The following is a 49,464-nucleotide window of genomic DNA, read 5'->3' as shown; positions in this document are numbered from 1 at the left end:
TGGTGATGGGCAACCTGGCCTGCACGAGCCACGGCGCGGCGATGGTGATCCCCGCCGAGGGCTTCGACCCCGCCGCGGCGCTGGGGGCGGTGCAGGCCGAGCGGTGCACCTCGCTGTACGGGGTGCCCACGATGTTCATCGCCGAGCTGGAGCTGCCCGACTTCGAGCGGTACGATCTCTCCTCGCTGCGCACGGGGATCATGGCCGGTTCGCCGTGTCCGGTGGAGGTGATGAAGCAGGTCGTCGAGCGGATGGGCATGTCCGAGGTGGCCATCTGCTACGGGATGACCGAGACCAGCCCGGTGTCCACCCAGACCCGCCCGTACGACTCGCTGGAACGGCGGGTGTCCACCGTGGGCCGGGTGGGCCCGCACCTGGAGATCAAGATCGTCGATCCGGAGACGGGACGCACCGTGCCCTGCGGGCAGCCGGGGGAGCTGTGCACGCGGGGCTACTCGGTGATGTTGGGTTACTGGAACGAGCCGTCCAAGACGGCCGAGGTGATCGACTCGGCGCGGTGGATGCACACCGGGGACCTGGCGGTGATGGACGAGCACGGCTACGTGAGCGTGACCGGGCGGATCAAGGACATGGTCATCCGGGGCGGGGAGAACATCTACCCGCGCGAGATCGAGGAGTTCCTCTACACCCATCCGGACATCCTGGACGCCCAGGTGATCGGGGTTCCCGACCCGCGCTACGGGGAGGAGCTCATGGCCTGGGTGCGGCTGCGGGAGGGGGCCGCCGAACTCACCGCCGAGGCGCTGCGCGAGTTCTGCGCCGGCGAGCTGGCCCACTACAAGATCCCGCGCTACGTGCACGTGGTCGACGAGTTCCCGATGACGGTCACCGGCAAGGTGCGCAAGGTGGAGATGCGGCAGCAGGCCGTGCGGCTGCTCGGGCTGGAGGAGCAGACCCCCTCGTCGGAGTGAGACCGGCTCGGCAGCGGCCCACCCGGGAGCGCCGAACGGTCCGCCGTCGCCGAGGAACCGATCAGAGGGAACCGGCGGGCTGTTCCCCGGTGCCGGTCGCCTCCAGGGCGGCGGCGTCCTCGGCGCCGAACTGGTCCTCCAGCCGCTCGGGGGTGGCGTCCACGTCGATGTGGGCCACGTCCGCGCCGCGTGCCGCCGAGATCGCTCCGAGCCGTCGTCCGGCGCGGTCCGAGGCGTAGGCGGACAGCTCGTCGATGTCGAGCCCGAACGGCTCCCGGTCACCGGCCCACTCCGGGCGCCACTGGATCTGCTGCACCGCCAGCGGCAGCAGCTCGTCCATGCGTCGCTGGACGAGCTCCCAGTTGCGTTCGTCGGCGGCCACGTGCCTGCGGCAGGTGAACGTTCCCCAGGCCATGTGACGCCGTTCGTCGTCGCCGATGCGGCGGACCACCTCCCGCATCCCGGGCAGGATGTCGCGACCGTGGCAGATCTTGTTCCAGGCGTGGTAGCCGGTCAGCGCCAGGGTGCCCTCCACCACGTGGTTGTAGGTCACCGAGGCGCGCACCTGGTTCGCCGGGCTCGGGTCGTGGTGCAGCGAGTCCAGCGCCTCGGGCAGGGCCTCGTAGAAGATCGCCCGGTAGCCGGGGTTGTCGGCCACGTAGTGGTGCAGGTCCTCGGTCAGTCCCACCGCGTCCAGCCAGAGCCGGAACACCTGGGTGTGTTTGGCCTCCTCGAAGAGGAACTGGCTCAGGTAGACCTCGTCGGCGAAGCGTCCCTCGGCGCTCATGGCGGCGATGAACGGCCGCAGGTCCGCGGTGACGGCCTCCTCACCGGCGATGAACTGCGCGCACAGCAGGGCGACGCTGCGTTGTTCCTCCTCGGTGAGGCGGTGGAAGTCCTCCGCGTCCCGGCTGAGGTCGATGTCGGCCGGGTTCCAGAACCTGGCGTTGCCCTTGTCGAACAGCCGCAGCGGCAGCGAGTCCCAGTTGACGCCCCCGGCCCGCAGGGAGTGGAACTCGGTGCGGTGCGCGTCCCGTCCGTCCGGGGTCTCGTTCATGAGTCACCCTTCACCGTGTGTGAGGAAAACAACACGGAGATTTTCGGTACTGTTCGGTTTCGCGTCAAGGGGCGTCACGGCGGGCGCGCACCACCAGCGACACCAGCCCGACACCCAGTCCGAGCGGGCACAGCATCGTCAGGGCGTTGAGCCACCAGGGCAGGTTCCGGTATCCCAGAACCGAGAGGCCGAACACGAGCAGGATCACCAGCAGGCCGACGCAGAACGTGCCCACGGCCACCGGCATCGCGACACCACGGGTGGAGGTGCTCATGTAACCAGCCTATGCGGTGCGCCGACGAACACCGTGCCCACCACGGCACGAAGCCGCCCCGCCGGGACCCCCCGCCCGGGCGGTGGACACCTCCGCCTGAGGCATTGTTGTTCTTCGCAGAACGGGTACGCTTGACGGGACGCGTCCTGGAACGCAGTTGCCGCAACAGGCTCGCAGTGCCCGCGAGGCAGGTAGGCGTATCCGGGGCGCGTTCGTCGTGCCGGGACAGCTTCCGATCGGCGTCGACGCGACTGGCAACAATCGAACGTAGGCAACGGCGTTTCCCGGCAGCCGCCTCCCGCTCTTCTCGGGTGCGCGGTCGGGAACACGTATCTGACAGGGAACGGTGAGGACTGTGCCGACCGGCAGGGTCAAGTGGTACGACGCGAACAAGGGCTTCGGCTTCCTGACCCAGGACGGTGGGGAGGACGTGTACGTGCGGGCCTCCGCGCTGCCGTCCGGGACCCAGGCGCTCAAGACGGGTCAGCGGGTCGATTTCGACCTGGCCCAGGGGCGTCGTGGTCCGCAGGCGCTGCGCGTCCAGTTGCTGGATCCGCCGCCCTCCGTGGTGGAGGCCCGTCGACGCCCTGCCGACGAGCTGCACGGCATGGTCGACGACATGATCAAGTTGCTCGAATCCAGCGTGTTGCCCGAGCTGAACAAGGGGCGCTACCCGGACCGCAAGGTCGCCAAGCGGGTCGGCGGCGTGGTGCGCGCCGTGGCCCGGGAACTCGATCCGGGCGGGTCCTGAAACCGCGGTCCTTCCCCCCGGGCGGGGAGCGGTCAGCTCCGGCTCGCGGCGGGATCCGGCTGTTCGACGTCGATCACCCAGCTTCCGCCGATGACGAACTGCAACCCCTGCGAGTCGTCCATGCTCAGCGTGGCGTAGCGCTGCACCTCGACCTGTTCCAGCTGTGCCCGCGGCTCGGGCAGGTCGAGTGTGTAGCTGAAACGGGTTCCGTGCTCGATGAGGCCGGTGCGGCCCTTGGCCTCCTCACCGGAGGGGGTGCGGTACCTGAACACCACCTGCCACGGCGCGCGCCGCACCTGCTCCGGAACCGAGATCTGCACCGGCTCCCCCGGAGGGACGGTGAGACTGCCCGCCGCGTCCGGACGTGGTTCTGAGCACTCCCGTTCCACGGGGTCGCAGTAGGTGACCGGGTCGACCCGCACGGATTCGCCGTGCGCGTAGAAGGTCACCCGCGGGTCGTGGTCCGCTGCGGAACAGCCCGTCACCACCAGGGCGGTCAGGGCGAGCAGCGCTGTGAGTCCTCGGCGCACGGTGCTGAGCCTACGACCGCGCCCCTCGGCGGCCGTCGCCCGGTCCCCGCCTGGGTGTTCGTCCGCCTTCCGTCCCGGAGACGCACGGCACGGGGCCCGTGCCGTGCTGTTTCCGCGCCGAGGGGCGGCGCGCACCCACGCGCGGGGTGTGATCCGTCCGGTTCAGGCCGGGACGAACCTCACGCGGAACAGGCTGGGCCAGTACTTGCCCGTGAGCAGGAACTCGCCCTCCCGTTCGGTGGCGGCCACGCCGTTGAGCACCCCCGCCGAGGAGACCTCGGCGTCGGTGAGCAGGCCACCGGCGTCCACCACCGCCGTCACCCGGCCCGTGGCGGGGTCGATCCGGACGAGGTGGTCGGTCTTCCAGACGTTGGCCCACACCACGCCGTCGACGCACTCCAGCTCGTTGATCTCCTCCACCGGGTTTCCCTCCAGGCGCACCGTCACCTCCCCGCGTCGGGCGAAGCTCTCCGGGTCGCGGAAGGTCAGCCGCGCCGAGCCGTCGCTCATCACCAGGCGCCGTCCGTCCGAGCACAGCCCCCAGCCCTGTCCGTCGTAGTCCGCGCGCCGGAGCTCCCGCAGGCTGTCCCGGTCCCTGAGGAAGGCCGTCCCGGCCTTCCAGCTCAGCTGCCAGATCCTGTCCCCCACAACGGTGATTCCCTCGCCGAAGAAGCGGCGCGGCAGCTCCACCCGCCGGAGTTCCTCACCGGTTGTCAAGCTCACGGCACGCAGAACCGATTCACCGTGTTTACCGGTGCTTTCGTAGAGTGTGCCCGAGTGCGTTTCCAGGCCCTGGGTGAACAAGGACGGATCATGCGGCAGAACGTGGATCACATCGGCACGCAGGTGTGGCACGCTGCCCTCGTGCCACAAGTCCTGTTCGCTCTGATCGCCGCGTTGGTCGCCGTACTGCTGTGGCTGCGGCGACGTGCCACAACCCGCGACCGTCAGCATCATCAGCGGCACGAGGCACATCACGAGCAGCCGCCCGGTGCCGTCCCGCGGACCCCCGCGGAGCAGTCTCCCGCCGAGCCGGTCACCGCCGACACGACGGAGCGGGACTCGTCCTCGTCCACTCCGAAAACGCACGCCGAGAGCGTGGCACGCCCGCCCACACCGCGAAACACGTGCGGCACAATCGGAAGTGTGACGCCTATGCCTGCTCCGATCAGCGACGTCGACACGGCGCCGGACCCAAGCAACGCTTCCGGAGACGAGCGGCGGCCCGATCCGGATCCGAAACTCGCCGAGGCGGTGGACATCGCGCGTTCCGCCGCCGAGGAGGAGGCAGCGGGCAACGGACCCTACGACTCGCCCGCGCTCGTGATGGAGGCCGAAGGGCCCGCTGTCGGAGAGCACGTCTGTGTCGAGTACGAGTCCGACCACTCCGTCACGCACTACTTCCGCACCAACTACCGGGGCTACGTCGGGTGGCGCTGGGCGGTCACCGTGGCCACCTCCGGGCGGGAACACCCCGTCACGGTCAGCGAGGTGGTGCTGCTGCCCGGTCCGCGGGCACTCGTCGCTCCGGACTGGGTGCCGTGGAGCGAGCGGGTCCGCCCCGGGGACCTGGGGGCCGGGGACCTGCTGCCCAGCGGGCAGGACGACCCTCGGCTGGCCCCGGGCACGCTTCCCGGGGACGACCCGGTCGCCGAACTCGCCTACGAGGTCGACGCGGGTCGGGAGCGGGTGCTCAGCAGGCAGGGCCGGCTGGAGGCCGCCGAGCGGTGGTACCAGGGGGAGTTCGGTCCCGACACCGAGACCGCGCGGCTCGCGCCGGGTCCCTGTGGAAGCTGCGGCTTCTTCCTCCCGCTGTCCGGGTCGATGCGGGCGGCCTTCGGGGTGTGTGCCAACGCGGTGTCCCCCGCCGACGGGCGGGTGGTGCACGTCGAGTTCGGCTGCGGGGCGCACTCCGAGGCCGAGGTGGACACCTCCTCGACCATTCCCGTCGCCGACGTGGTCTACGACGACACCACGCTGGACTACGAGTCCCGGGGCTGACGGCGGTTCGTTCCCCCGCCGTGCCCGCCCGGGGCGAGCGTCACGCCCGCAGGGGGCGGATGCCGTGTGCGGCGCCCGGACGGGAGGTCAGGGTGTGGTGTGCAGGGCCGTCGCTGTGGTGGCGTAGGCGGCGACGTCGGCGAAGTCCAGGACCGTCACCGGCTCGTTGCCCAGCACGCGTGCGTCGTGCCCGGGTTCGACGTGCAGCATCTCCCCGGCCTTGATCACTCCGTGGGCGCCGTTGTCCATGGACACCTGGAGGTTTCCGGTGAGCACGTAGCCCACGTGTCGTTGTTGGCAGCTCGCGGTGCCGACCAGCGGTGCCACGTCCTCGAACCAGTGCCAGCCGGGTTCCAGGACGAACCTGCCGGCCGCCGTGCCGTGCAGGTCGAACAGTTCCAGCCTGCCGTGCGGGAACTCGCGGATCTCGGTGGGATCGGCGAAGGACAGGGACATCAGTGCCTGCATGACTACCCCCTCGGCGGGGCGATTGACCGGGGTCCGTGCCCGGTCGACGACGGTTGTCGGCACACGGGCTCCGCGCGGGTGCCATCGCGCTCCACGGGCCCGCCGCCGGTTTCCGGGCGCTCGCCGTGCGAGAAGCCCACCTGGGAACAGGATACAGTGGCCGGGCACGGAACACAGGGGAAACGCGGATGTTTCCCACCGGTCGATGCTGGGCACGTCGGGTCCCTTCCGGACGTCCGCGCCGGTGGCAGCCGGGGCCTTCCCGGCGGCGGCCACCCGGCCACACCGCTGTGCGAACAGGATCCAGAGGACACAGTTGTTGAGCGATGCATCCCAGGGTCGGGCGGAGGAGCACCTCCCCGCCGAGTCCCGTGACCCCGTGAGCGGCGACCCCTTCGGAACCGCCGACCTGCGCGCCGCCGTGTTGGAGGCGTGGCGGTCCTCCCCGACGCGTTTCCGGGAGGACGCCAACGCCGAGGAGGACCTGCGGCTCGGTGGCTACCGCAACCGTCTGCTGGTCGAGCTCGCCCAGAACGCCGCCGACGCCGCCGCGGCCGAGGGTGTGGCCGGGCGAGTGGAGATCCGCCTCGAAGACGGGGAGCTGCGGGTGGCCAACACCGGAGCCCCGCTGGACGCCGCCGGGGTGGCCGGGCTGGCCGCGCTGCGCGCCTCACCCAAGCGCGACGGAAACTCCGTCGGCAGGTTCGGGGTGGGTTTCGCCGCCGTGCTGTCGGTGACCGACGCCCCACGGCTGGTGTCCACCAGCGGGGCGGTGGAGTTCTCCGCCGAGCGCACCAGGGAGGAACTGGCCGGGTCGGCCTTCTCCGGCTCCGAGGCGGTGGCCGAGGAGCTGACGGCCCGGGACGGGCAGGTTCCGGTGCTGCGGCTGGTCTGGCCGGTGGAGGAGACACCTCCGGAAGGCTTCGCCACCGAGGTCCGGCTGCCGCTGCGTGCCGGGGTCGACGGACCGCGGCTGCTGGACGAGCTGGCCGAGCAGGTCCCCGACCTGCTGCTGGCACTGCCCGCCCTGGGCGAGGTCACCGTGGACCGGCGGACGTACTCCCGTCGGGACCTCGGGTCCGGGCGGGTGGCGGTGCGTTCCCCTGAGGGGGAGCGGGTGTGGCTGCTGCGCCGTGACCGGGGGGAGCTGTCCGGGGCGCTGTCCTCCGAGTTGGGTGTGGAGCAGCGCGACCGAGCCGGGCGGTGGGTGTGCTGGGCGCTTCCGCTGGACGAGCACGGCGGAGTGGCCCCGCTGGACCGGGACGTGCTGCACGCGCCCACCCCCACCGAGGAGCGGTTGTCCCTGCCCGCCCGGCTGCTGGCCGACGTGCCGCTGGAACCGGATCGGCGCAGGGTCGTCTCCGGTCCGGCCACCGAGGCGGTGCTGGAACGGGCCGCGCGGGTCTACGCGGAGCTGGTCTCGGACGTGCCCCCGGCGGAGCGGGTCGCGCTGGTCCCCGTGCCCGACCTGCCCTCGTCCGATGTCGACGCCCGGCTGCGGGAGAGGATCCTCGAACGCCTCTCCGGGGTGGAGTGGTTGCCCACGGCCGACGGTTCTCTGGCCTCCCCTCGGCGGGCGAGGGTACTGGACTTCCACGCGCCCGAGGTCGTGGAGCTACTGGCCGGGGTGGTGTCCGGTCTGCTGGTGGCGGAGTTGTCCGCCCCCGCGCACCGGCGGGCGTTGCGCGCGCTGGAGGTCACCCGGATGGGGGCCGCTGAGCTGGTGGAGCTGTTGGCCGGGTTGGACCGGCCGGCCGAGTGGTGGTGGCGGCTGTACGAGGCCGTGTCCCCCGTGGAGCGCGCGGACGGTACGGCCCGTGGCGAGTTCGCCGCCCTGCCGGTGCCGCTGGCCGACGGACGCACGGTCACCGGGGTGCGGGACGTGCTGCTGCCCGAGGGTGAGGGGGACGACGACCCGGCTGTCGCCGTGGCGCGGCTGGACGTGACCGGGCTGCGGGTGGCCGACCCCCGGGCGGTGCATCCGCTGCTGGAACGCCTGGGCGCCCGCCGGGCCGGTGCCGCCGAGCTGCTGGACACCCCGGCGCTGGCCGAGGCGGTGCACAACAGCGTGGCCGACGCCCGCGCCGGTGCCGATCCGATGCCGCTGGCCGAGGCGGTGTTCGCGCTGGTGGAGAACGCGGGAGGACGCGACTGGCTGGGGGCGCTGGCGCTGCCCGATGTGGACGGGGAGGTGCGTAGGGCCGACGAGCTGCTGCTGCCCGACGCGGCGTTGCTCGACGTGCTGGATCCCGAGGCCGTGGGTGCCGAGGCCCCGCTGGGCGGACTCGATCCGGGCGTGCTCCGGCGGTGTTCCCCCGAGGTGCTGCGTTCGGTGGGGGTGCTGGACTCCTTCGCGGTGGTGACCGAGGAGCAGCCGGACTCGCCGCACGAGGGGTTGGCCGACACCGAACAGTGGTGGTCCGAGTCGGAGCGGGCCCACGGTTCCGAGTGGCCCCCGGCCCGTTTCGTCGGGGTGCGGGACCTGGATCTGGTGGCCGAGGATCGCTGGCCGGCGGCGCTGCGGCTGCTCTGCGCGGACCCGGAGACGCTGGAGGCGCTGCGTGAGCCCGGGGGCTACACCGCCTGGTGGGTGGCCAGGTTCGCCCGTCTGGGCGGGCGCGCTCCCCGGCAGTGGCGGTGCGCCGGGGCGGACTCGCTGGCGGGGCTGTACGACCCGGTGCCCGAGACGGGCCTGGAGGAGTGGCAGCTGCGGCTGGCCGGGGTGCGCACGGAGCTGACGGTTTCCGACGAGTCCGACGCCGCCGACCTGGTGCACCGGCTGGCCGACGCGAACCGTGCCGTGGGGCCGGGGGTCGTGCTGGGCGCGCATCGTGTGTTGGCGGAGGCGGTGGCCTGTGAGCGGTTCGACCCGGCCGAGGTGGACCCGCCGGGGGCGGTGCGCTCCGTCCAGGGTGCCGTGGTGGGTGCCGACCGGGCGGTGGTGCTGGACGAGCCCTGGTTGCTCGGGGTGTTCGAGCCCGCCCTGGTGGTAGCCGGGGGCGCCCCGGACGAGTTCGACGCCGAGTCGCTGGCCGAGCTGCTGGACCTGCCGCTGGCCTCCGAGCAGGGGACCTTCGAGGTGTTGGGGGAGGGTGTCACGCAGGAGTGGGGCGAGGTGGCCCGGGTTCCCGCCGTCTGCGGGTTGTTGGGGTTGGCGGTGCCCTACGGCCGTGTGGTGCTGCGGGACGGTCTGCGGGTGCGCACCCCGGACGGGCGGGAGTATCCCGTGCACTGGTGGGTCGACGGCGTGGGCACCGTCTACAGTGAGCGCTCTCCGGACGGTCTGGCCCGCGCCCTGGCCTGGGCGGCCGATCGCTGGTCACTGCGGTTCGCCTTCGCCGCGCTGCTGGCCGACCCGGCCGCGACGACCCTGCTGCGGTGAGCGGGGGCGGGTGGCGGGATTCACTCGTCGAGTCCGGCCAGTCCCCGCCAGGCTCCCGGGGAGCCGCGTCGGGAGGCCGCCCGCTGCCAGCGGAAGAGCCCGTAGCCGAGCACGCCGAGCGCCGTTCCGACCACACTGGTCCAGAACCGTGTGTCCAGGGCGGATCCGGTCGCCCATCCCCATACTCCGAACACCAGTGCGGCGACCAGCCAGCACAGGGTTCCGGTGAGCACCACCGGTGTGGGTTCGGCGAGTCTGCGGGGAAGGGCGGGAACCGGACGCATCGGTGTCGGGCCGCGTGATGCCTCCGTGTTCTCCTCGGGCACGGGGTGCGAACTCCCTTCCGGGTATGGTTCCGGCGAGGGGCCCGCCGGAGGTGCGCCCGCCGGAGGAGTCCGATACGGGCGGTTTCAGCTTACCGCGCCGTCGTGGATCACCGTGCGTGACACGCGAAATGTCCGGTATTTTGCTAAACTAACGATGTGTCCGATACCGCTGAACGCGAACGCACCCTGGCGAGCAGGCTGCGTATCGCCGTCGTGCGTCTGAACCGCCGCCTGCGTACGCAGACCGAGTCGAACGTCACGCTGTCCCAGATATCGGCCCTGGCCTGCCTGTGGCGCGGTGGACCGCTGTCCCCGCGCGAGCTGGCCTCCAGGGAGGGCGTGCAACCGCCCTCCATGACCAGGGTGATCGCCGCCCTGGAGGAGCTGGGGCTGGTGCGCAGGCGCCCGCACCCCACCGACGGCAGACAGGCCATCGTCGAGCTGACCGAAGCGGGTCAGGAGCGAATGGACCAGGAGGTGTCCGCGCGCGAGCAATGGCTGGACCAACGACTGGCCGAGTTGACCGAGCAGGAGCGCGAGACCCTGGCGAACGCGGCGCGGATCATCGACCGCATGGCCCAGCTGTGACTCCGTCCCCGTCCGTCCGAGTCCACCGATGAGCGTTCCGACCCACCGCACGTCCGAACGAAGCCGCGGGCAGGCGAGTCCGGAGTCGGACTCCGGTCGTGGCCGGATGTTCCGCTCCCTGCGGGAGCGCAACTACCGCTACTACGCCGCCGGGCAGGTCGTCTCGCTCACCGGCACCTGGATGCAGCGCGCCGCCCAGGACTGGCTCGTGCTGGAGCTCTCCGGCGGTTCGCCCGCCGCGCTCGGCGTGGCGGTGGCCCTGCAGTTCCTGCCCACGATACCGTTCACTCTCTACGCCGGTGTGGCGGCCGACCGTTTCGACAAGCGCCGCCTGTTGGTTGTGGTGCAGGCCGGGATGGGGCTGTGTGGACTGGCGTTGGGCGCCCTCGACGTCGCGGGGCTCGTCGAGCTGTGGCAGGTGTATCTGCTGGCCCTGGTGCTCGGTTGTTTCGCCTCCTTCGACGCTCCCGTGCGCCAGTCCTTCGTGGTGGAGATGGTGGGCCCCGCCCAGTTGCCCAACGCGGTGGCGTTGAACTCCATGACGTTCAACCTGGCCCGTATCGTCGGTCCCGCCGTGGCGGGGGTGCTGATCACGGTGATCGGAACCGGACCGGTTTTCCTGGTCAACGGGCTGAGCTCGGCGGCCGTGGTGCTCGGGTTGGTGCTGATGGACCCCCGGCGGCTGTACCGCTCGGCCGCTCCGACGGAGGGGCGCGGACGGCTCCGGGAGGGGCTGGGTTACGTCGCGGCGCGGCCCGAGCTGGTCGTGGTGCTGGCCCTGGTGTTCTGCGTGAGCACCTTCGGGATGAACTTCGAGAACGCCTTCGCCGTGGTGGCGCGCAACGTGTTCCACCGTGACGCGGCGGGGTACGGGCTGTTGATCACCTCCCTGGCCGTGGGCACGCTGACCGGGGCCGCGCTGGCGGCCCGGCGGGCCGGTGGGCGGCCCCGACTCCGGCTGGTGTTCGGGGGAGCGGCGGCCTTCGGGGTGCTGGAGGCCCTGGCCTCCCAGATGCCCACGTACCGGAGTTTCGCCGTGGCGCTCGTTCCGGTGGGGATCGCGGTGATGACGTGCACGACGGCGGCCAACGCCACGGTTCAGCTGTCCGTGGATCCCGCCGTGCGGGGCAGGGTCATGGGCCTCTACATGATGTTGTTCCTCGGTGGCAGACCGATCGGGGGATTGCTTTCCGGGTGGTTGGCCGAGATCTTCGACGGTAGGGCACCGTTGTTGCTCGGCGGTCTGGGGGTGTTGTCGGCCAGCGCGCTCGGGGCGGTGGTGCTGCTCCGGAGAAATCACGGGTTGCCCAAACAGGCAGGTTAGGCTAACCTAAATGATGTCCGCTTCGTGGTGGGAGCGGCAGTCAGTTCGGGAACCCCGCGGGCCCGTCGAGCGACGCTCGGCGGGCCCGTTCCACGAGAACGCCCCTCTCGGGTCCGAAGTGGAGCAAAGCGGGGACACGAGGCCGGGGAGGGCAGGCACAACGCGGCCGAGAGCAGCTAGACCGGCCAGGCCGCCCGGCTCCACCGTGGACGCCCGGCCCGCTGTCGGCGCTGTTGCGGTCCCACGGCCCCCGCCGCGAGGTTCCTGATCGTCCCCGTGGCCGTCCTCACACGAAACGGGGCTCCCGCCGTGGTGGCGGGAGCCCCGTCGGACCGGCAGCTCGGCTTGTCGGAGCATTCACTGCCGGAGTCGGGAGAGCGGGCCCCGGTGCCGGGAGGGGCGCGGCCCGGAACTCCGGTCGTGTCAGGACTGGGGCAGCCGCAGTCCGTTGTAGCCGGCGCGGGCGTCGGCGAAACGACGCGAGACCTCGTCCCAGTTGACCACGTTCCACAGCTGCTGGACGTAGTCGGCCTTGGCGTTCTTGTACTGCAGGTAGTAGGCGTGCTCCCAGATGTCGAAGACCAGCAGCGGCGTGGTGGCGATCGACAGGTTCGAGTGGTGGTCGCGCAGCTGCTGGGTGATCAACCGCTGCCCCACCGGGTCCCAGGCGAGCACGCCCCAGCCGTTGCCCTGGATGGTGGTCGACACGGCCTCCATCTGGGCGCGGAACTTGTCGAAGGAACCGAAGTGCTCGTCGATGGCCGCGGCGAGCTCACCGGTCGGCTTGTCGCCCCCGTCCGGGCTGAGCACCTTCCACCAGACCAGGTGCATGGAGTGCCCGGCCAGATTGAACGCCAGGGTGGTCTCCAGCCCCACGATCGAGGAGAAGTCGCCCTTCTCCCGGGCCTCGGCGATCTTCTCGATCGTGTCGTTGGCCCCCTTCACGTAGGCGGCGTGGTGCTTGCTGTGGTGCAGTTCGTTGATCTCCCCAGCGATCGCCGGCTCCAGCGCCGAGTAGTCGTAGTCCAACTCGGGCAGCACGTACTGAGCCATGAACCCTCTCCCTGTTGCGTATGGGTTGCGACAACGAGTCTGACGCAATTGCATCACAATGGCAAACGAGCCGAGTGTGCCGGGAGGGGTGCGTGACGGGAGTCGACGGGGTTTTCAGCCCACCGGCCAGGTGTGCACCGGGTCCCCCGAAGCGCCCAGGGTCGTGTAGCGCCGCAGCATCTCCACCAGCGCCGTGCGCCGGTCGGTGTGCCGTTGCAGGGCGAGCACGGTGTCCCGTTGCCAGTCGGCGCCGGTCTGCCGTGCCTTGCAGCGTTGTTCGAGCACACCGAGGTGGCGCTGGCGCACCGCCTCGGAGACGCCGCAGGACTCCAGTCCCTCGTGGGCGAGGGGGAGCAGTTTGCGCAGCACCAGCTCGTCGGGGGGTATCCATCCCGTGCCTGGCCAGTAGAGGCTGGCGTTCATGCCGTGCCGGGCTCCGTTGTAGAAGTTCTCCTCGGCGGCGGCGAAGGACATCTGGCTCCACACCGGACGGTCCTGCTCGGCGAGGGCGCGCTGGGCTCCGTAGAAGAACGCGGCGTTGGCCAGCATGTCGATCACGGTGGGTCCGGAGGGCAGCACCCGGTTCTCCACCCGCAGGTGCGGGACACCGTCCACCAGGTCGTAGACCGGTCGGTTCCAGCGCCAGATCGTCCCGTTGTGCAGACGCAGTTCCGAGAGGTTCGGTGCCCGCCCCGCGTCCAGCGCGGCCACCGGGTCCTCCTCCTCCGGCTCCGGCATCAGCGCCGGGAAGTAGCGCACGTTCTCCTCGAACAGGTCGAAGATGGAGGTGATCCAGCGGTCCCCGAACCACACCCGGGGGCGCACGCCCTGGTTCTTCAGTTCCTCGGGCCTGCTGTCGGTGGCCTGCTGGAACAGCGGGACCCTGGTCTCCTGCCAGAGGGCCTTGCCCAACAGGAAGGGCGAGTTCGCCCCCACGGCCACCTGAACCCCGGCCAGGCACTGGGCGGCGTTCCAGTGCGCGGCGAAGTCCTCCGGGGAGACCTGCAGGTGCAGCTGCACGGAGGTGCAGGCCGAGGAGGGCAGGATGGACTCCGCGTGCGAGCGCAGCCGCTCCTGCTGCTCGTGCTCCCCGAAGGGCGTTCCCGCCATGTGCAGCAGGATCTCCTCGCCGCGTGCGGCGCAGATCTGGCGGTTGAGCAGTTCGTAGCGGGCGGGCCGGGACAGCCACCTCGGGTCGAAGTGGGCGCTGCGCAGTGTGGGCAGGGTGCCGATCATCACGAGCCTGGCCCCACTGTCCCGCGCCTTGGCGTCGGCGTTGACCAGGGAGGTGCGCAGCTCGTCCTCCAGTTCGAGGGCGCCTCCGCCCGCCAGCATGCGGGGGCGGACGTTGAACTCGATGTTGTGTTGGCCCAGTTCGGTGGTGAACGAGGGGTTGTCGATCTTCTCCAACACCTCGGCGTTGGACATCGCCGGGTCCATCGCGTCGTCCACCAGGCTCATCTCCATCTCCAGCCCCATCTGCTGATGGGGGAAGGAGAAGTTGCCCTCGGCCAACATGCGCGCCAGCGCGTCCAGGCCGCGCTGCATCTTGTCCCGGTACCGCTGCCGATCACCGGGGCGGAACGCCCGGTTGGCCACATGCTTTCCCATGCCGCGTCACCCCGATCCCACCGGCGCGAAATCGGCAGCTTCCGTGCTGGTCAGCGCCGGATTCCAACGGTGGCACACCCCGTCGTGGGATGGCCAGCGTCCAAAACGGTGGCCCCCTACGGCGAACGGGTAACGGCTCGTGATCACCTTCCGTGAGGATCCGTCCACGGGGTGGAGAGCTTGTCCTCCGTCAGGTTGACACCCGCGCAGCGCGGCCGGGGTGGGTCAGCCCGTGGCGCTCGGCGAGACCCCACGTCGGCCCAGCGTCAGGTACACGGTCAGCGAGGCCGCCACGACCGTGAACATCACCAGCACCATCGGCAACGCGGAGTCCACACCGCCCAGTCCCACCAGGGGCGCGGCCAGCGCCCCAACCACGAACTGGGAGACACCGAGCAGCGCCGAGGCGCTTCCCGCGACCTCGCGGTGTTCGGCCAGCGCGAGCATCGTGGTGTTGGGCAGCACGAACCCGAGCCCGGAGATCATCACGAACAGTCCGGCCAGCAGCACCGGCAGCGGCAGTCCCAGCAGCACGGCCGAGACCAGCACCAGCCCGGCCAGGGTGCAGCCGACCAGGGCGGTCAGCAGCAGCTGGGACTCCGTGGCCACCCGGCCGACCAGCCGGGCGTTGGCCTGGCCACCCGCCACCAGTCCCACCGCGTTCATCCCGAAGACCAGGCTGTAGGTCTGCGGGGAGAGACCGTGGATGTCCTGCAACACGTAGGAGGAGCCGCTGATGTAGGAGAACATGGCCGCCATCGCCAGTCCCGCCGCCAGCGCGTTGCCGAGGAAGGAGGGAGTGGACAGCAGCCCGCCGAAGGTGCGCAGCGTCGCCCCCACCCGCAGGGGCGTGCGCCACCGCCTCGGCTTGGTCTCCGGCAGGGCGAGCAGGGTGACCAGCAGCAGCGTCACGGCGAAACCGGACAGCACCACGAACACCCCGCGCCAGGTGGTGTGGGCCAGTATCTGGCCGCCGATCACCGGGGCCAACACCGGGGCCAGCCCGGTGACCAGCATGAGCGCGGAGAAGAACCGGGCGGCCTCCACCCCGGAGTAGAGGTCGCGCACCGCCGCCCTGGCTATCACCATCCCGGCGGCGGCCCCGAAACCCTGTAAGGCGCGCAGGACGGTCAGGGTGTGGATGTCGCCCGAGACCGCGCACAGCACCGAGGCCGTCAGATACACCACCAGCCCCACCAGCAGGGGGGTGCGCCTGCCCACCGCGTCGCTGATCGGTCCGGCCGCGAGCTGACCGAAGGCCAGTCCGAGCAGCACGGCCGTCAGGGTCAGCTGTCCCTGCGCCGAGCTGGCGTGCAGCTCCTCGGTCAGCTGGGGCAGCGCGGGCAGGTACATGTCGATGGTCAACGGCCCGAACGCGGTCAGACCACCGAGGATGAGCGCGAACCGCGCCTTGCGGCGCAGCGTCGAGTTCTCCGCCGAGTCCGTGGCGGAGGGTTCGGCGCTTCCGGGCTCGGAGGCCTGTTCGGCCGGGGCGGTGGTGTGGGCGGAGTCGTTCCGCTGGGCGTCGTTCATGCGCGCGGACCTTCCCGTGTTCCTGCCGACGTCGGATCCACCGGAGTAGAACACCTCGCCGGGGCTCGTTATGCCTGCCACGGTCGGATTCCGTGCGGGATTCATTTTTCCGTGGCTGACGGAACCGGGGCCGCGGGAGGACATCGGGACCGGGTGGTCGGCGTCCCTCCGGAGGTCGGGATGGGAAGATGCGGTGCGTGGCCAGATTGATCGAAGTGACCGACCCGGAGGATCCCGCGGTCGACGATTTCCGCGATTTGACCACGGCCGATCGCCGTCCCGACCGTCCCGGAGGGCGGGGGCTGGTCATCGGGGAGGGCAGGCTGGTGGTCGAACGGCTGCTGGACTCGCCGTACCCGCTGCGCGGGCTGCTCGGGGAGCGCCGCCGCCTCGACGCGCTGGCCGACTCCCTGGAGCACCTGGACGTGCCCGCCTACGTCGTGACCCCGGACGTGTTGGCCAAGATCGTGGGCTTTCACCTGAACCGGGGGGTGCTCGCCGTGGCCGACCGTCCGCCCGAACCCGACCCGGTCCGGCTGATCGAGAGCTCCCGCCGGCTCGCCGTGCTGGAGGGCGTGGTCGACCACGAGAACCTGGGCGCGATGTTCCGCAACGCGGCGGGCCTGGGCCTGGACGGGGTGTTGCTCGGCAAGGGGTGCTCGGACCCGCTGTACCGGCGCAGCGTCCGGGTTTCCATGGGGCACGTGCTGCGGGTGCCCTTCGCCCGGTTGAACGAGTGGCCGCGGGACCTGGAACTGCTCGGGGCCGCCGGTTTCCGGGTGGCGGCGTTGGCGCCCCGCCCCGACGCCGTGCCGGTCGGCCGGGCCGGGCTGTCCCGGGGGAGGGTCGCGGTGCTGCTGGGCTCGGAGGGACCCGGGCTCAGCGAGGGAGCGTTGCGGGCCGCCGACCTCACGGTGGGGATCCCCATGGCCCGGGGGGTGGACTCGTTGAACGTGGCCGCCTCGGCGGCGATCGTCTTCCACGCGATGAGCGAGGAGTCGCTGGGCTGAGGAAGGCCCCGACCGGGCCTGGAGCCCGTTCCGAGAAGCAGTCGAGAGACCACGAGGTGGCTGGTGAACAGTGCTGCCCGCGAGGAACCCGAGCTGGAACTGCGCGCGGGACGGGGCGGTGCGGTGCTCGTGGACACGGTCGAGTGGCTCGGTCTGTCCCCCGAGCACCTGGGAGTCTCGGCGGAACTGGCCGCCGCGCTCGGGGAGTGGGCCGAGGTGATCGAACGGATGCGTCGCGGGGAGCTCGCCGCCGAGGAGGTCGGGCCGGTGGTGGCGCGCCGGGGCGAGCGGCTGGCCGCGCGGCTGGCCACGGAGACCGGTGAGCCGATCGGCTACCGGGACCCGGTGGGCGGGCAGCTGCGCCGGGTTGCTCCGCCGGGACACGGCCGGGGGGCCGGACGGGGCCACGAGGAGGTGTCGCCGTCGCGGGCCGCCGTGCCGTGGCGGACCGGTCTGACGGTGAGTGCCCTGACGAGCGCGCTGGTCGCGGTCTCGCTCGTGGTGGTCTCCCTCGGTATCGGCGAGGTGAGTCCCGTGCTGGCCGTTGTGATCAACCTCGCGGTGGCCTGCGGGTTCGCCCCGTCGATCTGGCTGGGGCGCCGCGTGCCGGTGTGGCGGTGGACGGTGCTGGGCCTGGCCTGCGGGATCGGGATCTCCTGGGTGGTGCTGCCGTTGAGCCTGCTGGGGTGATCCCCCGGAAGAAGTGACTTGCCCCGGCGACCCTCTCCGGTGTGACACGACGGTCGTGGTCTGTGGGTTCCTCGTTGGGCACAATCAAGGTCATGTCAGCGCCCGCACGCGTGTTGTTCCTGACCGGTGCTCTCGCACTGGTGGTCAGCCTGGTCGCCGCAGTGGCTCCGGGGACGGACTACCTGGCCTGGATCGCCGGAACGGTCGGTGCGCTCGCCGTCGCGGGGGGATTCGTGGCCCGGGCCCTCGCCTCCGATCTCGACGAGGACTCCGGCGGTCGACGTCCCCTCCCCCGAAGACCTCGCGGCACCGTGTTCGGCGGTGGTTCCGGGACGAGTCTGCTGGAACGGGCCCGACAGCGCCGACGGAACGCCACGACCGGCACGCCCCCGAGCGAGACCGGAAGCGCGGAGACCGACGAGGTCGACCGGAGCCTGGGGTGAGGCCCGGAGCGGACACCGGGTCCCGCGTGGGCCGGTCGGGCGGGACCCGGTCCCGGATCACCGGTTGGAACGCACTCCCAGCAGCACGTCCTCCCAGGAGGGGACGATCGGGTGGTTCTTGCGTCCCTGCGGTGGGTCGGTCTCCTCGTCGGAGAGCTCGGCCTCCGTGTCCGTCTCGTCCTGGGCGGGCTGTTCCGCCGTGGAGGTTCCGTGGCGGTCCGTCTCGCGCGGTTGGCCGTTCTCGGCCGAACCGGGCACGGAGCTCACCAGCGAGCCCGTGCTCACCGGCGGTACATGAGGAGTCTTCACGCTGGCTTCCTCCGCGCCGTCCCCACCGCGTGCCCCGCTCGCCGGGCTCTGTCCGAGCACGGGTGCCGGGGTCTCCCGCAGGCTGGCGTGCCGTTCGCCGTCCTCCGCGTCCTCGTGGTCGAGTTCGAGCGCCTCGCGGGCGAGCTCGGTGACGGGGCGTACGGTGCGCAACGGTCGGCTGGGTGAGGGGTCGAGCAGGTCGAGGGCGTCCTCGTCCAGTGGGGAGATGGTTCCGCCCTGGGTCCCCGGGTGGTAGCTCCAGTGGGCGGTGTTCTCCGTGCACCCGGCCCGCCAGCTCAGCGAGACGATCCAGGTCCCGTCCTCGCCGCGCCAGGAGTCCCAGGACGTCTCGTTGTGGTCCTGGCCGCGCATACCGAAGGTGTGGGCCACCACCTCACCGAGGGTCTGCACGTCCGGGCCGTCCTCCCGGACCGGATGCGCTCGCTGGGCCCGCTCGGCCACTTGGGCGCGCTCCAACAGCACGGGGTAGGCGTAGCGTTCGACACGCTGTTCCGGAATCCCCGCCGCCGCGGCTATCTCCTCCACGGAGGCACCGGCCCGAACCCGTGCCTGGATCTCCCGCGGGCGCATCTGGGACTCCATCTCGATCTGCACCTGACCGAGACGGGTCAGGTCCCCCCGTGCGGCGGCGCGCAGTCGCTCGTCGGCGGGCACCGCGAAGCGTTCGCCGTTGTCGGGGTCCTCGCAGACGACCGTCTCGCCGTCCTCTTCGAGTCCCACCACTCGCAGCGTTCGCATAGGTGCCTCCCCGCGCCTCCCGCTGACTTCAGATCACCAAGTTATAACGATAACCCGGCGGGTCGCGGTTACGGGCAAGGACGCGCCGAGTTCACCGATGCGGGCAACGATTCTGCGACGGACGGGCCCCGGTACGGATCCGTGGAAATACCCGGATCGGGCTGGGTGCCGGGACCGGGGAACGGTCCCGGCACCGGTGCTCACTCAGCCGAGCTTGTCGACCACCCAGTCGATCGACTGGGTCAGCTTGGTGACGTCGTCCGGCTCGATCGCGGGGAACGTGCCGATGCGCAGCTGGTTGCGCCCGAGCTTGCGGTAGGGCTCGGTGTCCACGATCCCGTTGGCCCGCAGGGCCTGGGCCACCGCCGCCGCGTCGACCGACTCGGCGAAGTCGATCGTTCCCACGACCTGGGAGCGCTTGGCGGGGTCGCCCACGAAGGGCGTGGCGTAGTCGGAGGCCTCGGCCCAGGAGTACAGCCTGCGCGAGGACTCACCGGTGCGCCGCACGCACCAGTCCAGACCGCCCTGTTCGAGCATCCACTCGACCTGGTCGGCCAACAGGAACAGGGTGGCCAGGGCGGGGGTGTTGTAGGTCTGGTTCTTGCGGGAGTTGTCCAGCGCGGTGGTCAGCGAGAGGAACTCGGGGATCCAGCGGTCCGTGCCCCCGATCTCCCCCACGCGTTCCAGCGCGGCCGGACTCATGACGGCGATCCACAACCCCCCGTCCGAGGCGAAGCACTTCTGCGGGGCGAAGTAGTACACGTCCACGTCGGCGGGGTTCACCGGAAGCCCGCCCGCGCCGGACGTGGCGTCCACCGCGACGAGCGCGTTCTCCGAGCCCGCCGGGCGGGTCGGGGGCAGCATGACCCCGGTGGAGGTCTCGTTGTGCGCCCAGGCGATCAGATCCACGGAGGGATCGGACACGGGGTCGGGAGCGTCCCCCGGTTCGGAGGACACGATCACCGAGTCCTGGAGGAACGGTGCGGCCTTGGTCGCTTTCGCGAACTTCTCGGAGAACTCTCCGTAGGTCAGGTGCAGGGCCCGCTGCCGAACCAGTCCGAGTGTCGCGGCGTCCCAGAAAGCGGTCGTTCCTCCCACTCCCAGGACGACCTCGTAGCCCTCCGGGAGCGAGAAGAGCTGGCGAAGACCTTCGCGCACCCGCCCCACGAGTGACTTCACCGGCTTCTGCCGGTGCGAGGTGCCCATGATGTCGGCTCCCTGGTCGGCGAGCCGGTTCAACTGCTCGGGGCGGACCTTGGACGGCCCGCATCCGAATCGCCCGTCCGTGGGGACGAGCTCGGCGGGCAACCGCAGTGTCGTCGGATCGATGTTGGTGTCGGCCTGCGTCATGCCGGCGCCTCCGGTCCTTGTTGAGTTCAGCCCATGACCACGGGCTGCTTGCGGAACGTTCACGAAGTTGGCCAGAGACCGGCGCCGTTGCCGGCTCAAGCACATCGGCGGTGGTGACGGATCTCGCCGCCGCCGTCGGTGTGAACCAACCGACGGAAACTTACTGCGTCGGGACCGCACTTGGCCACAGTGACGAGCCGGGTGTCACTCTCGCGTGATGATCTCCGCGCGGACGCGGCACGGTCCGTGTTGCTTCCACGTCCGAGGGATGTCCCGCCGGGGCGGGGAAGGGGGTTCCGAGCGGGGTTCAGTCGCCCGGTTCGGCGAGCCGACCGGGATCCTGTTCGCGCAGCTGCTCCATCAGCTCGCCGCGGGCGCGGGCCACCCGGGAACGCACCGTTCCCGTGCGACAGCCCAGCACCCGGGCCGTCTCCGCGTAGCCGAGACCGAGCACCTGGGTCAGCACGAAGGCCTCGCGGCGGCGCTGGTCCAGCGCGTCCAGGGCGCTGCGCAGGGCGTAGCCGTCCAGCAGGCCGGGGGTGCGCGGTTGGCTCGCCTCGGCGGCCCGCTGCCAGTCGGCCCGCTCGGCCCGCCGGGGCCTGCGCGCGCGGTGGCGCAGGTGGTCGGCGGCCACCCGGCGCGCTATCGAGAGCAGCCAGGTACGCGCCGGTGCACTGCCGCGATAGGACCCGAGGGAACCGAACGCCCGCAGATAGCACTCCTGGGTGAGGTCCTCGGCCGAGTTCCCGTCGGTGAGGTGGCGCAGCAACTGCCAGACCTGCCGCTGTGTCCCGCGGACGAACGCGGCGGCGGCGTCCGTGTCGCCCTGCTTGGCCGCGAACGCGCAGCGTGTGAGCTCCTGGTCGTCCACACCCGTTCCCATGAGTCCGCCGGCGGAGAGGGACTCCACCGTCGAGCCGATCCGGTTCCTCGACGAGCGCTCGCCGGGGTCGCGCTCGCCGGGTGCGGACTCTACGCGCTCGCCCGCGGCGACCGTCTCCGTGGTTTCCCCGACAGTGGCGGGAACCATGCGGGCGCTGCCGACGACCAGCACCGTGTGGACTGCGTGACGAGTGTCGAGATCCTCTCCGCCGAACTGGACGGCGCCGCGACCGAGCAGGAGAGCGGCAGGGCCCACCGGCACCTGCGGGGGTGCGCCTCCTGCCGCGACTGGTACCGCGAGGCCACGGCCCTCACCCGGGCGGTGCGGGTCATGCCCGCCGAGAGCGGACCGGACGTGACCGAGGCGGTACTGCCCGCGCTGCGGCCCCGTACGCTGGACAGGCTGCGGGGGGCGCGGGGTGAACCGCTGCGGGTCGTGCTGCGCTGTCTGCTCGTCGCGGTGGCGCTGGTCCAACTCGGCCTGGGTGTGTTGCAACTCACCGGGCTGGGGGTGCGCGTGCTACCCGGCGGGACGGCCGAGACCGTCCCGCACGTCGACCACGAGACCGGGTCCTGGAACACGGCTCTGGCCGTGGCGCTGCTCTGGGTGGCGCTGCGGGCCCGCCACGCGGTGGCCCTGCTGCCGATGCTGGGCAGTTTCACCGGCGTGCTCGGAGGGCTGTGCCTGCTGGACCTGTTCTCCGACCGGGTGGGGGTGGGCAGGGTGCTGTCCCACACCCCGGTGCTGCTCGGGCTGGTGCTGGTCGCCGCGCTGGCCGTGCTGCGTGAGCCCGAGGGGTTCCCCGGACGTCCGCGGGCCGCCGCGCCCGCCGGGGAGGCGGACGCGGGCACCCCGAGCGTGGCCGAGTTCACCCGGCGGGACACCGAGGACGGCGGCGACACCCCGGTCGCCCACCGCGCGAGTGCGTGACCGGTCCCATACCCCAGGCTGGAGGTCGGGCGGCGTGACGACGGCCGAACCGTCACGGCGAATCACACGAAAGGTGCCCACATGACGATGTCCGCGGATCCCGTGGAGGCCGAACGCGGTTCCGGGCGGCGGCTGGAGCTGAGCGTGGGCGGGATGACCTGTGCCGCCTGCGCCACCAGGGTGGAACGCAAGCTGAACAAGCTGGAGGGCGTGCGGGCCAGCGTCAACTACGCCACCGCGCGGGCCAGTGTGACCGTCTCCGGCGACACCGACGAGGAGGTGCTCACCGACACGGTCGCCAAGGCCGGCTACCAGGCCGAGGTGCTGCGCCCCGCCGAGCGGCGGCAGCAGGACTCGGGACAGCGGGTGCGTGACCTGTGGCGCAGGCTCGTGGTCGCGGTGGTGCTGTTCATCCCGCTGGCCGACCTGGCGATCCTGTTCACCGTGCTGCCCGAGGCCCGTTTCCCCGGATGGCAGTGGCTGGTGGTCGTGCTGGCGCTGCCGGTGGCCGGTTGGGCGGCCTGGCCGTTCCACCGGGCGGCCCTGGTCAACGCCCGCCACGGCTCCTCCTCCATGGACACGCTGGTCTCGGTGGGCATCCTCGCCGCCTGCGTGTGGTCGCTGTACGCGATGTTCACCCCGAGCGCGGCCCCCGACGACGCCACGGGGCTGTGGCTGCTGCTGAACACCGACGGGGCGGCCTATCTCGAAGTGGCCGCCGGGGTCACCACCTTCGTGCTGGCGGGCAGGTACTTCGAGGCCAGGGCCCAACGCCGGGCCGGGGACGCGCTGCGGGCGCTGGCCGAACTGAGCGCCAAGACCGCCACGGTCGAGGACCCGGACGGCACCCGGCGGGAGATCCCGGTCGAGCGGCTGACCGTGGGCCAGCACTTCGTCACCCGCCCCGGCGAGACCGTGGCCACCGACGGGCGGGTGGTGCGCGGTCGGGCCGCCGTGGACCGCAGCTCCATGACCGGTGAGTCCGTGCCCGTCGAGGTCACCGAGGGCGAGGAGGTCACCGGGGGGACCGTGGTCTCCCACGGCTGGCTGCTGAGCGAGGCCACCAAGGTCGGCGCGGACACGCAGCTGGCGGGCATGGTGCGGCTGGTGGAGCAGGCCCAGGACGGCAAGGCCGCCGTACAGCGACTCGCCGACCGGATCTCGGCCTACTTCGTGCCCGCCGTGCTCGTGCTGGCCGCGCTCACCCTGCTGACGTGGTCGCTGCTGGGGGCCTCCCCGGAGCGGGCGTTCACCGTGGCGCTGTCGGTGCTGGTCATCGCCTGCCCCTGCGCCCTGGGACTGGCCACCCCGACGGCCCTGATGGCGGCCTCGGGGCGCGGGGCCCAGCTCGGGATCTTCCTGAAGGGCTACCAGACCCTGGAGTCCACCAGGCAGGTCGACACGGTGGTGCTGGACAAGACCGGCACCGTCACCACCGGCGGGATGTCGGTGGCGGAACTGTCCCACGTGCCCGGGTTCCCGCGTTCCCGGGTGCTGCGGCTGGCCGGGGCGGTGGAACTGGCCTCCGAGCACGCGGTGGCCGCGGCGGTGGTGGCCGCCGCGCGGGCCGAGTCCTCCGACGGGCAGACCCCGTTGCCCGGGGTGGAGGACTTCACCAACGAACCCGGCCTGGGAGCCACGGGACGGGTGGAAGGCCACGAGGTCCTGGTCGGCCGGGCCAAACTGTTCACCGACCGGGGGATGTCGGTGCCGGAGGAGCTGGACCGGCGGCGCGCGGACTGGGAACGGCGGGGCCGGACCACCGTGCTGGTCGGCTGCGACGGCGCGGTCGTGGCGGTGCTCGCGCTGTCCGACACCCTCAAGCCCTCCGCCGAGGCCGCCGTGCGACGGCTCTCCGAACTCGGTATGCGGACCGTGCTGCTGACCGGCGACAACGAGCCCACGGCCCGGGCCGTCGCCTCCGAGGTCGGCATCGAGGAGGTCGTGGCGGGGGTGCTGCCCGGCGAGAAGGTCGCCGAGATCGAACGGCTGCGCGCCTCCGGGCGCAGCGTGGCGATGGTCGGCGACGGAGTCAACGACGCTCCCGCCCTGGCCACGGCCGACCTGGGACTGGCCGTGGGGGCGGGCACGGACGTGGCGATCTCGGCTGCGGACCTGATCCTGGTGCGCGAGGACCTCACCGCGGTCCCCGACGCGATCCGGCTCGCCCGGCGCACCCTGGGCACCATCAGGGGGAACCTGGTCTGGGCCTTCGGCTACAACCTGGCGGCCATCCCGCTGGCGGTGCTGGGGCTGCTCAACCCGTTGATCGCCGGGGGAGCCATGGCGTTGTCCTCGGGGTTCGTGGTCTCCAACAGCCTGCGACTGCGGCGTTTCTCCCCCTCCTGAGCCGGAGGACACACCGGACAGCGACCCCTCGGGGGAGATCTCGGGGGAAACCCGGGGGACTTCCCCGAGGTGGCCGCGGCGGAAACGGTGTTGGCTGGGAACGGTGCACATCGGAGAGGCGTGCGCTCCGGCCGCGGTTGCCCGGGACTCCGCGTCACGGGCAGAGGTGTGGCGCCGGAGACGCGCTCTCGTGACCTTGCTCACCGAAAGGGGCGCGGGCCCCGTCGGGTCCGTCCGTGCTCTCCGGTGTTCTTCCGAACACCGCACGATGTTCCGCGTGTTCGGAACGTAACCTCACAGGCAGTCTCGCAACCGACGAAGCATGGGGGATTTCACGTGAACATCCCGAACGGGTCGCGGCCGGATCCGGCCACCCGGGAGGACAGCGCCACCTCCACCACCTCCGCCGCCGAACCCGCATCCGGGTACGCGACCAGCGCCTCCGAGCTGGTGAAGGTCTACGGCAGCGGGGAGGCCGGGGTCCGCGCCCTGGACGGCGTCGACATCGGCTTCGCCGGTGGGCGGTTCAGCGCGATCATGGGGCCTTCCGGCTCCGGCAAGTCCACCCTGATGCACTGTCTGGCCGGGTTGGACACTCCCAGCTCGGGGCGGGTGATGCTGGGCGAGACCGACCTGACCGAACTGTCGGACAAGCAGCTCACCCTGACCCGCCGTGACCGGATCGGTTTCCTGTTCCAGTCGTTCAACCTGCTGCCCACCCTCACGGCCGAGCAGAACATCCTGCTGCCGCTGGAGCTGTCCGGGCGCGAACCCGACCGGCAGTGGCTGGACACTCTCACCGAGGCCCTGGGCATCGACCAACGACTGCGTCACCGGCCCAGCGAGCTCTCCGGTGGGCAACAACAGCGGGTCGCGGTGGCCCGCGCGCTGGTCACACGTCCCGAGGTCGTCTTCGCCGACGAGCCCACCGGGGCGCTGGACTCCAAGTCCGGCGCGAACCTGCTGGAGTTCCTGCGCGGCTCGGTGCGCCAGTTCGGCCAGACCGTGGTGATGGTCACCCACGACCCGGTCGCGGCGTCCTACGCGGACAGCGTGGTGCTGCTGGCCGACGGCACCATCGCGGGCCACATCGACCAGCCCACGCCGGAAGCGGTGCTCGACTCGCTGCGCCGGTTGGGTGGGTGAGAGCTCGTGCTGCGCAACACCCTGCTCCAACTCCGACACAACCTCGGACGGCTCTCGGCGGCGGGTCTGGCCATCGTGCTGGGCGTGGGATTCGTCGCCGCCACGCTGGTGTTCACCGGCACCATGCAGGCCTCGGTCCGGCACATGGTGGCCGCGCCCAACCTGGCCGCCGACGTCGTCGTCACCGCGCCGTCCTTGCGGAGCGACGGGGACGTCCCCCAGCGGGAGCGGCTCCGCCGGATCCGGCAGACCGAGGGCGTGGCCGCCGCGGTGCCGCGGACCGAGAGCTACGCCAGCGCCGGGTGGCACGGGGAACGGAACTTCGTGGAACTGTCCCGGCTGCCCGACCAACCGTCGCTGCGCTGGTACGACCTCGTGAAGGGGAGCTACCCCGGAAGCGGGAACGAGGTGGTGGTCAGCCAGCGGGCCGCCGAGTCGGCGGGCCTGGAGCCCGGCGACGAGATCACCCTGAGCCGGCTCGGAAGGGCTCCCTCCGCCCAGGAGGACACCGCCGAACCGCCTCCGGAGCGCACGGCCCGGATCTCGGGTCTGGTGGACATCGGCGGCAGCCTGCTCACCGGAACCAGCCAAGCCACGGTCTTCGCTCCGGGGGAACTGCTGCGCTCGCTGGAGGCCACCGAGTACGACCGCATCGACCTGCTGCTGGACGACGGGGCCGAGACCACGGCCGTGACGGAGCGCCTGAAGGAGAAGCTTCCGGACAGATACACCCAGGTCCGCACCGGGCGGCAGCAGGCCGACTTCGAGGTGGAGCGCTTCAGCGGGAGCCTGTCCACGGCGCTGAACTCCGTGCTGCTGCCGTTCGGTGCGATCGCGTTGTTCGTGGCCGGGTTCGTCATCGTCAACACCTTCTCGGTGCTGCACGCCCAGCGCAGCAGGCAGTACGCCCTGTTGCGGTGCGTCGGCGCCACCCGGGGGCAGATCCGACGTTCGGCGCTGTTCGAGGCCCTGCTGGTCGGGTTGGTCACCTCGGTGATCGGCACCGCCTTCGGCGTGCTGGTCTCGGCGGTGGTGGGCTGGCCGCTGGGGCTGACCGACTCCCCGGTGGACTTCGGCTCGCTCGGTGTCACCCCGTTGGCGTTGGTCGTGCCCGTGGTGGCCGGGATGCTGGTGACCTTCCTGGCCTCGCTGGCCCCGGCCGCCCGCGCGATGCGGGTCTCCCCGTTGGCGGCGCTGCGTCCGGTGCCGGACGAACAGGTCTCCCGCCGGGTCGGTCGGGTCCGGCTGGTCTTCGCCGCCGTGCTCACCGTGCTGGGCGGGGGGCTGCTGCTGTTCGGCGCGACCGGAGCCAGCCTCGGCATGGCCGTGCCGGGCGGGATCCTGGCCGTGGTGGGAGTGCTGCTGTTCACCCCCACGCTCATTCCGGCCGTGGCCAGGGCGTTCGGGCGTGTGTTGCGGCTGTTCGGCCCCCCGGGCACCCTCGCCGGGGGCAACGCCGTGCGCAACCCCTACCGGGCCTCCTCCACCAGCACCGCGCTGATGATCGGTGTGGGGCTGATCGTGGCGCTGGTCACCGGGACGGCCAGCGCGCGGATCAGTGCCAACCGGGAGGTCGACCAGAACTATCCGGTGGACGTGAAGATCTCCACTCGGGAGTACGGCGGAACCGTGCCCGCCAGCGTGCGGCAGCGTCTGGAGTCGCTGGAGGGCACCGCGAGCACCGCCGCGCTGGCGGGTACCACCTTCGAGGTGGAACGACCGGAGGGGAACCTGCCCGAGGGAGTCGATCCCGAGGAGATGTCCTCCGTCACCTTCCGGGCGCTGGGCATCGACCCCGCCGAGCTCGCCGAGGTGTCCCGACACGGTGCCCAGCAGCTGCGTTCCGGGACGATGCTGGTCGACGAGACCCTGCTCACGCCGACGGGCTGGTCGGAGGGTGACCGGGTCGAACTTCCGGTCGGGGACGGTTCCGGCACGTTCCGTGTGGTGGTCAGTGACCTGGTCGACTCCGGGGTGCTGCTGACCCGCTCCGACCTGGCCGCGACGGGAGTCGAGACCCACACCGCCGCCCTGTGGGCCCGTGCCGACACGGACGCCTCCATGCGGGAGTACACCAGCGAGCTGCGCTCCATGGAACGGGACAGCGCCTCGACCCCGGTGAACGTCACGGGGGCGGTGTTGACGCGTGCCCAGTACACCCAGGTGCTCGACACGCTGCTGCTGATCGTCTCCGGCCTGCTGGCGGTCGCGGTGATCATCGCGGTGGTCGGTATCGCCAACACCCTCGGGCTGTCGGTGCTGGAACGCGGCAGGGAGTCCGCGCTGCTGCGCGCTCTGGGGCTGACCCGGGGACAGCTGCGGGGGACCCTGGCGCTGGAGGCGGTGCTGCTGGCCCTGGTCGGGACGGTGCTGGGTGCCGTGCTCGGCGTGCTGTTCGCCTTCGGCGGCGTGGCCGCCCTGCTCGGCCAGGCAGGACTGCCCGTCTCCTTCGCCGTGCCCTGGGCTCGGCTGCTGCTGGTGGTGGCCTGCGCCGTCCCGGCGGGCGTGCTGGCCTCGGTGCTGCCTGCGCGGCGGGCCGCCCGGGCGCAGCCGGCGGCGGCCCTCTCGGAGGAATAGACCGGATCCGTGCCGGCTGCGTGCGTGGGCACGTAGCCGGCACGGGAGTCGGCGCCGCGCGGCCTTGGCGGGAAACGTCGAGTAGTGTGACGGCCCTCGGTCAGCTCCGGGTGGACTCCAGCCGTTCGAACAGGCCCTCGTGTTCGGCGTCGTCGTCTCCCTGTTCTCGCTGCCACTGGCTCAGCAGCACGACCAGCACCAGCAGCATGGGCAGCTCGCCGCCGAGCCAGCCGATCAACGCCCCGGCCCGTTGGGCGGCCATCGGATCGATGCTCCAGGCCAGGTCCAGCGTGCGGTAGTAGTTGTCCGCGATCGGCTCGTCCATGCTCAGCACGAGCACCCCGAAGAAGGCCAGCAGCGGCATCATCCCCAGCGTCACCCCGAGCCTGGCCAGCTGCGGCACCCTGCGTGGCGTGCGGTCGGTGCCCAACACCGACCAGAACCAGAGGTAGCCGGTCACCAGGAAGTACACGTTCATGATCGTGTGTGCCCAGTGCTCCTGCATCACCCACTGGAACAGCCCGGTCAGGTAGAGCCCGTACAGCGACCCGGCCAGCAGCACCGAGGCCACCACCGGGTGGGTCGCCGCCCGCGCGACCGGGGAGTGCACCACCGCCAGCACCCACTCGCGAGGTCCGAACAGCCCCCCGCGTTCGGCGCCGGGCAGGGCGTTCAGCGCCAGCAGTACGGGTTGTCCGAGCACGAGCAGCGCCGGACCCACCATGTTCAGCAGCAGATGCGCAGTCATGTGCATCCCGAAGGTGGCCGGTGCGTAGCTGGCCAGCCCCGAGGAAGTGGCGATCAGCACCGTGGCGCAGCCCGCCATCCAGCTCACGGTGCGGCCCACCGGCCAGCTCTCACCGGCGGCCCGCAGGCGGCGCACTCCCAGCAGGTAGCCCACGGCCAGCAGCACGGCCGCCGTGCCCAGCAGCAGGTCGAACCGCCACGCGGTCAGCAGCCGTATCGGATCGGGGAAGGCGGGCAGGTTGTAGCCGATCAGCAGTTCGGAGGCCGTGGTGTCCCGGGCGAGCAGGTTCGGCGGCGGCACGTGGGCCATCCCCATGGACACTCCCAGGGTGCCCAGCAACAGTGCCCCTTCCACCCCCGCCAGTCGGAGCACGGCGCGGGGTGTCCCGATGCCCGCACGGAACATCCGACGGCGCAGCGGTACGGACACCGCCGCGATCAGCACCAGCATCCCGACCTTGGCCAGCACCAGCGTTCCGTAGCGGGTCTCCAACAGCCGTTCGGGGGGCACCAGCACCAGTGCGGAGATCACCCCCGACAGGGCCAGCACCGCCCAACATCCCGCCGCGAGACGCCGGTAGCGCAGGGCCACCCGCTGTTGGTGTGCCCCGCCGCGCAGCGCGTGGGCCAGCACGGCGAACAGGGTTCCCAGCCACAGCGTGGCCGCCACCACGTGGAATCCCAGGCTGTCCGAGGCGAAGTCGTGCCCGGCGTTGGAGGCCCCGTGGCCCACCAGCACCGGCGGCAGCACCCCCAGCATCCCCACCAGGGACAGGGCGATCGTGGTGCGCCAACGCAGCACGAAGTGGCAGGACAGGGCCAGCACGACCGCGACGGTGGCCGACAGCAGCCAGCCGTCGGGGGCGTCCAGGGCCCCCAGCAGTTCGAGCAGCGAGTTCGGGGCCAGGATCTCGGAGACCGGCTGGCCGGAGGAGTCGGCGGCGTCGAAGACGGTCAGCAGCAGCCCGGCCCCGGCCCACACCCAGGCGGAGATCTCCGCGGCGCGCACGGCCGCGTAGCCGTCGGGGGAGACCATGCGGTCCCGGCGGGGGGTGGTGAAGAAGGCGCAGAACACCAGTGAGCCCACGCACACGGCGGCGGAGAGGTCGAGAACCAGCCGCAGCAGGTTGACGCCGAGCGTGGTCACCGCTCCGGGGTCGGGGTAGCCGAGCACGAGGTAGGCGCGTTCACCGGCGGCGAGCACGGTCCAGACCGTGAGTACCACGGCGGCGAGCACACCCAGGGCCGTCCACAGGGCGGTGTGTCGGCGGTCCCGGGGGCGGGGACCGCTCGGGGCGCTGTTCGGGGCGGGAGCCGACATCGAAGACCTCAGCACTCGGTGGGGAGGGGATGGCCGCGCCGGGCACGGCCGTGGCGGGAACGGCTCTCAGCGGTCCTCGCCGTGGCGTTCCTGCTGGGCGAGCCGGGCGAGCATGGCGTTGTAGGCCTGTCTGGCCCGCTCGTCCTCGTCCACGTTCTCACTGGCCCGCAGGTTCCGGACCTCCGGCTCGTCGGTTTCCTCGTAGGTCCCGGCCAGCGCGCTGCGCCGGGCCGATTCCAGCCAGTTGCCGAAGCCCGCCTCCGGGCCTTTGGAGCGCATCCACTGTTTGACCAGGATCAGGGCGAACAACGCCATGATGGCGTCTCCGAAGAACCACATGATTCCCCCACCGAGCCGTTGGTCGGCCAGCACGGTCAGGGTGCCGTCGTCCAGCCACCAGTCCCGCATGTCGAAGTAGGCGGGAAACAGTGGTTTGTCGGCCATCATCAGGATCACGCCGATGCCGGTGTCCGGCCCCATCCCCATCATCGCGCTGAACACGCGCAGCGGGTACGGGAAGTGCTGCCACCGGGTCGGTTCGGTGCCCAGCAGCGGCAGGAACGTCAGGTAGCCGGTGACCAGGTAGAGGGCGCTCTCGGCGTGGTGCAGCCACGGGTTCAGCAGCATGACCTGCATGAACGGGGTGAGGTGGGTGGCCACGAGCACCACGGAGTACAGCACCATCGTCCAGGCGGGGTGGGTGAGCAGCCCGACGGTGCGGCCCCGCAGCAGGCGTTCGCGGCGGCCGGAGGGGTCCAGTTCGCCGTAGAGCTGGAGCGGTTTGCCGTAGACCAGCAGGGCGGGAACCACCATGATCAGCATCAGGTGTTGGACCATGTGCATGGTGAACAGCGCGTGGCTGTAGACCCCGACGAAGCTGTTCATGGCCACGACCCAGCTCAGCAGGCCGGAGGCGAACAGCCAGCTGCGGTGGGCGGGCCAAGGGCTCTCCGGCCTCCGGCGGTTCCTCCGCACGACCCCGACGGCGTAGCAGGCGCCGATCAGCGCGATCAGCAGGTCCCACCAGAGGGTGAACTTCCAACTGAGCAGCGCGTTGGTGAAGGTCAGCGGTTCGAGGTGGTGCACACCGACACTGTCTCGCATCCCGTTCGCCGGGTTGTCGGGGACATGCCGGACAGTGGGCTGCGGCACGGTCCGAGTGTTCCTCCCGGGCCGTGGCAGGCCCGGCCGAGGGAGGTTCGGGCGGGCTCGTGCCGCCCGCCTCGGCTCTGACGGGGAGAGAGGGCACACCCCACCCGGTGGCAGCCGGGCGGGAGTCACGAGCAGGGGTCAGCCGTGGAGGCGGTCGCTTTTGATCGTGTCGAGGAAGGTGGTGAAGCGCTCGGGAGGGACCGCGAGGACGGGGCTGTCCGCACCGAGTTTGCTGTCCCGGACGAGTGCGGTTCCCGGCAGGTTCCGGGCGACCTCGACACACTGGCCACCCCCGTTGCTTCGGGTGGACTTGCGCCACCGGGCCTCGGTCAGACGGGATGGGGCCATGTGGGTGCTCCTCACGGCAGGGGTCCGTGTTCCTCGTCCGGGAATATCCCGTGCGGCAGGCAACGCACCAGGTCCGACCGGGTGAAGATGCAGACGGTCCCGCCCGGCGATTACCGGGCGGGAGTCACGAGCAGGGGTCAGCCGTGGAGGCGGTCGCTTTTGATCGTGTCGAGGAACGAGGTCCAGGCGGTCTTGCTGAACGGCAACACGGGACTGTTCTGGCCGAGTTTGCTGTCGGCAACGCCGGTGGCGGTGGGCACGTGCGCCACCATGACACACGCTCCACCGCCGCCGTTGCTGCGACTGGACTTATGCCAGCGCGCATGCGTGAAGTCTGCGGTGGTCATCATGCTCCCTTGCCGTGTTCATATGTCATCGACAAGCGTACGGATGAGGTCGATGGATGCTGTCGGTGTCAACGCCTGTTCGGTTAGGGCGTTGAAATTCAGACTATACGATTCGACTTCCTCGGGATCTTCCACGTAGACGCAGCCGGTGAGGTACTCGGCGAAGCCGACATCCGTGAACTCGGGGTCGGGAAACGACAGGATGATGAACGGTGAGTCCATCGCCGGGTGTGCTCCCGCGGTGAACGGCAGGACCTGGATGGTCACGTGTGGAAGTTCGGACATGGACAGCAGGTGTTCGAGCTGAGGGCGTATTACTTCAGGGCCACCTACCCGCTGACGAAGAGCGCACTCGTGTACCACGGTGTGAAGAGCTAGGGGATGCTCGCCGTAGAGGTTGGCTTGCCGTTGGGCGCGTAGTGCGGCTCGCTCTTCAGTGACTGAAGTGTCCACGCTGGGCAACCATGCTCGCATGAGCTCAGTGGCGTAGGACTCGGTTTGGAGCAGGCCGGGAATTAGCTCAAAGCAGTACTCCTTGAGCAAGCATGCTTCAGATTCCAGGCCTACGTACTCGTCGAAATCCTGTTTCAAGGCTTCTGTGCCGTAGCTTTGCCACCAGCCTCGTTGACGTGCCTGAACGGCGAGTGCCATGTACTGATCGCGTTCCTGCTCGGACCTTCCGTAGATGGTTGCCAGAGCGATGATCTCAGCGGTTCCCGGGATCTGCTCAGCGTTCTCATACCTGCTGACTTTGGCTTTAGACCAACCAAGCACGTCGGCGACGTCTTCTTGGCGCATCCGCGCGTGTTCTCGCCAGCTACGCAGGCGTCGGACAAGCTTGCGGAGCCGGACTGTTGGGCTGATGCGTTCGTTTGTCGATGCTTCCTGGGTGTGCTCTGCGTTGAGGTTTCCGTCTGATGTACTCATTTGATTACTCCAATTGGGTGTACTATTGGACAGTTCTGTTGATCAGGGTTGCACGAGTGAGAGTTTCACTCCAGCATGGATACACGTTGGGAGGTTGAAGTGATGGCTCTCACTAAAGGTTCAGCTAGTTCAACAGGGAAGATCTGCTACTGGATCAGTTCACCTGGTTCAGACATGCCGCATAGTACGTACGACCCGCAGAGTCGAGTCAGCCCGGGGAGCGCACTCGTGTTCTTCTGTGAGTGTCGAAGGCATATTTCTGTTCCGAGATTGGACAGTCTGATCTCATCGATTAGACACGTCCGCGTGTGTTGCCCAGAAGAAAGTCCGTACGGCGACGTGTTCGCTGCGTTGTGAACCGCTCGTCCGGTGGTGGCCGCCACCGGACGAGCGGGCTGGTTCCCGCGTGCAAGCCGGCAAGCATCACGCGGGGGTGCTCCGTCAACCGTTTCTCCTGAAGGGGAGCGTTGTTCATGCTAGCGCTGTGTGCAAGACGCGTGTTCCCGCGTCGGCGATCCCTGCGCCACCACCCTGCGCTGGGGGTGGTGTGACATGCGGCCGTTGTGTCCGCGGAGTCCGGTGTTTCTGGTGTGGGCCCCCATCGAGGCCGACCACCGGTGGGGGCAGACACCCCGGTTGCACGCGCTCGAACACCATCCGGCCCGCTGTGCGGGCTCGTGGGTGTTGACGTTGTGTCTGGTGCGGCTTGAGTTGGCCACCATCACCGGCCTTGTTGAGTGTGAGGCCGAGCCTGAGGTGTGTGCCCCGTGCTGCTACACGATCGCGGTGGCCGGTCTCCGGGGGCGGGTGGTGACCCATGCCGTGGCCGAGTGAGTCCCGCTGTCGTTTCGTGGTCGGCACCGACTCCTGGGTTATTCATGCCACCGGGGTGCAACGGCGCCAGGCGTGTGCTCGGGCCGGGCGCGGGCTGCTGGCCTGTTTCTGCGGGGTTCGCATCCGGCTGCCGCAGCAGCCCCCGCAGCGGATCGTGCGGGGTTGGCACGACTACCGCCCGGTGAGTCGCTGGTCCGCACCGCCGCCGGGTGTGTGATCAGCCCGGTGCCGCCTGAGCTTCCCTCCCCCGTCAGGTGGCACCACCACCCCGGCCGGGCACCCCGAGCCCGGCCGGGGATCACCCGTCCTGGACTGTTCGCACCACCGGGAGCCCCCTCATGTCCCGACCCTCGCCGGTGACCACGATCGTGCTGCGCGAATGCGCCGGAGCAGGCCTGGCCGTGGCCGGCTTCGCCTACAGCACCTGGGTCACCCTGATCATGCTGGCCGACCTGCTCGGCCACCTCACCCAACCGGGCCAGATCCAGCTGGGCCAGCACATCCTACTGGCCGGGCTGGACTGCCTGACCTGGTGGACCGGCATCGCCGGACTCCGCCTCGGCGGATGGCGCACCAGGAAAACCACCACCCTCGGCCTGGCCCTACCAGTGGTCTATTCCTCAGAGCTCACCCTGCTGGCCCTGGCCGTCCACCTCGCCTGACACGGTGTTCCCGTGGCGAAGCCGTCCGCGACCGGGCGGACCTGGCTCCAAGAGGGACGGCTCCGAGCAGGTCCGAACGTCGAACAACGGCCCAGGGCACCGAGCACACTCCGAAAACGAGCGGGAAGCCCACCGGTCCCGTGTCGGTTTCGCGCGGAGACGGCCGCGTCGTCGGTGCCCTCCGGCGTGGGTCCCGCGCGAAACCACGGATCCGGGGTGGTGGTCAGCCGACCGTCGCCGCGAGCGGGGTGACGCCGTCCCAGCCGTCCACCTCACTGGGCTTGCGTTCCCCGGGACCGACGTAGCGGGCCGAGGGACGGACGAGCCGACCTGTGCGTTTCTGCTCCATGATGTGCGCCGACCACCCGGCCAGCCGGGCACAGGTGAACATGGCGGGCATCATCGCCGTCGGAACCTGGGCGAAGTCCAGGACCACCGCCGCCCAGAACTCGACGTTGGTGGCGATCTGGCGGTCCGGGCGCCGTTCGGCGAGCACCTCCAGGGCGGCCTGCTCCAGTTCGCAGGCCACCTCGAAACGCGGCGAACCGAGGTGCTTGCAGGTGGCACGCAGCACCCGCGCCCGAGGATCCTCGGCGCGGTAGACCCGGTGACCGAAACCCATCAGGCGCTCGCCACGGTCCAGGATCGACTCGACCACGGCCCGCGCGTCCCCGCGCCGCTCCACCTCCTCGATCATGGGCAGCACCCGCGCCGGAGCCCCGCCGTGCAGGGGGCCGGACATGGCGCCCACCGCCCCGGACAGGCTCGCGGCGGCGTCCGCCCCGGTGGAGGCGATCACACGGGCGGTGAACGTCGAGGCGTTCAGCCCGTGTTCGGCGGCCGAGACCCAGTAGGCGTCCAGGGCCTGGACATGAGCCGGATCCGGTTCGCCGCGCCAGCAGGTCAGGAACCGTTCCGCCACGCTCGAACACTTGTCGAGCTCGGAGGCGGGCACGGGGGAGCGGTCCCCCCGGGCGGACTGCGCCGCGTAGGACAGGGCCAGTTCGGAGGACAGGGCCAGCTGGTGCCGGGCCTGCTCCTCGTCCACGTCCAGCAACGGGGCGAACCCGTGTTTCGCGGCGACCGTGGCCAGCGCCGACTGCACGTCGATGCGCACGTCGCCGTTGCGGGCGGGCAGCGTTTCGTCACCGGCGGGACGCAGCCCCCTGCCGAAACCGCCGTCCACCAACAGTGCCCAGACGTCGCCGAAGGAAACCCTGCCCGCGAGCTCCTCGATGTCCACCCCGCGATAACGCAGGGCACCACCGTCACGGTCCGGTTCGGCGATCTCGGTCTCGAACGCCACCACACCTTCCAGTCCCGGGCTGACGGTGGGCTGCGCGGACCCTTGCTGTGTGCTGTTCGGCATCTCGCCTCGTCTCCTTAGGTTCCGGTTGTGCCGTGTCCCCCGGACGGGAACACGGTGGGGACGTGGCGGGGTGTGGAACACGGCCGTGACGGTCGCGGCCGTTGTCGTAGCGGTAACGGTGCACCCGCGCGCGGTGTCGTGGCAATCGTTTCGGCCGACAATCGGGCAGTGATGAAAAAGATCACACCGTGTGATGCGGGGGTGGTCGGCACCGGTACGGCCGGGAGGGGGCGTTGCCGTTCCCCCGTTCGGCCAACAGGGGGCTGAATCGATTACGAAATCGATCGGGTTCGTCCTGCGGTTCGGCTGTGGTTCGTGTTCCGTTTACCGTCGATCGCGTGGCCGCGCGTCCCGTGCGCGCGGCCGAGTCGTCGTGCACCATGATGCGGTTCACCGCGAGCACGGTCAGTCCAGTGGTGGCGCCCTCGGCGCCGACGTGACCCAGGAGGAACGGATGTCGCAGGCGAAGGCCATGCTGCCCGGAATGCGCGTGTCCTACGACGCGGAACCGCTTCAGGAATCCCTGCTCCGGCCCACATGGCACGAACAGCTCCGGGAGTGGTTCGACGAGGCGGTGCGGGCGGAGGTGCCCGAACCGAACGCCATGGTGCTGGCCACGGCCGACGCCGAGGGGATGCCCTCCTCCCGGACGGTGCTCTGCAAGGGCTTCGACGAGCGCGGACTGGTGTTCTTCACCAACTACACCTCGGCCAAGAGCCACGACCTCGCCGCCACCCGGGTGGCCTCGGCCACCTTCCCCTGGCTCGCGCTGCAACGGCAGGTGAACGTGCGCGGCACCGTGGAGAAGGTCTCCCCGGAGGAGACCGCCGAGTACTGGGCGCTGCGCCCGCGCGGGTCCCAGCTCGGCGCCTGGGCCTCCCCCCAGTCCAGCGTGGTTCCGGGACGGGAGAACCTGGAGTCCTCGCTGGCCGGGATCGAGCGGCGGTTCTCCGAGGCCGAACGCATTCCCGTGCCCCCACACTGGGGCGGCTGGCGCATCCGGCCCCAGTCCGTGGAGTTCTGGCAGGGCCGCCCCGACCGCCTGCACGACCGGCTCCGTTTCCGGAGGACCGACGACTCCTGGAAGCTGGAACGCCTGGCCCCGTGAGGCCGTGGTCGGCCCCGACCACGAGGCCACATGATCGTCGGAGGCATACAGTGGTGCCGTGACCGACGAGATCCCGGCTAGCGGACGACAGTTCGAGATCGCCCACGGCGACACGCACGCGGTGGTCACCGAGGTGGGCGCGGGCCTGCGCGGTTTCCACGTGGACGGTGTGCCCTACAGCGAGAGCTACGAGGCGGACCGGCTGGCACCGGCCGCGGCGGGGGCCGTGCTGGTGCCGTGGCCGAACAGGGTCGCCGACGGGCGGTGGTCGCTGGAGGGCGAGCCCCAACAGCTCGCCCTGACGGAACCGGAACGGGGCAACGCCATCCACGGCCTGCTGCGCCACATCCCGTGGACGGTCAGCGAACACACCGGGTCCACGGTGGTGCTGCACGCCATGATCCCGGCGCAGCCGGGGTGGCCGATCCCGCTGTTGACCTCGGTGGAGTACTCGGTGGACGCGGACGGGCTGACCGTGCGCCACACCGTGGAGAACCTCGGTTCGCGACGGGTGCCGTTCGGGCTGGGCGTGCACCCCTACCCACGGGCGGGCAACGCGGCCACCGACGAGTGCACCCTGCGGCTGGCGGCCTCGAACGTGCTGCCGCTGGACGGGGAGCGGATGCTGCCCTCCGGCCCGCCGCGGGAACTGGCCGGGGTCGAGCAGCGGCTTCCCGGGGGGCTGGCGCTGCGGGACGTGTGGCTGGACACCCCCTTCGGCGGGGCCGCTCCCGCCCCGGACGACCCGGCGGGACTGGTCCGACACTCGGTGACCGACCCGAACGGGCACGGGGTGCAGGTGTGGGCCGACCCCGTCTTCACCTGGGTGCAGGTCTACACCGCCGGGGACTTCCCCGGCCGGGGCAGGGCCGTGGCCGTGGAGCCGATGACCTGCCCGCCCGACGCGCTGAACTCGGGGGTGGACCTGATCGAACTGGAACCGGGGGGAACCTGGTCGGCCCGTTGGGGGCTGCGACCGCTCGGGTGAGCGTCCGGCACCACCCGGCGGGGAGCGGCGGAGTCGCTCCCCGGTTCGGTGGGTCTCGACGCGGGATCAGTCCCTGGCCAGTTCGCGGCCGATCACCATGCGCTGGATCTGGTTCGTGCCCTCGAAGATCTGTAGCACCTTGGCCTCGCGCATGTAGCGCTCGGCGGGGAAGTCCCTGGTGTAGCCCGCTCCGCCCAGCACCTGCACCGCGTCGGTGGTGACCTTCATGGCGGCGTCGGTGGCGACGAGCTTGGCCACGGCGGCCTGGCGTGTGAACGGTCTGCCCGCGTCCCTGCGCCGCGCGGCGTCCAGGTAGGCGGCCCGGGCCGACTGCACGGCCGCCTCCATGTCGGCGAGCAGGAACTCCATCCCCTGGAACCGGATGACGGGTCGACCGAACTGGCTGCGCTGCTTGGCGTAGTCCACGGCCAGGTCCAGGGCGGCCTGGGCCAGTCCCACCGCGCACGCGGCGATGCCCAGCCGTCCCGAGTCCAGGGCGCGCAGTGCGATGCTCAACCCCCGGTCGGGCTCCCCGATGAGGCGGTCCCCGGCCACGGGAACCCCGTCGAGGACCAGTTCGGTGGTCGGTGAGGCGGTGAGCCCCATCTTGCGTTCGGGAGCGCCCGCCGACAGGCCGGGGGACAGTCCGTCGACGAGCAGGCAGCCGATGCCCTCCTCGGAGGTCCGGGCCATGAGGGTGTAGAAGTCGGCGACCCCACCGTGGGTGATCCAGGACTTGGTGCCGCTGACCGTGTAGTTCCCCTGTCCGTCGGGTTCGGCCCTGGTGCGCAGGGAGGCGGCGTCCGAACCGGCGTGCGGCTCGGACAGGGCGTAGCCGCCGAGGGTTCCTCCGCCGATCATCTCGCCCAGCCACCGCCGTCGTTGCTCGGCGGTGCCGAACTCGGCGAGGGGGAAGCAAGACATGGTGTGCACCGACAGGCCCACCCCGACCGTCATCCAGGCGCTGCTGATCTCCTCCAGGACCTGGAGGTAGACCTCGTAGGGCTGGTTCGCGCCGCCGTACTCCTCGGGGTAGGGCAGGCCGAGCAGTCCGGCCTGCCCGAGCAGGTCGAACTTCTCCCGGGGGAACTTCTCGTTCTCCTCGGCCTCGGCGGCGGCCGGGGCCAGCTCCCTACGGGCGATCTCCCTGGTGAGGGCGATCAGGTCGGTGGCTTCCTGAGTGGCGAGTATGCGTTCGACCGGCATCGGATCATAGCTCCAGTGCGCCCGCGGACTGTTTGTCCGTACTCTGTACAGTACTGTGGAACCGCTTTCAGTACGGTTAGGATGCGCATGGTACGGGTTCCGTGCACGAAGTGAAACCGTTTCGCCCTGGCGAGGTCCCGAACAACCCGCTGGTCGGGTTCTGTGGCAGCCTCGAACGATGAGTCATTCCCGGCCGACGGAGGATCTCCGCGGTGGACACGACGCGGTGCCGAGCCGGGCCGTGCAGGCGCGCCGGGCGGAGTTGCTGGACAGGTTGTGCGACCTCTTCCTCGCCGAGGGGTTCGCACACTTCACCCTCGACGAGCTGACCGCGCGGATGCACTGTTCCAAGTCGACGCTGTACACCCTGGCCCGGAGCAAGGAGCAGCTGGCGGTCCGCGTGGTGGCGCACTTCTTCAAACGGGCCACCGCCAGCATCGAACGTCGGGTCGCCGAGGTCACCGACGCGCGGTCGGTGATCCGCGTCTACCTCAAGAGCGCGGCGGCGGAGCTCGCCCCGGCGAGCAGGCGGTTCATCGCCGACATGGCGAACAACCCGGCCACCCGCGCCTGCTACGAGTCCAACGCCACCATCGCCGCCGACCGGATCCGTTCGGTCGTGCACGAGGGGGTGCGCGCCGGGGTGTTCCGGGAGGTCGACGCCGCGTTGGTGGGGGAGATGGTCGGGTTGACCATCTCGGCGATCCAGCGGGGTGAGATCAACGAGCGCACCGGTTTGTCCGACGCGGCGGCCTTCGACGCGCTTTCCGAGTTCCTGGTGGGGGGACTGTCCCTGCACGGCGAACGGACGACGCGGGCCGGCGAGCCGGAACGAACGGAGGAAACGTGATCATTGTCGGTGGAGAGGCCCTGGTCGATCTCGTGCCCGGACAGCCCCCCGCCGAGGGAGGACTGCCGCCGTTGCACCCGAGACTCGGGGGCGGCCCCTACAACACCGCCATCGCGCTGGGCAGACTGGGCGCTCCCGTCGGGATGTTCACGCGACTGTCGACGGACCGTTTCGGACGGGAACTGCTCGAACGGCTGCACGCGGCCGGGGTGGACAGCACGATGGTCCAGACCGGACCGGAACCCACCACCCTGGCCGTGGTGGACCTGGACGAGCACGGGGCGGCCCGCTACGGCTTCCACACGACCGGCACCGCCGCGCCGCTGGTCGCCGACCCGGGGGACCCGCCGGAGGGGACCACGGCGTTGTGCCTGGGAACGCTCGGGATGGTGCTGGAGCCGTCAGCCTCGGTCTACGAGCGGATGCTCTTCCGGTACGCCCGTCAGGGCGGGTTCGTGGCCCTGGACCCGAACATCCGGGCCGACCTGATCGGTGACCCGGACGGTTACCGACACCGCTTCCTGGAGTGGCTGTCCGCGGTGAGCCTGCTCAAGCTCTCGGTGGAGGACGCGGCCTGGCTGGCCGGTCTCGATCCGGACGAGACCGATGTGCGGCGGCTGTCCGGGCCGCTGCGGGACTGGCTGCGTCGTGGTCCCGCCGCCGTGGTGCTCACCCGGGGCGCGGAGGGGATCTCCGTGCTCACCCGGCGGGAGGAGTTGCTCGGGGTCCCGCCCGCCGCGGTGTCGGTGGTGGACACCATCGGCGCGGGGGACACCATCCAGGCCGCGCTGCTGGCCTGGTTGTGGCGTGCGGGTCTGCTCTCGTGGGAGTCCGTGGCCGGGTTGTCGCGGCGGCGTTGGCATGAGGCGTTGTCCCACGCGGCGGCCGCTGCCGGAGTCACCGTCTCCCGTTCGGGGGCGGAACCGCCGTACGCCGCCGAGCTCGCCGGGGGCGAGTGAGCGGAAGACGGGCCTGAGGTCCGAGCTCGACGGAAATGACACGAAAGAGGGGTCCCACGCCGGTGGGACCCCTCGGAATCGGTGGGCCGACCCGGTCGTTACCCGGGTCGGCATCCGGTGAACCGCCTCGCTCAGAGGACGTTGATGTTCACCAGCACGTCGATCAGCGACTGGATGATGACCACTTTGCTGTTCCTTTGCTCGATTGGCGATTGTTTTTCATGTTGCGGCCGCAGCACCGAAGTTAGTAGCGGATCGCGACTGTGTCTGTCACACGAAAGTGCGAAGTGATCACGACATTGTGTAGCTCCCATGATCGCTCCGTAGTTGCGAAACACTTTCGTGAAAATTAGTCGCGAAATTTCTCCCCGCTTTGATCACGCCGTGTGTTCACATTGGAGGGTGGGCGAGGGGGTTTCCGTCGTCCGGGGGCTTGCTTTTTGGGAAGTATGCGGGTATGTGCAGCGAAAACCGATATCATTCACCTGAATGGATGAAGAAGTCACCCGATAGAGTGAGTAATGCTTGCTCTCGACGCGGGAGTGATTCGAGTCACCCCTGCCGGATGGCTGGGCGGGTGTGGGAGGGGCCCCGATCGGGTACTCCTCCGCTCTCCGGAGGGCAGCCGTGGACCAACCACCGGTTCGTCCTTCCAACGACCGAGGGCCTTCCGTTGTGACGGCTCCCACCCGCCGGGTGATCCAGGTGGCCCTCCGGAGGGGCTGACCGGTGTGATCGTGGTCCCACCTGCCCGTTTCGACTAACACTGTTGCTGCGTGAGAGGCCTTCGGCGGTCTAGCGTGACTACCGTCAGGACCCCAACGGGGTGGTGCTGCGGCGGTTCGGAGGATCCCGACCGGCGTGCGCTCGATCGGGAACAGGTGACTCCGGCACCCCTGGTGCCGGTCGTACCGCTGGTCGGCGGCAGCCCCACCCCCGATTGAGCGCGAGAGGTTCGGAGAATGCCCGACGACGCGACCGCCAAACGCTCCGTCGCGCTGCGCTACGACGCCGGCGAACACGAGATGACCGTGACGACCCCCACCGAGGGGACGCCCGGCGTCGATCTGGACAAGCTCATGGCCAAAACCGGTTTGGTGACGCTCGATCCGGGCTTCGTCAACACCGCGGCCTGTGCTTCCGACATCACCTACATCGACGGTGGTGCGGGGATTCTGCGGTATCGGGGATACCCGATCGAGGAACTCGCGAACAACTCCAACTTCGTCGAGGTCAGCTACCTGCTGATCTACGGCGAGTTGCCCACGCGGGAACAGTACGAGGACTTCGCCGAGCGCATCCGCAGGCACACCTTGCTGCACGAGGACCTGCGCAAGTTCTTCGACGGCTTTCCCCGCGACGCGCATCCCATGCCGGTGCTGTCCTCGGCGGTTTCGGCGTTGTCCACCTTCTACCAGGACAGCCTCAATCCGTTCGACCGGCAGCAGGTGGAACTGTCCACGCACCGGCTGTTGGCGAAACTGCCGACCATCGCCGCCTACGCCTACAAGAAGTCCGTCGGCCAGCCGTTCCTCTACCCGGACAACTCGCTCGGTCTGGTGGAGAACTTCCTGCGGATGACCTTCGGCTTCCCCGCGGAACCCTACGAGGTCGACCCCACGATGGCGCGGGCACTGGACCTGCTGTTCATCCTGCACGCCGACCACGAGCAGAACTGCTCCACCTCGACGGTGCGCATGGTCGGTTCCTCCGAGGCGAACCTGTTCGCCAGCATCTCCGCCGGGATCAACGCGTTGTTCGGACCGCTGCACGGCGGGGCGAACAGCGCCGTGCTGGAGATGCTGGAGGGAATCCGCGACGCCGGCGGCGACGTCGACTCCTTCGTGGAACGGGTCAAGAACAAGGAACCCGGCGTCAAACTGATGGGTTTCGGACACCGGGTCTACAAGAACTACGACCCCCGTGCCCGGATCATCAAGAAAACCGCGGACGAGGTGCTGGAAAAGCTCGGATCGAACGACCCGCTGTTGGACATCGCGCTCAAACTGGAGGAGCGCGCGCTGGCCGACGAGTACTTCATCGAGCGCAACCTGTACCCGAACGTGGACTTCTACACCGGGTTGATCTACAAGGCGATGGGCTTTCCCACGAAGTTCTTCACCGTGCTGTTCGCGCTCGGTCGGCTGCCGGGCTGGATCGCGCACTGGCGCGAGATGCTCGACGACCCCGTCCGCAAGATCAGCCGCCCCCGCCAGGTCTACACCGGATACGCTCAGCGTTCCTATGTTCCGATGAACCAGCGCTGAATCCTTCTCGGAACCGTGGTGCCCACGAAAGCGGGCCGCCCGTGCCCTCCGCACGGACGGCCCGCTTCACGTCGGTACGCCGGGTGGCCCGACGGCCGGTACCGGCCGGGCCGGGCTCAGGAGGAGCGCAGCGCCTCCCGGAAGCCGACGCGTGCCCCGGTGCGCAGCACGGCGTTGGAGTAGATCCGCCCGCCCGTCCAGAGCACGGCCGCGCTGGCCGCCAGCGACAGCACCACCGACAGCGCCCCCTGCCACAGCGGCACCGTGCCCAGCGCCAGCCGCATCGGCATCAGCATGGGGGAGAAGCCGGGAACCAGCGACAGCACCGTGGCCAGAGGCCCCTCCGGGTTCTCCGGCAGCACGGACACGCCCACCACGAACGGCGCGATCAGCATCATGATCACCGGAGTGATCACGCTCTGTAGGTCCTCCTGCCGGGAGACCAGCGAGGCCGCCGCCGCGAGCATCGTCGCGTAGAGCACGAAACCCAGCAGGAACCACAGCACGGCCCAGCCGAGCAGCCCCGCCACGGTGATCGTGGGCAGCGTGAGCACGGCGGTGACGGTCGCGGCGGCGAAGCCGAGCAGCCCGACGACCGCGAACTGGATCAGGCCGGTCAGCCCGATACCGACGATCTTGCCGGCCATCAGCTCGGTACTGCGGATGGTCGACAGCAGTATCTCCACCACCCGGCTGGACTTCTCCTCCACGACCCCCTGGGCGATCATCTGGCCCGACATGATCAGGAACATGTACAGCAGGAAGGTCGAGATCATCGCGATGACCAGCCGCTGGGCCCGCTCCACGTCGGAGGCTTCGGAACCCGAACTCCCCTCCCCGTTCGGGGAGGAGCCCATCGAGATGATGGCGACTTGTCCCCGCCCGGCGCTCTCGCGCACCTTCTCCGGATCCAGCCCCGACTCCGCGATCTCGGCGTCGAGCTGGTTGTCGTAGGTGATCCTGGTCAGCGTCCGCTCCAGGTAGGGGTAGACGTGGTGCTCGACGAAGAACTTCGGCTCCGTGGGGGTTCCGGCGACCACCCCGTCGAGTTCTCCCTCGTGCACCAGGCTCTTGCCCGTCTCGGTGTCGGGAACCTCCCGGACCTCGACGGCGGGCACGTCCACTCCGGCCTCCCGTTCCAGGCGTGGAGTGAGTTCGGCGGCCGACGGCGTGATCCCCAGCTGCCTCGTGGTCTCCGAGACAGCCAGTCGGTCGTCACCGCCGCCCGAGCCTCCCGCGACGAACATCACCACCGGGAAGGCCAGCACGAGCAGGGCCATCAACAGTGTCCCCAGCACGAACGAGCGCGTTCGCACTCTGGTCAGCAGTTCGCGTCGGGCGACCAGCCACACGGTGTGCAGTGTCGATCTCACTCGTCGGTCTCCTCGGTTACGACGTCGCGGAACAGCTCGTTCAGGCTCGGACGCGCCCTGCTGAACTCGTGCACCGGTCCGGTTTCCAGCGCGGCACGCAACACCTGTTGGTCGTCGGCGGTGTCGTCGAGCCGCAGTGTGGTGTGTCCGCCACGGCTGCTCTCCACGGTCACGCCGGGCAGTCCCTCCGCCCAGTCGGCGGGCGCGTGGGGAGCGTGTACGGTCAGCAGCACCGGTCCGCTGGAACGCAGTTCCTCGACGGTGCCGTCGGCGACCATCCTGCCGCGTCGCACGATGCCCACCCGGTCACACAGTCGCTGCACCAGATCCAGCTGGTGACTGGAGAAGATCACCGGCACGCCCTGGTCGCGTTTCTCGCCCAGCACGGTGCTCATCACCTCGACCGCCACGGGGTCCAGCCCGGAGAAGGGCTCGTCGAGGATCAGCACCTTCGGATCGTGAACCAGGGCCGCGGCGAGCTGGACCCGTTGTTGGTTGCCCAGGCTGAGTTTCTGCAGCTGCTCCTCGCGTCGTTCGGCCAACCCCAGTCGTTCGGTCCACCGGTTCGCCGCCCGGGCTGCTTCGGCGCGGCGCATACCGTGCAGTTCCCCCAGGTACTGGAGCTGTTCCAGCACCTTCATCTTCGGGTAGAGCCCGCGTTCCTCCGGCATGTAGCCGATCCGGTTGCGGACCGTCCGGTCCACCGGCGCGCCGTCGTAGCGGACCTGCCCCGAGTCGGCGGCGAGCACACCCAGCGCGATCCGCATGGTGGTGGTCTTTCCGGCGCCGTTGCTGCCGACGAACCCCAGCATCTCACCGCCGCGCACGGTGAGGGACATCTCGTCGAGAGCGACGACGTCCCCGTAGCGTTTGGAGATCCGGTCGATCTCCAGGGCGCCTTCGGGCACGGGTACTCCTTAGTCAGGTGGCACGGGAGGACGCGCGGTGCGACGGTTCGTGCCACGCGTGCCCCCCGCATTGATGTGAACTTTGTTCGGGAAGGACCCTACCCGTCACGGACTGCTCCGTGGGTCACAGCCGCACGCCGCGCAGCGCCCGCGCGACGAGCTCCTCGACGGCGGGCAGCGCCTCCTGACGGAGCGCCGCGTCCACCGGCGCGGCCCGGCGGTCCAACACGTCGGCCGCCTCCAGGGCCCCCTCGTGGCGAACCGCCCAGACCACCTCACTCCCCGTGAGGGAACACCCCGGTACCACCGGCTCGGCCAACCGGTGGTCCAGCTCGCCCGTGGCCACCACCCGCTCGGCCTCGGTGCCGTGGCGGGCGACGAGCTCGGCGGGAGCCTCCAGCAGGGCCAGACGTCGCCGGGCCGCGGCACCGACCAGCGGGGTGTGCGCGGTCCGACAGGGACCGGCCCGCAGTCCGGTGGTCCGCACCACGGTGTTCACGGCGGACTCGGCGGTGGCACGCACGACGAGCGGATCCGCCCCCAGGACGGTGACCACGCCGTCGGGGGAGACATGCGGGGCGGCGGCGACGTCCGAGCCGAGCTCGCTACGGGTGCGCCGCGTGTCCGGAACGGTTCGCGGCTGTCCGCGCACTCCCAGCACGTGGCCGGGCCCCGGACGCACTCCCAGCACCCGTGCGCAGGCTTCCAGCAACCGTTCGGCGGGGGCGGGCGAGTCGTTCTCCTCGTCCGGCCCCAGCACCGCAGGGCCGCCCCAACCGGGAAGCAGTTCGAGCCAGGGCTCCGTTTCGCCGCGCGGGGCGGCCAGGGCGGTCTCGGAGAGCCCGGGGAACTCGGGGGACAGCAGCAGATGTCGGCTGTGCCGGGTGCGTAGTGGCAGTCCGCTGGTCAGCCGCCCCGCGTGGCTGCCGGTGGCGTTGACCACCGCCCGGGCCCGCAGCCGGAGCTCGCGTTCCCCCAGCCGGTCCAGCACGCTCGCTCCGTCCCGGAACGTCTCCAGCGCCCGTACCCGGGTCAGGATCCGGGCCCCCAGGCCTGCGGCGGTCCGCGCCAACGCCACGACCAGCCGGGCCTCGTCGAGCGGGCGGCCGACGAAGCACAGCAGGCCACCGAGCACGTTCTCCGGGGGCAGGGCGGGCACCAGAGCCCGCGCCGTGGGTTCCGGCACCCGGCGGCTCGGGGGGAACGCCTCGGTGTCCACACCAGCGCCCAGCCGCAGCGCCTCGGCCCCGTGAAGTCGGGCCCGCAGGGCGATCCGGTCCCCGCGCGGGGTGTCCCCGGCGAGCGGGACCAGCAGGGGCAGGGGGCGGACCAGGTGCGGAGCGGTGCGGTTCGTCAGCGTGGCGAGTTCACCGGCGCGTCGGCGGGCGCGGCCCAGTTCCCCCGGGGTGTGTCGCCGGGGCAGATCCCGGGTGACTTCGGGAGCCGCCCGGACGGACTCGGCGGCCAGGTCCTCCCGCTCGACCAGGGTCACCGCCAGTCCCCGGCTGGCGGCGTCGAGGGCCACCGCCGCCCCGGTGAGTCCCCCGCCGACCACCAGCACGTCCGTGTGTCCACCGTCGGCGAGTTCGGCGAGCTCCCGGTCCCTCCTGGCCGCGTTGAGGGAGGTCTTCCGCGTTCCGTGCCCTCGACCGGATGGGGACATGGCGTTTTCCGACCTCCCGGGCCGTGGGTGAGGTCCCCGCCGTCGACGGGGACCACCCGTCCATCGGCACCGTCGCGGGTGCCGCCGCGCGAACTCCCGGTGGGCGGGAAGGGCGGACACCCGCGAGGAACCGTTCCGAGACTCCTAGGCGATGTTGACGAGCATCTTGCCGGTGTTGTCCCCGCGCAGCACGCCGAGAAAGGCCTCGGGCGCCTTGCGGATGCCGTCCACGGAGGTCTCCTCGTAGGCGATCCTGCCCTCGCGGACCAGGGGTGCCACGTGCTCGAAGAACTCCCGCTTGAGGTGGGTGTTGTCGTTGACGATGAAGCCCTGCATGCTCAGTCGCTTGGTCACGAACTGGAACATGTTGCGGGGGCCCGGCTGTGCCTCGGTGGCGTTGTACTGCGAGATCGCTCCGCAGGCCGCGATGCGTCCGAAGTCGTTCATGGACCCGATGGCGGCCTCCAGGTGGTCCCCGCCGACGTTGTCGAAGTAGACGTCGATGCCGTTCGGCGCGGCCGCGCGGAGCTGCTCGCCCACGGGAGCGTCCTTGTAGTTGAAAGCGGCGTCGAAACCGAACCTCTCGGTGAGCAGCCGAACCTTCTCCGGGGAACCGGCGCTGCCGATCACGCGCTCCGCTCCGCCCAGTTTGGCGAGCTGGCCCACCAGCGAGCCGACCGCTCCGGCCGCCCCGGAGACGAAGACCGTGTCCCCCTGTTGGAAGCGGGCCTTGTCCATCAGTCCCACGTAGGCGGTCATGCCCGGCATCCCCAGCACTCCGAGGAAGGCACTCGGGGGGAACTCGTTGGAGACCGTGGTGGCCTGGGCGGCATCCACGACGGCGTACTCCCGCCAGCCGAGGCTGTGCAGCACCGACTGGCCGGGGGAGAAGTCCTCGGAGTTGGAGCGCACCACTTCCCCGACGGCTCCGCCGTCGAGCGGCTGGCCGATCTCGAAGGGGGCCACATAGGACTTGGCCGCGCTCATGCGCCCACGCATGTAGGGGTCGACGCTCATGACCTTGTTGCGCACCAGTAGCTGGCCCGGCCCCGGTTCGGGAACCGGCGCTTCGACGATGTCGAAGTTGTCCGTGGTCGGCCAGCCCTCGGGGCGGGAGGCCAGACGGATCTCCACGGCTGTGTCCGGTACGGAAGAGGTGGTCACGGAAACCTCCATATAAGAAACTGTTGCGTATTGCAATTTTACCCGGGTGGCAAGGGGACTGCCAGGCGAGCGGCGTCGACCATCCTACCGACTGGTCGGTCTGCCATGTGGTTCACCGTGACCCGGACACGGTCACCACACGAGCCCGTCAGGACTCGCGGCGGCCCCACCACCCCCCGAGCAACAGCCCCATACCGGACCACCGCCGCTGACCGACCGCCTCGTGCAACTCCATGTAGGCGCTCTGCACCGAACGGATGGCCTCCTCCGCCGGGACGGGTTCCGCCGAGGTGTCCGGAGGGGGAAGCTGGGTCACCCGCATCCAGCGCTCCTCCCACAACGCCTCCTTCGCGGCGTTCCAGCGGATCCGCACCCCCTCGGCCACCTCGTCCCGCTGCCGCTGTGCCAACTCGACCCGGTCCTGGCCGGTGGCCAGCTCCTCCTCCAACCGCTCGGCCCGCTCCCGTTCACGGGCGTTCAACCGGTCCACCGCCTCGGCGACCAGCGCGGTGATCTCCTTGTACCGCTCCACGGCATGTTCGGGCTGCTGCCCGGCACCGTCAGTCACCACTGTCCTCCCCGACGTTGGAGGCGACCGCGTCCGAGTCACGCGGTCGCGGGACACGCTGCGAGGACTCGGAGACCTCCCGGTCCGCGGAGAGCTCGCCGAGTTCCTCGGAGAGGTCGAGCGGCAGCACGACCTCGGGATGCGAGTGGGTCGAACGGTCGAAGAACAGCCCGCGCCGGGCCCGGGGGGACCAGGTGATCAGCTGTCCCGCCGCCAGCGGAGCCAACTCCTGGCCCTGCACGTCGAAGGCCACCCAGGCCCCCACGTCGTCGGTCGGCCCCATCCCGAGCGTGTTGCGCAGCCGCTGCGCACTGCGCCACCACCCCATGACGTGCAGTCCCACCTCCGGGCCCTGCTTGAGGAGCCGACGCAGCTGATCCAGACCGCTGACCCCGGTCTGCGGGTCCTTGCGCTCCAGGAGCGGCTG

The 49,464-nt window shown here is 70.5% G+C and carries 47 protein-coding genes (1 of these 47 running past the window's edge); 21 read left to right on the top strand and 26 right to left on the bottom strand.

Going from position 1 to position 49,464, the window contains the following annotated elements; all coding sequences use genetic code 11:
• Positions 1-932: AMP-binding protein (locus ACTMO_RS21240; RefSeq protein ID WP_033401556.1), on the top strand; the 932-nt coding region annotated here is incomplete at its 5' end.
• 61 nt (positions 933-993) lie between these two features.
• Here ACTMO_RS21240 and ACTMO_RS0115655 read toward each other — a convergent pair.
• Both ACTMO_RS0115655 and ACTMO_RS0115650 read right to left on the bottom strand, forming a co-directional pair.
• Complete coding sequence (locus ACTMO_RS0115655) at positions 994-1,989, bottom strand: R2-like ligand-binding oxidase (RefSeq protein WP_019855636.1); 996 nt, start codon at positions 1,987-1,989, stop codon at positions 994-996.
• A gap of 64 nt (positions 1,990-2,053) precedes the next feature.
• Complete coding sequence (locus ACTMO_RS0115650) at positions 2,054-2,263, bottom strand: hypothetical protein (protein WP_019855635.1); 210 nt, start codon at positions 2,261-2,263, stop codon at positions 2,054-2,056.
• A gap of 355 nt (positions 2,264-2,618) precedes the next feature.
• Here ACTMO_RS0115650 and ACTMO_RS24135 point away from each other — a divergent pair, with 355 nt between their 5' ends.
• Positions 2,619-3,014 carry a cold-shock protein gene (locus tag ACTMO_RS24135; protein WP_019855634.1) on the top strand — a complete coding sequence of 132 codons (396 nt, stop codon included), beginning with the start codon at positions 2,619-2,621 and terminating at the stop codon, positions 3,012-3,014.
• 32 nt (positions 3,015-3,046) lie between these two features.
• Here the strand turns inward: ACTMO_RS24135 and ACTMO_RS0115640 are convergent, their stop codons facing one another.
• Positions 3,047-3,544 (bottom strand): DUF2771 family protein, encoded by a 498-nt coding sequence (locus ACTMO_RS0115640; protein WP_019855633.1) that lies wholly within the window; start codon positions 3,542-3,544, stop codon positions 3,047-3,049.
• Positions 3,545-3,706: 162 nt separating this feature from the next.
• Positions 3,707-4,519 (bottom strand): glutaminyl-peptide cyclotransferase, encoded by an 813-nt coding sequence (locus ACTMO_RS0115635; protein WP_019855632.1) that lies wholly within the window; start codon positions 4,517-4,519, stop codon positions 3,707-3,709.
• A 180-nt stretch (positions 4,520-4,699) separates the two neighbouring features.
• On the opposite strand from ACTMO_RS0115635, the gene ACTMO_RS0115625 reads away from it, so the two are divergent.
• Positions 4,700-5,545 (top strand): DUF3027 domain-containing protein, encoded by an 846-nt coding sequence (locus ACTMO_RS0115625; protein ID WP_019855630.1) that lies wholly within the window; start codon positions 4,700-4,702, stop codon positions 5,543-5,545.
• A gap of 87 nt (positions 5,546-5,632) precedes the next feature.
• Here ACTMO_RS0115625 and ACTMO_RS0115620 read toward each other — a convergent pair whose 3' ends face one another.
• Positions 5,633-6,076: a cupin domain-containing protein gene (locus tag ACTMO_RS0115620; protein WP_245556208.1), complete on the bottom strand. Its 444-nt coding sequence runs from the start codon at positions 6,074-6,076 to the stop codon at positions 5,633-5,635.
• 316 nt (positions 6,077-6,392) lie between these two features.
• Between ACTMO_RS0115620 and ACTMO_RS0115615 the strand changes: the two genes are divergently transcribed.
• Positions 6,393-9,395: a sacsin N-terminal ATP-binding-like domain-containing protein gene (locus ACTMO_RS0115615; RefSeq protein WP_019855628.1), complete on the top strand. Its 3,003-nt coding sequence runs from the start codon at positions 6,393-6,395 to the stop codon at positions 9,393-9,395.
• Positions 9,396-9,415: 20 nt separating this feature from the next.
• On the opposite strand, the gene ACTMO_RS0115610 is transcribed toward ACTMO_RS0115615, so the two are convergent.
• Entirely contained in the window at positions 9,416-9,721 is a 306-nt protein-coding gene (locus ACTMO_RS0115610) for a DUF2530 domain-containing protein (protein WP_211212975.1), read from the bottom strand.
• A gap of 156 nt (positions 9,722-9,877) precedes the next feature.
• On the opposite strand from ACTMO_RS0115610, the gene ACTMO_RS0115605 reads away from it, so the two are divergent.
• Both ACTMO_RS0115605 and ACTMO_RS0115600 read left to right on the top strand, forming a co-directional pair.
• Complete coding sequence (locus ACTMO_RS0115605; RefSeq protein WP_019855626.1) at positions 9,878-10,309, top strand: MarR family winged helix-turn-helix transcriptional regulator; 432 nt, start codon at positions 9,878-9,880, stop codon at positions 10,307-10,309.
• A gap of 28 nt (positions 10,310-10,337) precedes the next feature.
• Positions 10,338-11,633 carry an MFS transporter gene (locus ACTMO_RS0115600; protein WP_019855625.1) on the top strand — a complete coding sequence of 432 codons (1,296 nt, stop codon included), beginning with the start codon at positions 10,338-10,340 and terminating at the stop codon, positions 11,631-11,633.
• A gap of 423 nt (positions 11,634-12,056) precedes the next feature.
• On the opposite strand, the gene ACTMO_RS0115595 is transcribed toward ACTMO_RS0115600, so the two are convergent.
• The 3 genes from ACTMO_RS0115595 to ACTMO_RS0115585 all read right to left on the bottom strand — a co-directional run bounded on the left by ACTMO_RS0115595 (position 12,057) and on the right by ACTMO_RS0115585 (position 15,830).
• Positions 12,057-12,686, bottom strand: coding sequence for a superoxide dismutase (locus tag ACTMO_RS0115595; RefSeq protein WP_019855624.1), 630 nt, complete (start codon positions 12,684-12,686; stop codon positions 12,057-12,059).
• Positions 12,687-12,800: 114 nt separating this feature from the next.
• Complete coding sequence (locus ACTMO_RS0115590) at positions 12,801-14,297, bottom strand: glutamate-cysteine ligase family protein (protein ID WP_026449289.1); 1,497 nt, start codon at positions 14,295-14,297, stop codon at positions 12,801-12,803.
• A gap of 225 nt (positions 14,298-14,522) precedes the next feature.
• The gene (locus ACTMO_RS0115585) at positions 14,523-15,830 is read right to left on the bottom strand and encodes a Bcr/CflA family efflux MFS transporter (protein ID WP_033401994.1); all 1,308 of its coding nucleotides are present in this window, start codon (positions 15,828-15,830) and stop codon (positions 14,523-14,525) included.
• A gap of 188 nt (positions 15,831-16,018) precedes the next feature.
• On the opposite strand from ACTMO_RS0115585, the gene ACTMO_RS0115580 reads away from it, so the two are divergent.
• The 3 genes from ACTMO_RS0115580 to ACTMO_RS0115570 all read left to right on the top strand — a co-directional run bounded on the left by ACTMO_RS0115580 (position 16,019) and on the right by ACTMO_RS0115570 (position 17,973).
• The gene (locus ACTMO_RS0115580) at positions 16,019-16,840 is read left to right on the top strand and encodes a TrmH family RNA methyltransferase (protein WP_033401555.1); all 822 of its coding nucleotides are present in this window, start codon (positions 16,019-16,021) and stop codon (positions 16,838-16,840) included.
• Positions 16,841-16,903: 63 nt separating this feature from the next.
• Entirely contained in the window at positions 16,904-17,530 is a 627-nt protein-coding gene (locus ACTMO_RS0115575; RefSeq protein ID WP_019855620.1) for a DUF2537 domain-containing protein, read from the top strand.
• A 92-nt stretch (positions 17,531-17,622) separates the two neighbouring features.
• On the top strand, positions 17,623-17,973 hold the full coding sequence (locus tag ACTMO_RS0115570; protein ID WP_157062911.1) for a hypothetical protein: 351 nt from the start codon (positions 17,623-17,625) through the stop codon (positions 17,971-17,973).
• A gap of 57 nt (positions 17,974-18,030) precedes the next feature.
• On the opposite strand, the gene sepH is transcribed toward ACTMO_RS0115570, so the two are convergent.
• The 3 genes from sepH to ACTMO_RS21235 form a co-directional block, all read right to left on the bottom strand.
• Positions 18,031-19,041 carry a septation protein SepH gene (gene sepH / locus ACTMO_RS0115565; protein ID WP_019855618.1) on the bottom strand — a complete coding sequence of 337 codons (1,011 nt, stop codon included), beginning with the start codon at positions 19,039-19,041 and terminating at the stop codon, positions 18,031-18,033.
• A gap of 204 nt (positions 19,042-19,245) precedes the next feature.
• Complete coding sequence (gene serC / locus ACTMO_RS0115560) at positions 19,246-20,391, bottom strand: phosphoserine transaminase (RefSeq protein WP_019855617.1); 1,146 nt, start codon at positions 20,389-20,391, stop codon at positions 19,246-19,248.
• 307 nt (positions 20,392-20,698) lie between these two features.
• Complete coding sequence (locus ACTMO_RS21235) at positions 20,699-21,445, bottom strand: sigma-70 family RNA polymerase sigma factor (RefSeq protein ID WP_019855616.1); 747 nt, start codon at positions 21,443-21,445, stop codon at positions 20,699-20,701.
• A gap of 12 nt (positions 21,446-21,457) precedes the next feature.
• On the opposite strand from ACTMO_RS21235, the gene ACTMO_RS21230 reads away from it, so the two are divergent.
• From ACTMO_RS21230 to ACTMO_RS0115535, 4 genes are all read left to right on the top strand, one after another.
• Entirely contained in the window at positions 21,458-22,204 is a 747-nt protein-coding gene (locus ACTMO_RS21230) for a zf-HC2 domain-containing protein (RefSeq protein WP_157062910.1), read from the top strand.
• An 81-nt stretch (positions 22,205-22,285) separates the two neighbouring features.
• Complete coding sequence (locus ACTMO_RS0115545; RefSeq protein WP_019855614.1) at positions 22,286-24,553, top strand: heavy metal translocating P-type ATPase; 2,268 nt, start codon at positions 22,286-22,288, stop codon at positions 24,551-24,553.
• 336 nt (positions 24,554-24,889) lie between these two features.
• A complete protein-coding gene (locus ACTMO_RS0115540) occupies positions 24,890-25,699 on the top strand; it encodes an ABC transporter ATP-binding protein (RefSeq protein WP_019855613.1) in 810 nt (269 codons plus the stop codon).
• A gap of 6 nt (positions 25,700-25,705) precedes the next feature.
• Positions 25,706-28,276: an ABC transporter permease gene (locus tag ACTMO_RS0115535; protein ID WP_019855612.1), complete on the top strand. Its 2,571-nt coding sequence runs from the start codon at positions 25,706-25,708 to the stop codon at positions 28,274-28,276.
• A gap of 100 nt (positions 28,277-28,376) precedes the next feature.
• On the opposite strand, the gene ACTMO_RS0115530 is transcribed toward ACTMO_RS0115535, so the two are convergent.
• From ACTMO_RS0115530 to ACTMO_RS0115510, 5 genes are all read right to left on the bottom strand, one after another.
• Complete coding sequence (locus ACTMO_RS0115530) at positions 28,377-30,344, bottom strand: bifunctional copper resistance protein CopD/cytochrome c oxidase assembly protein (RefSeq protein ID WP_019855611.1); 1,968 nt, start codon at positions 30,342-30,344, stop codon at positions 28,377-28,379.
• A gap of 66 nt (positions 30,345-30,410) precedes the next feature.
• Positions 30,411-31,496 carry a cytochrome c oxidase assembly protein gene (locus ACTMO_RS0115525; protein ID WP_245556205.1) on the bottom strand — a complete coding sequence of 362 codons (1,086 nt, stop codon included), beginning with the start codon at positions 31,494-31,496 and terminating at the stop codon, positions 30,411-30,413.
• Positions 31,497-31,634: 138 nt separating this feature from the next.
• A complete protein-coding gene (locus tag ACTMO_RS0115520; RefSeq protein WP_019855609.1) occupies positions 31,635-31,844 on the bottom strand; it encodes a DUF397 domain-containing protein in 210 nt (69 codons plus the stop codon).
• 137 nt (positions 31,845-31,981) lie between these two features.
• A complete protein-coding gene (locus ACTMO_RS22505; RefSeq protein WP_084792171.1) occupies positions 31,982-32,191 on the bottom strand; it encodes a DUF397 domain-containing protein in 210 nt (69 codons plus the stop codon).
• 18 nt (positions 32,192-32,209) lie between these two features.
• Positions 32,210-33,118 (bottom strand): helix-turn-helix domain-containing protein, encoded by a 909-nt coding sequence (locus ACTMO_RS0115510; protein WP_084792169.1) that lies wholly within the window; start codon positions 33,116-33,118, stop codon positions 32,210-32,212.
• A 579-nt stretch (positions 33,119-33,697) separates the two neighbouring features.
• Here ACTMO_RS0115510 and ACTMO_RS0115505 point away from each other — a divergent pair.
• From ACTMO_RS0115505 to ACTMO_RS0115500, 3 genes are all read left to right on the top strand, one after another.
• Entirely contained in the window at positions 33,698-33,952 is a 255-nt protein-coding gene (locus ACTMO_RS0115505; protein WP_019855606.1) for a hypothetical protein, read from the top strand.
• Complete coding sequence (locus ACTMO_RS22500; RefSeq protein WP_245556204.1) at positions 33,936-34,169, top strand: hypothetical protein; 234 nt, start codon at positions 33,936-33,938, stop codon at positions 34,167-34,169. The genes ACTMO_RS0115505 and ACTMO_RS22500 overlap by 17 nt, the downstream gene beginning before the upstream one ends.
• 121 nt (positions 34,170-34,290) lie before the next feature.
• Positions 34,291-34,614: a hypothetical protein gene (locus tag ACTMO_RS0115500; RefSeq protein WP_019855605.1), complete on the top strand. Its 324-nt coding sequence runs from the start codon at positions 34,291-34,293 to the stop codon at positions 34,612-34,614.
• A 223-nt stretch (positions 34,615-34,837) separates the two neighbouring features.
• Here ACTMO_RS0115500 and ACTMO_RS0115495 read toward each other — a convergent pair whose 3' ends face one another.
• Positions 34,838-35,983 (bottom strand): citrate synthase 2, encoded by a 1,146-nt coding sequence (locus tag ACTMO_RS0115495; RefSeq protein ID WP_019855604.1) that lies wholly within the window; start codon positions 35,981-35,983, stop codon positions 34,838-34,840.
• A gap of 454 nt (positions 35,984-36,437) precedes the next feature.
• On the opposite strand from ACTMO_RS0115495, the gene pdxH reads away from it, so the two are divergent.
• Together pdxH and ACTMO_RS0115485 are read left to right on the top strand one after the other, a co-directional pair.
• A complete protein-coding gene (pdxH, locus tag ACTMO_RS0115490) occupies positions 36,438-37,091 on the top strand; it encodes a pyridoxamine 5'-phosphate oxidase (protein ID WP_026449286.1) in 654 nt (217 codons plus the stop codon).
• Positions 37,092-37,149: 58 nt separating this feature from the next.
• Entirely contained in the window at positions 37,150-38,079 is a 930-nt protein-coding gene (locus ACTMO_RS0115485; protein WP_019855602.1) for an aldose 1-epimerase family protein, read from the top strand.
• 66 nt (positions 38,080-38,145) lie between these two features.
• Here ACTMO_RS0115485 and ACTMO_RS0115480 read toward each other — a convergent pair whose 3' ends face one another.
• Positions 38,146-39,285 carry an acyl-CoA dehydrogenase family protein gene (locus ACTMO_RS0115480; RefSeq protein ID WP_019855601.1) on the bottom strand — a complete coding sequence of 380 codons (1,140 nt, stop codon included), beginning with the start codon at positions 39,283-39,285 and terminating at the stop codon, positions 38,146-38,148.
• Between the two features lie 178 nt (positions 39,286-39,463).
• Here ACTMO_RS0115480 and ACTMO_RS0115475 point away from each other — a divergent pair, with 178 nt between their 5' ends.
• Positions 39,464-40,135: a TetR/AcrR family transcriptional regulator gene (locus ACTMO_RS0115475; RefSeq protein WP_051099092.1), complete on the top strand. Its 672-nt coding sequence runs from the start codon at positions 39,464-39,466 to the stop codon at positions 40,133-40,135.
• On the top strand, positions 40,132-41,094 hold the full coding sequence (locus tag ACTMO_RS0115470; protein ID WP_019855599.1) for a carbohydrate kinase family protein: 963 nt from the start codon (positions 40,132-40,134) through the stop codon (positions 41,092-41,094). The genes ACTMO_RS0115475 and ACTMO_RS0115470 overlap by 4 nt, the downstream gene beginning before the upstream one ends.
• Positions 41,095-41,225: 131 nt before the next feature.
• Here the strand turns inward: ACTMO_RS0115470 and ACTMO_RS23075 are convergent, their stop codons facing one another.
• The gene (locus ACTMO_RS23075; RefSeq protein ID WP_157062909.1) at positions 41,226-41,432 is read right to left on the bottom strand and encodes a hypothetical protein; all 207 of its coding nucleotides are present in this window, start codon (positions 41,430-41,432) and stop codon (positions 41,226-41,228) included.
• A gap of 624 nt (positions 41,433-42,056) precedes the next feature.
• Here ACTMO_RS23075 and ACTMO_RS0115465 point away from each other — a divergent pair.
• Entirely contained in the window at positions 42,057-43,361 is a 1,305-nt protein-coding gene (locus tag ACTMO_RS0115465) for a citrate synthase (protein WP_019855598.1), read from the top strand.
• A 116-nt stretch (positions 43,362-43,477) separates the two neighbouring features.
• Here ACTMO_RS0115465 and ACTMO_RS0115460 read toward each other — a convergent pair whose 3' ends face one another.
• The 6 genes from ACTMO_RS0115460 to ACTMO_RS0115435 all read right to left on the bottom strand — a co-directional run.
• The gene (locus ACTMO_RS0115460) at positions 43,478-44,734 is read right to left on the bottom strand and encodes an ABC transporter permease (RefSeq protein ID WP_019855597.1); all 1,257 of its coding nucleotides are present in this window, start codon (positions 44,732-44,734) and stop codon (positions 43,478-43,480) included.
• A complete protein-coding gene (locus tag ACTMO_RS0115455) occupies positions 44,731-45,642 on the bottom strand; it encodes an ABC transporter ATP-binding protein (protein WP_019855596.1) in 912 nt (303 codons plus the stop codon). Before ACTMO_RS0115455 ends, ACTMO_RS0115460 begins: the two co-directional genes overlap by 4 nt.
• 124 nt (positions 45,643-45,766) lie before the next feature.
• Positions 45,767-47,305 carry an FAD-dependent oxidoreductase gene (locus ACTMO_RS0115450; protein WP_019855595.1) on the bottom strand — a complete coding sequence of 513 codons (1,539 nt, stop codon included), beginning with the start codon at positions 47,303-47,305 and terminating at the stop codon, positions 45,767-45,769.
• Positions 47,306-47,449: 144 nt separating this feature from the next.
• Positions 47,450-48,481: a zinc-binding dehydrogenase gene (locus ACTMO_RS0115445; RefSeq protein ID WP_019855594.1), complete on the bottom strand. Its 1,032-nt coding sequence runs from the start codon at positions 48,479-48,481 to the stop codon at positions 47,450-47,452.
• 136 nt (positions 48,482-48,617) lie between these two features.
• The gene (locus tag ACTMO_RS0115440; protein ID WP_019855593.1) at positions 48,618-49,037 is read right to left on the bottom strand and encodes a hypothetical protein; all 420 of its coding nucleotides are present in this window, start codon (positions 49,035-49,037) and stop codon (positions 48,618-48,620) included.
• Positions 49,030-49,464 carry the 3' end of an FtsK/SpoIIIE domain-containing protein gene (locus tag ACTMO_RS0115435; protein WP_019855592.1) on the bottom strand. It continues 2,478 nt past the right edge of the window, so the window shows 435 of its 2,913 coding nt (coding positions 2,479-2,913); the start codon falls outside the window, past its right edge; the stop codon is at positions 49,030-49,032. Before ACTMO_RS0115435 ends, ACTMO_RS0115440 begins: the two co-directional genes overlap by 8 nt.

Origin of the sequence: Actinopolyspora mortivallis DSM 44261 (assembly GCF_000384035.1) — a bacterium.
GTDB lineage: Bacteria > Actinomycetota > Actinomycetes > Mycobacteriales > Pseudonocardiaceae > Actinopolyspora > Actinopolyspora mortivallis.
This window is presented reverse-complemented; position numbering and strand designations above follow the sequence as displayed.

Excerpts from the sequence above, each read along its gene's own strand:
- ACTMO_RS0115545 (WP_019855614.1), top strand. The coding sequence starts at position 22,286 with ATGACGATGTCCGCGGATCCCGTGGAGGCCGAACGCGGTTCCGGGCGG.
- ACTMO_RS0115635 (WP_019855632.1), bottom strand. The coding sequence starts at position 4,519 with ATGTGCCTCGTGCCGCTGATGATGCTGACGGTCGCGGGTTGTGGCACG.
- sepH (WP_019855618.1), bottom strand. The coding sequence starts at position 19,041 with ATGCGAACGCTGCGAGTGGTGGGACTCGAAGAGGACGGCGAGACGGTC.
- ACTMO_RS0115495 (WP_019855604.1), bottom strand. The coding sequence starts at position 35,983 with ATGCCGAACAGCACACAGCAAGGGTCCGCGCAGCCCACCGTCAGCCCG.
- ACTMO_RS0115625 (WP_019855630.1), top strand. The coding sequence starts at position 4,700 with ATGCCTGCTCCGATCAGCGACGTCGACACGGCGCCGGACCCAAGCAAC.
- ACTMO_RS0115500 (WP_019855605.1), top strand. The coding sequence starts at position 34,291 with ATGTCCCGACCCTCGCCGGTGACCACGATCGTGCTGCGCGAATGCGCC.
- ACTMO_RS0115600 (WP_019855625.1), top strand. The coding sequence starts at position 10,338 with ATGAGCGTTCCGACCCACCGCACGTCCGAACGAAGCCGCGGGCAGGCG.
- ACTMO_RS0115590 (WP_026449289.1), bottom strand. The coding sequence starts at position 14,297 with ATGGGAAAGCATGTGGCCAACCGGGCGTTCCGCCCCGGTGATCGGCAG.
- serC (WP_019855617.1), bottom strand. The coding sequence starts at position 20,391 with ATGACGCAGGCCGACACCAACATCGATCCGACGACACTGCGGTTGCCC.
- ACTMO_RS0115585 (WP_033401994.1), bottom strand. The coding sequence starts at position 15,830 with ATGAACGACGCCCAGCGGAACGACTCCGCCCACACCACCGCCCCGGCC.
- ACTMO_RS0115520 (WP_019855609.1), bottom strand. The coding sequence starts at position 31,844 with ATGGCCCCATCCCGTCTGACCGAGGCCCGGTGGCGCAAGTCCACCCGA.
- ACTMO_RS0115510 (WP_084792169.1), bottom strand. The coding sequence starts at position 33,118 with ATGAGTACATCAGACGGAAACCTCAACGCAGAGCACACCCAGGAAGCA.
- ACTMO_RS0115480 (WP_019855601.1), bottom strand. The coding sequence starts at position 39,285 with ATGCCGGTCGAACGCATACTCGCCACTCAGGAAGCCACCGACCTGATC.
- ACTMO_RS0115650 (WP_019855635.1), bottom strand. The coding sequence starts at position 2,263 with ATGAGCACCTCCACCCGTGGTGTCGCGATGCCGGTGGCCGTGGGCACG.
- ACTMO_RS0115475 (WP_051099092.1), top strand. The coding sequence starts at position 39,464 with ATGAGTCATTCCCGGCCGACGGAGGATCTCCGCGGTGGACACGACGCG.
- ACTMO_RS0115465 (WP_019855598.1), top strand. The coding sequence starts at position 42,057 with ATGCCCGACGACGCGACCGCCAAACGCTCCGTCGCGCTGCGCTACGAC.
- ACTMO_RS0115595 (WP_019855624.1), bottom strand. The coding sequence starts at position 12,686 with ATGGCTCAGTACGTGCTGCCCGAGTTGGACTACGACTACTCGGCGCTG.
- pdxH (WP_026449286.1), top strand. The coding sequence starts at position 36,438 with ATGTCGCAGGCGAAGGCCATGCTGCCCGGAATGCGCGTGTCCTACGAC.
- ACTMO_RS0115580 (WP_033401555.1), top strand. The coding sequence starts at position 16,019 with ATGCGGTGCGTGGCCAGATTGATCGAAGTGACCGACCCGGAGGATCCC.
- ACTMO_RS0115530 (WP_019855611.1), bottom strand. The coding sequence starts at position 30,344 with ATGTCGGCTCCCGCCCCGAACAGCGCCCCGAGCGGTCCCCGCCCCCGG.
- ACTMO_RS0115445 (WP_019855594.1), bottom strand. The coding sequence starts at position 48,481 with ATGGAGGTTTCCGTGACCACCTCTTCCGTACCGGACACAGCCGTGGAG.
- ACTMO_RS22500 (WP_245556204.1), top strand. The coding sequence starts at position 33,936 with ATGCCGTGGCCGAGTGAGTCCCGCTGTCGTTTCGTGGTCGGCACCGAC.
- ACTMO_RS0115570 (WP_157062911.1), top strand. The coding sequence starts at position 17,623 with ATGTCAGCGCCCGCACGCGTGTTGTTCCTGACCGGTGCTCTCGCACTG.
- ACTMO_RS22505 (WP_084792171.1), bottom strand. The coding sequence starts at position 32,191 with ATGACCACCGCAGACTTCACGCATGCGCGCTGGCATAAGTCCAGTCGC.
- ACTMO_RS0115655 (WP_019855636.1), bottom strand. The coding sequence starts at position 1,989 with ATGAACGAGACCCCGGACGGACGGGACGCGCACCGCACCGAGTTCCAC.
- ACTMO_RS0115450 (WP_019855595.1), bottom strand. The coding sequence starts at position 47,305 with ATGTCCCCATCCGGTCGAGGGCACGGAACGCGGAAGACCTCCCTCAAC.